Source organism: Pseudoxanthomonas sp. P4_B2 (genome assembly GCF_056402315.1).
Window position 1 is genome coordinate 336,341 of sequence record NZ_JBFUHQ010000005.1, and the last position, 54,920, is coordinate 391,260.

At 62.7% G+C, this 54,920-nt stretch carries 59 protein-coding genes (2 of these 59 running past the window's edge); 19 read left to right on the forward strand and 40 right to left on the reverse strand.

Annotated elements, in window-relative coordinates:
* Positions 1-384: the 3' end of a UDP-N-acetylglucosamine 1-carboxyvinyltransferase gene (gene murA / locus AC1DTQ_RS14435; protein ID WP_477850453.1), read on the forward strand. It extends 888 nt beyond the left edge of the window; the window shows 384 of its 1,272 coding nt (coding positions 889-1,272); its start codon lies beyond the left edge, outside the window; it ends in the stop codon at positions 382-384.
* Between the two features lie 25 nt (positions 385-409).
* Positions 410-721 carry an EF-hand domain-containing protein gene (locus tag AC1DTQ_RS14440; RefSeq protein WP_477850454.1) on the forward strand — a complete coding sequence of 104 codons (312 nt, stop codon included), beginning with the start codon at positions 410-412 and terminating at the stop codon, positions 719-721.
* A gap of 69 nt (positions 722-790) precedes the next feature.
* Here the strand turns inward: AC1DTQ_RS14440 and AC1DTQ_RS14445 are convergent, their stop codons facing one another.
* From AC1DTQ_RS14445 to purM, 5 genes are read right to left on the reverse strand one after another with little or no spacing between them, the layout of a single operon-like run.
* Positions 791-1,471 (reverse strand): DUF3108 domain-containing protein, encoded by a 681-nt coding sequence (locus AC1DTQ_RS14445; protein ID WP_477850456.1) that lies wholly within the window; start codon positions 1,469-1,471, stop codon positions 791-793.
* 3 nt (positions 1,472-1,474) lie between these two features.
* Positions 1,475-2,191, reverse strand: a complete 717-nt coding sequence (locus tag AC1DTQ_RS14450; protein ID WP_477850457.1) for a DUF3108 domain-containing protein — start codon at positions 2,189-2,191, stop codon at positions 1,475-1,477.
* On the reverse strand, positions 2,188-2,862 hold the full coding sequence (gene purN / locus AC1DTQ_RS14455; RefSeq protein ID WP_477850459.1) for a phosphoribosylglycinamide formyltransferase: 675 nt from the start codon (positions 2,860-2,862) through the stop codon (positions 2,188-2,190). Before purN ends, AC1DTQ_RS14450 begins: the two co-directional genes overlap by 4 nt.
* The gene (locus tag AC1DTQ_RS14460) at positions 2,859-3,488 is read right to left on the reverse strand and encodes a DUF2238 domain-containing protein (RefSeq protein WP_477850460.1); all 630 of its coding nucleotides are present in this window, start codon (positions 3,486-3,488) and stop codon (positions 2,859-2,861) included. The genes purN and AC1DTQ_RS14460 overlap by 4 nt, the downstream gene beginning before the upstream one ends.
* 8 nt (positions 3,489-3,496) lie before the next feature.
* Positions 3,497-4,531: a phosphoribosylformylglycinamidine cyclo-ligase gene (gene purM / locus AC1DTQ_RS14465; RefSeq protein WP_477850462.1), complete on the reverse strand. Its 1,035-nt coding sequence runs from the start codon at positions 4,529-4,531 to the stop codon at positions 3,497-3,499.
* A 186-nt stretch (positions 4,532-4,717) separates the two neighbouring features.
* On the opposite strand from purM, the gene AC1DTQ_RS14470 reads away from it, so the two are divergent.
* Genes AC1DTQ_RS14470 through hda form a run of 3 tightly spaced genes read left to right on the forward strand, consistent with a single transcriptional unit; the run spans position 4,718 to position 7,702 of the window.
* Positions 4,718-5,806: a DUF2066 domain-containing protein gene (locus AC1DTQ_RS14470; RefSeq protein ID WP_477850464.1), complete on the forward strand. Its 1,089-nt coding sequence runs from the start codon at positions 4,718-4,720 to the stop codon at positions 5,804-5,806.
* A gap of 19 nt (positions 5,807-5,825) precedes the next feature.
* Complete coding sequence (locus AC1DTQ_RS14475) at positions 5,826-7,007, forward strand: AI-2E family transporter (RefSeq protein WP_477850465.1); 1,182 nt, start codon at positions 5,826-5,828, stop codon at positions 7,005-7,007.
* Positions 7,004-7,702, forward strand: coding sequence for a DnaA regulatory inactivator Hda (gene hda, locus AC1DTQ_RS14480; protein ID WP_477850466.1), 699 nt, complete (start codon positions 7,004-7,006; stop codon positions 7,700-7,702). The genes AC1DTQ_RS14475 and hda overlap by 4 nt, the downstream gene beginning before the upstream one ends.
* 61 nt (positions 7,703-7,763) lie before the next feature.
* Here hda and AC1DTQ_RS14485 read toward each other — a convergent pair whose 3' ends face one another.
* Genes AC1DTQ_RS14485 through AC1DTQ_RS14505 form a run of 5 tightly spaced genes read right to left on the reverse strand, consistent with a single transcriptional unit; the run spans position 7,764 to position 11,317 of the window.
* Complete coding sequence (locus AC1DTQ_RS14485) at positions 7,764-8,570, reverse strand: PDZ domain-containing protein (protein ID WP_477850467.1); 807 nt, start codon at positions 8,568-8,570, stop codon at positions 7,764-7,766.
* Between the two features lie 16 nt (positions 8,571-8,586).
* Entirely contained in the window at positions 8,587-9,015 is a 429-nt protein-coding gene (locus AC1DTQ_RS14490; RefSeq protein WP_477850468.1) for a hypothetical protein, read from the reverse strand.
* Complete coding sequence (locus AC1DTQ_RS14495; protein WP_477850470.1) at positions 9,008-9,550, reverse strand: RNA polymerase sigma factor; 543 nt, start codon at positions 9,548-9,550, stop codon at positions 9,008-9,010. Before AC1DTQ_RS14495 ends, AC1DTQ_RS14490 begins: the two co-directional genes overlap by 8 nt.
* Positions 9,551-9,608: 58 nt before the next feature.
* Positions 9,609-10,313 (reverse strand): N-acetylmuramate alpha-1-phosphate uridylyltransferase MurU, encoded by a 705-nt coding sequence (gene murU, locus AC1DTQ_RS14500; protein WP_477850471.1) that lies wholly within the window; start codon positions 10,311-10,313, stop codon positions 9,609-9,611.
* The gene (locus AC1DTQ_RS14505) at positions 10,310-11,317 is read right to left on the reverse strand and encodes an aminoglycoside phosphotransferase family protein (RefSeq protein ID WP_477850622.1); all 1,008 of its coding nucleotides are present in this window, start codon (positions 11,315-11,317) and stop codon (positions 10,310-10,312) included. The genes murU and AC1DTQ_RS14505 overlap by 4 nt, the downstream gene beginning before the upstream one ends.
* A gap of 80 nt (positions 11,318-11,397) precedes the next feature.
* On the opposite strand from AC1DTQ_RS14505, the gene AC1DTQ_RS14510 reads away from it, so the two are divergent.
* Positions 11,398-12,804 (forward strand): mannose-1-phosphate guanylyltransferase/mannose-6-phosphate isomerase, encoded by a 1,407-nt coding sequence (locus AC1DTQ_RS14510; RefSeq protein ID WP_477850472.1) that lies wholly within the window; start codon positions 11,398-11,400, stop codon positions 12,802-12,804.
* Between the two features lie 77 nt (positions 12,805-12,881).
* Here AC1DTQ_RS14510 and AC1DTQ_RS14515 read toward each other — a convergent pair whose 3' ends face one another.
* On the reverse strand, positions 12,882-13,172 hold the full coding sequence (locus AC1DTQ_RS14515) for a GlsB/YeaQ/YmgE family stress response membrane protein (protein ID WP_477850473.1): 291 nt from the start codon (positions 13,170-13,172) through the stop codon (positions 12,882-12,884).
* 61 nt (positions 13,173-13,233) lie between these two features.
* On the reverse strand, positions 13,234-14,724 hold the full coding sequence (locus tag AC1DTQ_RS14520) for a M20 family metallopeptidase (RefSeq protein WP_477850474.1): 1,491 nt from the start codon (positions 14,722-14,724) through the stop codon (positions 13,234-13,236).
* Between the two features lie 236 nt (positions 14,725-14,960).
* Here AC1DTQ_RS14520 and AC1DTQ_RS14525 point away from each other — a divergent pair, with 236 nt between their 5' ends.
* Entirely contained in the window at positions 14,961-15,302 is a 342-nt protein-coding gene (locus AC1DTQ_RS14525) for a ComEA family DNA-binding protein (RefSeq protein WP_477850475.1), read from the forward strand.
* A gap of 272 nt (positions 15,303-15,574) precedes the next feature.
* Positions 15,575-16,159 carry a HutD/Ves family protein gene (locus tag AC1DTQ_RS14530; RefSeq protein ID WP_477850476.1) on the forward strand — a complete coding sequence of 195 codons (585 nt, stop codon included), beginning with the start codon at positions 15,575-15,577 and terminating at the stop codon, positions 16,157-16,159.
* Between the two features lie 36 nt (positions 16,160-16,195).
* On the opposite strand, the gene AC1DTQ_RS14535 is transcribed toward AC1DTQ_RS14530, so the two are convergent.
* The 15 genes from AC1DTQ_RS14535 to AC1DTQ_RS14605 all read right to left on the reverse strand — a co-directional run bounded on the left by AC1DTQ_RS14535 (position 16,196) and on the right by AC1DTQ_RS14605 (position 31,192).
* Positions 16,196-17,836, reverse strand: coding sequence for a flavodoxin domain-containing protein (locus AC1DTQ_RS14535; RefSeq protein WP_477850477.1), 1,641 nt, complete (start codon positions 17,834-17,836; stop codon positions 16,196-16,198).
* Positions 17,833-18,819, reverse strand: coding sequence for an FAD:protein FMN transferase (locus AC1DTQ_RS14540; protein WP_477850479.1), 987 nt, complete (start codon positions 18,817-18,819; stop codon positions 17,833-17,835). Before AC1DTQ_RS14540 ends, AC1DTQ_RS14535 begins: the two co-directional genes overlap by 4 nt.
* 66 nt (positions 18,820-18,885) lie before the next feature.
* A complete protein-coding gene (locus AC1DTQ_RS14545; protein WP_477850480.1) occupies positions 18,886-19,692 on the reverse strand; it encodes a DUF4198 domain-containing protein in 807 nt (268 codons plus the stop codon).
* A gap of 64 nt (positions 19,693-19,756) precedes the next feature.
* On the reverse strand, positions 19,757-20,272 hold the full coding sequence (locus AC1DTQ_RS14550; RefSeq protein WP_477850623.1) for a DUF2271 domain-containing protein: 516 nt from the start codon (positions 20,270-20,272) through the stop codon (positions 19,757-19,759).
* A 34-nt stretch (positions 20,273-20,306) separates the two neighbouring features.
* Entirely contained in the window at positions 20,307-20,951 is a 645-nt protein-coding gene (locus AC1DTQ_RS14555; RefSeq protein ID WP_477850482.1) for a PepSY-associated TM helix domain-containing protein, read from the reverse strand.
* Positions 20,952-21,039: 88 nt separating this feature from the next.
* Positions 21,040-21,726, reverse strand: a complete 687-nt coding sequence (locus AC1DTQ_RS14560) for a Fe2+-dependent dioxygenase (RefSeq protein WP_477850483.1) — start codon at positions 21,724-21,726, stop codon at positions 21,040-21,042.
* Positions 21,727-21,805: 79 nt separating this feature from the next.
* Entirely contained in the window at positions 21,806-24,166 is a 2,361-nt protein-coding gene (locus AC1DTQ_RS14565; protein WP_477850484.1) for a TonB-dependent receptor, read from the reverse strand.
* Between the two features lie 108 nt (positions 24,167-24,274).
* On the reverse strand, positions 24,275-24,607 hold the full coding sequence (locus tag AC1DTQ_RS14570) for a non-heme iron oxygenase ferredoxin subunit (RefSeq protein WP_477850485.1): 333 nt from the start codon (positions 24,605-24,607) through the stop codon (positions 24,275-24,277).
* Positions 24,604-25,143, reverse strand: a complete 540-nt coding sequence (locus AC1DTQ_RS14575; RefSeq protein ID WP_477850487.1) for a GNAT family N-acetyltransferase — start codon at positions 25,141-25,143, stop codon at positions 24,604-24,606. Before AC1DTQ_RS14575 ends, AC1DTQ_RS14570 begins: the two co-directional genes overlap by 4 nt.
* A gap of 39 nt (positions 25,144-25,182) precedes the next feature.
* Entirely contained in the window at positions 25,183-26,433 is a 1,251-nt protein-coding gene (locus AC1DTQ_RS14580) for a cysteine desulfurase (protein WP_477850489.1), read from the reverse strand.
* Positions 26,434-26,436: 3 nt separating this feature from the next.
* The gene (gene sufD, locus AC1DTQ_RS14585; protein WP_477850490.1) at positions 26,437-27,699 is read right to left on the reverse strand and encodes a Fe-S cluster assembly protein SufD; all 1,263 of its coding nucleotides are present in this window, start codon (positions 27,697-27,699) and stop codon (positions 26,437-26,439) included.
* Positions 27,699-28,463, reverse strand: coding sequence for a Fe-S cluster assembly ATPase SufC (gene sufC / locus AC1DTQ_RS14590; RefSeq protein WP_477850492.1), 765 nt, complete (start codon positions 28,461-28,463; stop codon positions 27,699-27,701). The genes sufD and sufC overlap by 1 nt, the downstream gene beginning before the upstream one ends.
* Before the next feature lie 133 nt (positions 28,464-28,596).
* A complete protein-coding gene (gene sufB, locus AC1DTQ_RS14595; protein WP_477850625.1) occupies positions 28,597-30,036 on the reverse strand; it encodes a Fe-S cluster assembly protein SufB in 1,440 nt (479 codons plus the stop codon).
* 76 nt (positions 30,037-30,112) lie between these two features.
* The gene (locus AC1DTQ_RS14600; RefSeq protein ID WP_477850494.1) at positions 30,113-30,574 is read right to left on the reverse strand and encodes an SUF system Fe-S cluster assembly regulator; all 462 of its coding nucleotides are present in this window, start codon (positions 30,572-30,574) and stop codon (positions 30,113-30,115) included.
* 69 nt (positions 30,575-30,643) lie between these two features.
* Positions 30,644-31,192: a cytochrome C gene (locus tag AC1DTQ_RS14605; protein WP_477850495.1), complete on the reverse strand. Its 549-nt coding sequence runs from the start codon at positions 31,190-31,192 to the stop codon at positions 30,644-30,646.
* Between the two features lie 131 nt (positions 31,193-31,323).
* Between AC1DTQ_RS14605 and AC1DTQ_RS14610 the strand changes: the two genes are divergently transcribed.
* The 4 genes from AC1DTQ_RS14610 to AC1DTQ_RS14625 all read left to right on the forward strand — a co-directional run bounded on the left by AC1DTQ_RS14610 (position 31,324) and on the right by AC1DTQ_RS14625 (position 36,216).
* A complete protein-coding gene (locus AC1DTQ_RS14610; RefSeq protein ID WP_477850497.1) occupies positions 31,324-31,809 on the forward strand; it encodes an SET domain-containing protein in 486 nt (161 codons plus the stop codon).
* Between the two features lie 82 nt (positions 31,810-31,891).
* Positions 31,892-32,680, forward strand: a complete 789-nt coding sequence (locus AC1DTQ_RS14615) for a 3-hydroxybutyrate dehydrogenase (RefSeq protein ID WP_477850498.1) — start codon at positions 31,892-31,894, stop codon at positions 32,678-32,680.
* A 9-nt stretch (positions 32,681-32,689) separates the two neighbouring features.
* Entirely contained in the window at positions 32,690-33,886 is a 1,197-nt protein-coding gene (locus AC1DTQ_RS14620; protein WP_477850499.1) for a DUF3734 domain-containing protein, read from the forward strand.
* Between the two features lie 104 nt (positions 33,887-33,990).
* Positions 33,991-36,216: a DUF5916 domain-containing protein gene (locus tag AC1DTQ_RS14625; protein ID WP_477850500.1), complete on the forward strand. Its 2,226-nt coding sequence runs from the start codon at positions 33,991-33,993 to the stop codon at positions 36,214-36,216.
* Between the two features lie 39 nt (positions 36,217-36,255).
* On the opposite strand, the gene AC1DTQ_RS14630 is transcribed toward AC1DTQ_RS14625, so the two are convergent.
* The 10 genes from AC1DTQ_RS14630 to fusA form a co-directional block, all read right to left on the reverse strand.
* Complete coding sequence (locus tag AC1DTQ_RS14630) at positions 36,256-36,651, reverse strand: hypothetical protein (RefSeq protein WP_477850501.1); 396 nt, start codon at positions 36,649-36,651, stop codon at positions 36,256-36,258.
* A gap of 148 nt (positions 36,652-36,799) precedes the next feature.
* Positions 36,800-37,396 (reverse strand): YceB family lipoprotein, encoded by a 597-nt coding sequence (locus AC1DTQ_RS14635; RefSeq protein WP_477850502.1) that lies wholly within the window; start codon positions 37,394-37,396, stop codon positions 36,800-36,802.
* 126 nt (positions 37,397-37,522) lie between these two features.
* Positions 37,523-37,807, reverse strand: coding sequence for a helix-hairpin-helix domain-containing protein (locus AC1DTQ_RS14640; RefSeq protein ID WP_477850503.1), 285 nt, complete (start codon positions 37,805-37,807; stop codon positions 37,523-37,525).
* 28 nt (positions 37,808-37,835) lie between these two features.
* Complete coding sequence (locus tag AC1DTQ_RS14645; protein ID WP_477850504.1) at positions 37,836-38,408, reverse strand: hypothetical protein; 573 nt, start codon at positions 38,406-38,408, stop codon at positions 37,836-37,838.
* Positions 38,409-38,466: 58 nt separating this feature from the next.
* Positions 38,467-38,775 carry a DUF3861 domain-containing protein gene (locus tag AC1DTQ_RS14650; protein ID WP_477850505.1) on the reverse strand — a complete coding sequence of 103 codons (309 nt, stop codon included), beginning with the start codon at positions 38,773-38,775 and terminating at the stop codon, positions 38,467-38,469.
* Positions 38,776-38,882: 107 nt separating this feature from the next.
* Positions 38,883-39,458, reverse strand: coding sequence for a M23 family metallopeptidase (locus AC1DTQ_RS14655; protein WP_477850506.1), 576 nt, complete (start codon positions 39,456-39,458; stop codon positions 38,883-38,885).
* A 10-nt stretch (positions 39,459-39,468) separates the two neighbouring features.
* Positions 39,469-40,131, reverse strand: coding sequence for a tellurite resistance TerB family protein (locus AC1DTQ_RS14660; RefSeq protein WP_477850508.1), 663 nt, complete (start codon positions 40,129-40,131; stop codon positions 39,469-39,471).
* 174 nt (positions 40,132-40,305) lie between these two features.
* Positions 40,306-40,695 carry an HU family DNA-binding protein gene (locus AC1DTQ_RS14665; protein WP_310089812.1) on the reverse strand — a complete coding sequence of 130 codons (390 nt, stop codon included), beginning with the start codon at positions 40,693-40,695 and terminating at the stop codon, positions 40,306-40,308.
* A gap of 257 nt (positions 40,696-40,952) precedes the next feature.
* Positions 40,953-41,519: a pilin gene (locus AC1DTQ_RS14670; RefSeq protein WP_477850509.1), complete on the reverse strand. Its 567-nt coding sequence runs from the start codon at positions 41,517-41,519 to the stop codon at positions 40,953-40,955.
* Between the two features lie 49 nt (positions 41,520-41,568).
* Positions 41,569-43,614, reverse strand: a complete 2,046-nt coding sequence (gene fusA / locus AC1DTQ_RS14675; RefSeq protein WP_477850510.1) for an elongation factor G — start codon at positions 43,612-43,614, stop codon at positions 41,569-41,571.
* Between the two features lie 213 nt (positions 43,615-43,827).
* Between fusA and AC1DTQ_RS14680 the strand changes: the two genes are divergently transcribed.
* From AC1DTQ_RS14680 to AC1DTQ_RS14690, 3 genes are all read left to right on the forward strand, one after another.
* On the forward strand, positions 43,828-44,268 hold the full coding sequence (locus AC1DTQ_RS14680) for an OsmC family protein (protein WP_477850511.1): 441 nt from the start codon (positions 43,828-43,830) through the stop codon (positions 44,266-44,268).
* On the forward strand, positions 44,265-44,966 hold the full coding sequence (locus AC1DTQ_RS14685; protein ID WP_477850512.1) for an alpha/beta hydrolase: 702 nt from the start codon (positions 44,265-44,267) through the stop codon (positions 44,964-44,966). Before AC1DTQ_RS14680 ends, AC1DTQ_RS14685 begins: the two co-directional genes overlap by 4 nt.
* 70 nt (positions 44,967-45,036) lie before the next feature.
* Complete coding sequence (locus AC1DTQ_RS14690) at positions 45,037-45,762, forward strand: glycine zipper 2TM domain-containing protein (protein ID WP_477850513.1); 726 nt, start codon at positions 45,037-45,039, stop codon at positions 45,760-45,762.
* Between the two features lie 193 nt (positions 45,763-45,955).
* On the opposite strand, the gene AC1DTQ_RS14695 is transcribed toward AC1DTQ_RS14690, so the two are convergent.
* Complete coding sequence (locus tag AC1DTQ_RS14695; protein ID WP_477850514.1) at positions 45,956-46,831, reverse strand: PhzF family phenazine biosynthesis protein; 876 nt, start codon at positions 46,829-46,831, stop codon at positions 45,956-45,958.
* Positions 46,832-46,862: 31 nt separating this feature from the next.
* Positions 46,863-47,753: a PhzF family phenazine biosynthesis protein gene (locus AC1DTQ_RS14700; RefSeq protein ID WP_477850515.1), complete on the reverse strand. Its 891-nt coding sequence runs from the start codon at positions 47,751-47,753 to the stop codon at positions 46,863-46,865.
* A gap of 120 nt (positions 47,754-47,873) precedes the next feature.
* Between AC1DTQ_RS14700 and AC1DTQ_RS14705 the strand changes: the two genes are divergently transcribed.
* From AC1DTQ_RS14705 to AC1DTQ_RS14720, 4 genes are all read left to right on the forward strand, one after another.
* Positions 47,874-50,489 carry a bifunctional aspartate kinase/diaminopimelate decarboxylase gene (locus AC1DTQ_RS14705; RefSeq protein ID WP_477850516.1) on the forward strand — a complete coding sequence of 872 codons (2,616 nt, stop codon included), beginning with the start codon at positions 47,874-47,876 and terminating at the stop codon, positions 50,487-50,489.
* The gene (gene murL / locus AC1DTQ_RS14710) at positions 50,482-51,843 is read left to right on the forward strand and encodes a UDP-N-acetyl-alpha-D-muramoyl-L-alanyl-L-glutamate epimerase (RefSeq protein WP_477850517.1); all 1,362 of its coding nucleotides are present in this window, start codon (positions 50,482-50,484) and stop codon (positions 51,841-51,843) included. The genes AC1DTQ_RS14705 and murL overlap by 8 nt, the downstream gene beginning before the upstream one ends.
* Positions 51,824-53,227, forward strand: coding sequence for a UDP-N-acetylmuramoyl-L-alanine--D-glutamate ligase (gene murD / locus AC1DTQ_RS14715; protein ID WP_477850519.1), 1,404 nt, complete (start codon positions 51,824-51,826; stop codon positions 53,225-53,227). The genes murL and murD overlap by 20 nt, the downstream gene beginning before the upstream one ends.
* A gap of 164 nt (positions 53,228-53,391) precedes the next feature.
* Positions 53,392-54,177, forward strand: coding sequence for a dienelactone hydrolase family protein (locus AC1DTQ_RS14720; RefSeq protein WP_477850520.1), 786 nt, complete (start codon positions 53,392-53,394; stop codon positions 54,175-54,177).
* 40 nt (positions 54,178-54,217) lie between these two features.
* Here the strand turns inward: AC1DTQ_RS14720 and AC1DTQ_RS14725 are convergent, their stop codons facing one another.
* On the reverse strand, positions 54,218-54,920 hold the 3' portion of the coding sequence (locus AC1DTQ_RS14725) for a polyprenyl synthetase family protein (RefSeq protein WP_477850522.1). 299 nt of this gene lie beyond the right edge of the window; the window shows 703 of its 1,002 coding nt (coding positions 300-1,002); the start codon falls outside the window, past its right edge; its stop codon occupies positions 54,218-54,220.

Sequence of the window (54,920 nt, forward strand, 5' to 3'; positions counted from 1 at the left end):
GCGGTCAGCCTGACCACCGCGCCGTATCCCGCTTTCCCCACCGACATGCAAGCCCAGTTCATGGCCATGAACTGCATCGCCGATGGCGTGGGCGTGATCAACGAAACCATCTTCGAAAACCGTTTCATGCACGTCAACGAGCTGCTGCGTTTGGGCGCCGACATCCGCGTGGAAGGGCATACCGCCATCATCCGCGGCGCCGACAAGCTCAGCGGCGCACCGGTGATGGCGACCGACCTGCGTGCTTCCGCTTCGCTGATCCTGGCCGGTCTGGTGGCGGAAGGCGACACCACTATCGACCGTATCTACCACCTCGATCGCGGTTACGAGAACATCGAGGAAAAGCTCAGTGGGTTGGGCGCCAAGATTCGGCGCATTTCGTGAGCCTGCCGACATGAGCGCAAACACGGTGAAAACCAAAAAACGATTCTCCACGCGCCGCAAGGCCGTGCTTGGCCTGGTTGTGATCGCGTTGGGGGTGGTCGGTTGGCTGCAGTATGTCGGCGCGGCGGGCATCAGCGGCATTCCCACCAAGGAGATGGACTGGAACGCAGATGGCACGGTGACCCAGCAGGAAATAATGCAGTCGTTCTATGCGGTCGGCGTAACCAAGACCAGCCAAGGACAACGCGAATGCAGCGAGTACTACTGGCGCGAAGGCAAACGGAGCATCCGTGTCGATTGTCGTACCACCATGGCGACGGAGCCGAAGAAGGAATAAAAAAAGCCCGGCGATGCCGGGCTTCTTCTTTTGCAGCAGCTTATGCGGCGCCGACAACGCGCCGGGTCGTCAGTGCCAGGCTTTGAGCTGCAGATCGATCGAATCCTGTCCGTCTTCGCGCTGCAGGATGCGCGCGGGCACCGGCATGTTGGGCACCACCCATACGATGGTCTGCTTGTTACCCGAGGTGCGTACCACCTTGGTGGCGTCGCGTGATTGTCCGCCGACGGTGATCTTTTCCTTGCCGGCCACTTGGTAGCTCATGGTTTTGGCATTGCCGTTCTCGACCATGCGATAGGTAAGCGGCTTGCCCGCAGCGACATCGCGCACCAGGGCCAGGTTCACCAGCAACGCGTCCATATCTCCAGTCTTCAAAGCGACCGGTCCGGCACGTTCCGGCTTGACATCGCCATTCCATGTGGCCTGGTTCTTGCTCCAATCGAAGTTGGCATTGACCGCTTTCTTCTTCACTAGCACCCGTGACAAGTCGGCGCTGGAGAGAGGACGCAGCCAGCCGTTCTGTTCGTCGAACACCGTCTTCTGGCTCAAGTCCACCAACTGGTTCTTGATGGTGAGGCTGTACTGCCAGCGGTTGCCGCCCTGCGAGGTGATCGACATCTGGCCATCGCCCTGCATGCCCATGGCGCTTGCCTGGTATTGGGCGGTGAAGGCTTCGACGGCAGCGGCAGGCAGACTGGCCACGGCCAGCAAGCCGGCGGCGATACCCGCGAGAATTGGAATTTTTTTCATGGCTTATTGCACTCCTTGGTATTCGACCAGGCGCAGGTCAATGGTGTCTTGGCCGTTCTCGCGGCGCAAGATCCGGACCGGGGTAGGGACGCCGTTGGCGACCCAGAATATGGTTTCATCGTTGCCGCCGTTGGTGCGGGCTACGCGCATGGCGTCGTAGCTGAGATCATCCACGGCGACGATTTCGGTCTGTTCGGCAACCGCGTACTGATAGTCGCGGACGCGGCCGTCGTCGACCACACGGTAACTGAGCGACTTGCCGGGCTGGGCATCGCGGATCACCGCCAGGTTCATCAGCAGCGAGCTCATGTCGCCGTCGCGCAGCGGCACCGGCGCGGTGCGCGTCTTCTTGACGTCGCCCTGCCAACGCGCACTCAGCGCATTCCAGTCGTAAGTGCCCGAGATCTTCTTGCCCGAAAACAAGGCGTGCTTGACCGTGGCCTGGCTGAGCGGGCGATACGCATCGCCCACCGCGTCGAACAGCGTGCTTTGTTCGATGTTCAAGCCCGCCAGGCGCGCGAAACCACGGGTGCCGCGAATGCCCAGGTCCACTCGCCAGCGGTTGCCGCCGTTTTGCACAACCTGCATCTTCGCGCTGCCGGCGAGCTTGCCTTCGTTGTAGGCCTGGTAAGTGGCCACGAAAGGCTCGAGCGCAAGCGCAGGCAAGCTGGCCAGGGCCAGCGCACCGGCCAGGATTGCGCGGGGGAGCAGGGAGATCATGGAGAGGAGATGGCGTCCGGAGGCGTCAGATTACCGGCAGAATCTAGACGCAGAGGTCTAAATAAGGGCTGACCATCGCAAAACGCCATGCCGTCGCGTTCAGCAAGCCGACCGCAGATGGCCAGGCGCAGGACCGCCGCCAGCAGCGCATGTTCCTGCGGGAGCAGCCTGTGGGCCAGGGTTTGCGGCGTATCTCCAGGCTGCACGGGAATGCTGGCCTGGGCGATCACGCTGCCGGCGTCCAGTTCAGGTATGACGAAGTGCACGCTGGCGCCGTGGCGCTCGTCGCCGGCCTCCAGCGCGCGCGCGTGGGTATGCAGGCCGCGGTATTTCGGCAGCAGGGAAGGGTGGATATTGAGCAGCCGACCGCGGAAACGCGCAATGAAATCATCGCCCAGGATGCGCATGTAACCTGCGCACACCACCCATTCGGGTTGGCAGGCGGCGACCGCTTCGCCCATTGCGTGGTCGAAGGAAGCGCGGTCCGGGAACGAACGCGCATCGGCCGCCCAGCGTACGGTTTGCGGAACGCGCTCCAGCGCCGGCGCCTGCGATTTGTCGGAGAACACGCCGACTATTTCCGCTTTCAACCGTCCGTCCGCGATCGCATCCAGCAGCGCTTGCAGATTGCTGCCGCGGCCGGAGACCAAAACGGCGATGCGCCCACTCACGGAACGACCGCTTGCACAGCAGGATGCGTGAGCACATCGCGGCGCGGCCATGCGCTCAACGCGCCCAGCGTCGCCAGCAACATGTCGGCATGCGCATCCCACATATCTCCCTGCTGGCCGTTGTACGACTCCGCCGCTTCGGGCGAGAGCGTCAGGGCGATGGCCCATTCCAACCACTCGTACAACAGGCTGCTGCACATGATCGCCATGACCGCGAGCACGAATGCCTGGCGCGGGCTGAGCGGCCAGCGCTGGCGCAGGTAGTGGAGGGCCGCAGGAGCAAAGCAAACGCCGTAGAGAAGATGGATCAGCCGATCCATGTTGTTTCGTTTCCAGCCGAACGCGCTTTGCGGCGACCATCCAGTTGCTGCCTGTATCCACTGGTCGTACGGCAGATTGGAATACAGCCAGCGTGCGGCGATGCTGTGCACGCAGATGAAGGCGCAGATCAGCGCGAATTGCCAGGTGAGCAGCGGCCAGCGGTGGTCGTGCCGCCAAAGCCAGACCAGTCCGACCACCGTGAGGCTGCTGTGCAGAGCCTGTTCTGCGGGCCACAGCGGCGCGATCCAGCTCGCCGCGAACACGGCAAGCGTCAGCGCCAACGCGATCCTCTTTCCGGCCGGCATGCGCGGCGTCAGCCGATCTTCAAGCGTTCGGCGCCGTCCGACTTCACCACTTCACCGATCCGCCAGTGATCGAGGCCCAGACGTTCGATATCCGTCTCCAGCGCGGCGGCCTGATCCTGCGCGACCATCAGTACGAAACCGATACCGCAGTTGAAGGTGCGCCACATTTCGGCATTGGCCACTGCACCTTCGCGCTGCAGCCAGTCGAACACCGGCGGCAACGGCCAGGAGGTCGGATCGATTTCCAGCCCCAGCGATTTGGGCACCACCCGGATGATTTTTTCGATCAACGCGCCGCCGGTCACGTGGGCCATGGCGTGGATATCGTGTTTCGCAAGCAGTTCCAACACCGGCTTCACATAGATGCGCGTGGGTTCCATCAGCGCGTCGCCCAGCTTGACGCCACCCAAGTCGAGGTCGAGTCCGCCGTTGCCCGGTGCGACGCCGGCGCGCGCGAGAATCCTGCGGATCAGCGAATAGCCGTTGGAATGCGGACCGCTGGAAGCGATGCCGATCAGTACATCGCCCTGATGAACCAAGCTGCCGTCGATCAGTCTGGCCTTTTCTACCGCGCCGACCGTGAAACCAGCCAGGTCGTATTCGCCAGGCGGGTACATGTCGGGCATTTCCGCGGTTTCGCCGCCGATCAGGGCGCAACCGGCGATTTCGCAACCTTTGGCGATGCCGCCCACCACATCGACCGTGGTCTGCACATCCAACTTGCCGGTGGCGAAATAATCGAGGAAGAACAGGGGTTCGGCACCTTGCACGAGCACGTCGTTGACGCACATGGCGACCAGATCGATGCCGATGGTGTCGTGGCGGTTCAGCTGCTTGGCGAGGATCAGTTTGGTGCCGACGCCGTCGGTGCCCGAAACCAGCACCGGCTCTTTGTACTTACCGGACAGATCGAACAGCCCGCCGAAGCCACCGATGCCACCACCCAGCACTTCCGGGCGCAGGGTGCGCCGAATGGCCGGCTTGATGCGTTCTACGACTTCATTGCCCGCATCGATATCGACCCCCGCATCGCGGTAGGTCATTGGGATTGGTGCGGGCGGGGTGGGATGGGTCACGGAAGAGCCATGGCGAGGGCGGGAGAACCGTTGATTTTAAGGGAATACGCATGCGAATCGTCCGTCCTGAACGACCCAGATTGGCGCCAAGCACGCATTCGGGCAACAATTCACCCGTTCGCCAGGCAATCGCTGGCTACAGGGATGCTCTAGATGCGCCGGATTTCTGGATTTGCGTTGGTCGCGGTTCTTTATTTGCTATCGCTTTCTTTGCTGCCGGCCTCCACGGCCTGGGCGCAAACCGATTTGCGTACCGAAGGCGACCGCGCTGGCGCACAAGGCATGTACGACGCCGAAGTACCCGTTAACGGCCAGGGAGAAGCCGAGCGCAACAGCGCCTTCGCCCGCGCCCTGAGCATGGTGCTGGGCAAGCTCAGCGGCGATCGCAGCGCAGCGGGCCGACCGGGTGTGGGCGCAGAACTACGCAATGCCAAGAACTATGTCGCCAGCTACGACTATCGTCAGGACCAGGGAACTTCTCCCTCGGGCGCTCCGACCTTTCGCAGCACCCTGGTGGTGCGTTTCACGCCCGCCGAGGTCGATTCGCTGATGAGCGCGCTGGGTCTGCCGGTATGGCCGCAGCCGCGGCCGAAGCCGGTGATCTGGCTTGCCATCGACGATGGCAGCGGTCCGCGACTGGTGGGTCTGCCGCAGGCCAATGCCGTCCGGCCGTTGTTGAATCGAGCCGTCGAACGCGGCTTCAAGCTCGGCCTACCCACCGGCAATGCCGCCGAGCAAGCTTTGGTCGGCGCCATCTGGCGTCAGGACAGCGCCGCCGTGGCGCGCGCTTCGGCCAAGTACAGTCCGCCGATGCAGCTGCTGGGCAAGCTCTATCGCGGCAAAGGCGGCTGGGTAGCCGATTGGGTGTTCGTCGACAACGGCAAGATACTGTCGAAATGGACCAGCAAGGACGCCGATGCGCGTGGCGCCATGGCCGCCGGTGCCGATGGTGCCGCCGAGGCATTGATGAAGCGCTACGGAAAGCGCGGCAGCGGAGGTTCCTCAGGCACTTATCGCCTGATCTTCACGGGCATCGATAGCGCCGATGACTACCTGCGCCTGTCGGCCGCATTGCAGGGCATGAGCGTGGTCCGCAAGATCACCCCGGTGCGCGCCAGCGGCAATACGCTGGAAGTGGACCTGGAGTTGCTGACGGGAATCCCGGGCTTTAAGCGCACGCTGGGCGACGACAGTCCGCTGGAAGGCGGCGAGGGCGATCCTCCTGTGTACCACCTAAGGTGACCACTCAAGTGATCTTGGCATGACCGATACCCCCGAATTCGAAATCGCGCGCTTCCTGCGTCGCCTGCAGTGGGCTGCGGTCGGCGTAGGTGCGTGCTGGCTGCTGTGGCTGCTGGCGCCCATCCTGACGCCGTTCGCGGTGGCTGCCTTGCTGGGCTGGCTGGGCGATCCGCTGGTGGACCGCCTGGAATTGGCCGGACGCTCCCGCAACACCGCGGTAATCCTGGTGTTCACGCTGATGGCGCTGCTGCTGGCGCTGGTGCTGATCATCCTGGTGCCGATAATCGAAAGTCAGATTTCGACCCTGATCGAATCGCTGCCGCGGTACCGGCTCTGGTTCACCAGTGTGGCCATTCCCTGGATCGAAGGACGTTTCGGCGTCCAGATCGCCTCATGGCTGGATCTGGACCATCTGATCGAGCTGGTGCGTAGCAACTGGGAACGCGCCGGCGGCATGGCTGCGACAGTGCTGGGATATGTGTCGCGTTCGGGCTTCGCACTGATCGGTTGGATGGCCAACATCGTGTTGATCCCGGTCATCACCTTTTTCTTTCTGCGCGACTGGGACCTGATCGTGGGCCGTGTGGCCTCAATGGTGCCGCGCGACCACATCGAGACAGTCAGCCGGCTGGCGCGGGAATCCAGCGATGTGTTGGGCGGCTTCCTGCGCGGTCAATTCCTGGTGATGATCATCCTGGGAATCATGTACGGCATCGGCCTGTGGGCGGTGGGCCTGGACCTGGGCATCCTGATCGGCATCATCGCCGGACTGCTGACCTTCGTGCCTTACCTGGGACCGACCAGCGGCGTGGTGCTCGGCGTGATGGCCGCGCTGATGCAGTACGGGGACTGGAAGCACATCGCAGGCGTGCTGGCCGTATTCGGTGTGGGCCAGCTGATCGAAAGCTACTGGCTGACTCCGAAGCTGGTGGGCGACCGCATCGGCCTGCATCCTGTCGCGGTTGTGTTCGCGGTGTTGGCCGGCGGCCAACTTTTCGGTTTCCTGGGCATGCTGCTGGCGTTGCCGATGGCCGCGGTTGTCAACGTACTGCTCCGCTACGCGCATGAGCGTTACACGCAGAGCCATCTCTATGCGGGCGAACACCCCACGATCATTCTCGACACCTATGTAGACAAGAATGTCGTGGACGAGAGCATCATCGTAGAAGAAGCCTCGCCCAAGGTCGCCGACGAGAAGTGAGCGTCCCGCAACTGCCGCTGGCGTTGCGCTATCCGCCCGACCAGCGCCTGGAAAGCTTTATCGCCGCACCGCCGGGGGCAATCGCGCAGCTGCGTGAACTTGCGCGAGTGCAGGGTGCGGATTGGCTTTACCTGGCAGGCGCCACTGGAACAGGCAAGACACACCTGGCGCTCGCGCTTTGCGCCGATGCGGAACAGGCGGGACGCCGCTCCGCGTATCTGCCGCTAACAGCTGCGAGCGGGCGGCTGCGCGACGCGCTGGATGCGCTGGAAGGCAACGACGTGGTCGCACTCGACGGGTTGGAAGCCATTGCCGGTCATCGCGACGACGAGATCGCTCTATTCGATTTCCACAACCGCGCACGTAGTGCCGGATTGAATCTGCTCTACGCGGCGCAGGAGGTGCCCGACCTGCTGGATCTCGTCCTGCCCGATCTGCGTTCACGGTTGTCCCAGAATGCCCGCATCCTGTTGCATCCGTTGGACGACGCATCCCGCGCGGAAGTACTGCGCGACCGCGCCCAGCGGCGTGGCCTAGTCCTCGAAGAGGCGGCCATCGACTGGATGCTCTCCCGTACCGACCGCAATCTGGCCAGCCTGGTCGCATTGCTGGATCGCCTGGATCGCGAATCGCTGGCCGCGCAGCGAAGGATCACGGTGCCTTTCCTGCGCCAGGTAATGGATGCGTCAGCCTGAAAGCAAGTATCGACGCGACTTTTTTTTTTGGCATTGATCCGCCGTACGCAGCAGGCTGTTGCTAGCGGCAGGTTTCCGGAACTTTCGCCCAGACCACCGGTTCCCAGTAGGCGTTGTCGCGGATGCTTTGCGCATCCAGCTTGTCCTTGAGCAGGCGCGCGCCGATGCGGTAGCTGATGCCGGGCTCCACGTCGACCACCAGCGATTTGTAGGCGCGCGCCATCGCAAACTTCTTCATCTTCGCGATCTGCAGGAGTTGCGCGGAATTCAGGCGCGCAGGATCGATGAACTCACGCACCACCAGGACATGCTTGCCGGAATGCACACGGTGGCGCAGCGTACGCTGGATCGGCGTGCTACGTCCGTCGACTTGGGTGATTTCAGCTTGAAATACGCCCTTGCTGCGGGGAACGACGCCTTCCGCACTGACATAGCCGCACGACTTGGTGTTTCCCTGCGACGCAGAGTTGGCGGTGTCCGCGCGGCCCGAAAGCACCAGCGTTTTACCGTTGCGCACGGCTTCCACGCGCAGCGCGCCATCGCTTTCCTGCAACGCGTTTTCAATTGCCGATGAAGGTTTTGGCGAGCCGTCTAGGCGATGTCCGTTTATAGCGCGCAATTGGTCGCCCGCTTGCAACCCCAATCGGTCCGCAGCTCCGCCCGGGGTGATCGCAAGAATGGTAACGCCGTTGGCGTTGGGTCTTCGCACATCGACCACTGCGCCCAGTTCATACCGTGTCTGATCGGAAAGGGTGTCGGCCCGTGCATTGGCGACAACGAATCCCGCGGGTTGCTGGCCCACTGCATGGGTGGTCGCCAGCAGGCCCGTACTGAACAACGCGCCGACAAAGAGAGCACGGAACGACATGACGGTAACTCCTGAATCAAATTCCATTGCGCCGGACGGCAGGGCGACCGGACCTTATGCCCGCAAACAACGCATCGCGGGTCACCCACATCGGCGCTATTTCTGCGTCGCTGGCACCGCGGTCGTAGGCCGCCTGCAACGCTTGGTCAAGCGCGCGCAGTTCGGCCTGCGGATCTTGTCCGCTATTGGCTTGTCCACCATCGGTGGACTGTTGCGCGATCCCTTGTTCGTCGCCCTGCGTAGCTTGGGTGCCAGTGAGCATGGGACTGAGCAAAGGCGCCGCCATTACCCCCACAAGCATCAGCGCCGCAATTCCGCCGCCGAGTTTCCGCCGCCGGATTTTCCGCTTGCGTCCGGCTTCCACTCGCCGCCACAGCCTATCGGGCAGCGCGATCTCAGGTAGGGCGTTCAGTCGTTCGCGCAGTTCGGTAGAAAGTTCAATCATCGGTAATTCCTGTTTCCAGATCGTCGCGCAGCCGCGTCAGGGCGCGTGAGACGATCGACTTCGACCAACTCGGGCTGCGGCCAAAACGTTCCCCCAGTTCCGGGTGGGACCAGCCTTCCATTTCATGTAGCCACACTACGGTACGCGCCAGCGGCGGAAGGCGTTGCAGCAGGCCCAGGATTTCCATGTTCTCGGTAGGATCGGTACTGTCGTCGGGCCACGCATCATGGTCGGCCTCCGCCACGAAGCGTTGCTCGCGGCGCAGTCTGTCGATCGCTGCGTTGGCCGCTACTCTTTTCAGCCAAGGCCGTAAGGGCGCGTCGCTGCGCAATCCTGAAAGGAAGCCCAGCATTTTCAAGAAGGTGTCCTGGGTGATGTCCTCGGCCGCCGCGGCATTGCCGGTCAGGCGATACGCCAACGAGTGGATGGCCTTGGCATGCATCCGGTAGAGCTGCGCGAATGCGGCGTGGTCGCCCCAGCGTGCCTTGCGTACCAGCGCGGCTTCTTCAGGATTGGCTTCTGGGGCGGGATGCATTGCAGGAGGATACGGATACGGAGCGCCTTGCGTCGCAAACCCTGCCGATTGGGCGTAGTCAATCGGGCGTGGTCAGTCGTCGATCCAGTTCCTCGAGTCGCTGCGGCGTGCCTACATCGGTCCAGCGGCCGCCGTGATATTCGCCACCGATCATGCCGGACGGCATATGCGTGCGCAGCACCGGGGCCAAGCGGAAGCGCGGCGGTTCCTCCTGCGCACCGGCGTCAGTGACGATGTCGCGCCAGCTTTGCAGCAATTGCGGCCGGTACACGCCGAGTCCCGCATAGGTAAGCAAATGCGGGCCATCGGCGCGTACGTGGCCGTTCTCGTCGAGGGCGAAGTCGCCATGGGTGGCCTGAACCGGGCGGTCCACCATCACCAAATGCGCCAGTCCTTCCGGTTCACGCGGAAGGTGAGCAAAATCGTAGTCGGTCCAAATATCGCCATTGACCAGTAGAAAGGGGGCGTCGCCCAACAGAGGCAGGGCGTGCAACAGGCCGCCCCCGGTTTCCAAGGGCGTTTTGCCTTCATAGGAATAGGCGATACGCAGACCCCAGCGTTCGCCGTCGCCCAGTGTTCGCGGAAATTGCTCGGCCAGCCAACTGGTATTGATCACCACTTCGCGCACGCCGGTTGCAGCGAGTTTTTCCAGGTGCCAGACGATCAATGGTTTGCCGCCTGCCGTCAGCAGCGGCTTGGGCGTGTGCTCGGTCAGCGGGCGCATGCGCTCGCCCAGCCCAGCGGCGAAAATCAAAGCCTTCATGCGGAGGCCTTCGAGCGCAAGGCTGGTTTGATCCTGGTTTTCAGCAGATTGGCGAGCGGCTGCAGTTCCGGATAGCGCGGCAGTACTTCATCCAGGTAAGTGACGAACCGCGGCACGTCCGGCAGGTATTTCGCTTTGCCGTCTCGATAGTGCAAGCGGGCGAAGATGCCCAGGATCTTGAGATGGCGCTGCACTCCCAGCCAGTCCGCGTCACGCTGGAATTGCGTTAGTGTCGGCACCGGCAATCCTGCGGCGCGCGCGCGCTGGTGATACTGCGCCAGCCAGCCATCCACCCGCGCCAACGGCCAGCTGAGGAAGGCGTCCTTGAACAGGCTGATCGCGTCGTAAGCGACCGGGCCGCGCACGCAGTCCTGGAAATCCAGCACCGCCAGTTCCGGTTTCGTGGGCATAAGGTTGCGCGGCATGAAGTCGCGATGAGTCAATACCTGTGCCTGTATTAGCGCGTTGTCCATTAGCCGGCGCTGGACGAGCTGCAGGTTCTCCGAGTCCTTGCAATCCAGAGCCAGGCCCAGGTGGCGGCCCAAAAACCATTCCTCGAACAGACCCGCGTCGCGTTGCAACAGCGCCTCGCCGAATTCGCCCATATCCGCAGGTGGGACAATCGATTGCAGCCGCAGCAGCTGGCTGATGGCTGCCTCGAAATATTCGTCGGCGTTCGCAGGGTCGAGGACCTGGGCCAAGGTCGGTCCTCCCAGATCTTCCAGCAACAGAAAACCGGCGTCCACATCGCGCGCCAACACCTGCGGCACTCGCACGCCACCACGCTCCAGAAGATCGTGCATGCGCAGCCATGGCCGCACATCCTCCAGGTCGGGGGGCGAATCCATCACGATGCGGTTCGGGCCTGCGCCCGTGCTGCGCCAGTAGCTTCGGTGTCCCGCATCTACCGACGCACGCTGCAGGCTCGCATCGGCGTCGCCAAGGGCGCGTCGTGCCCAATCCAGACGGGTGGATTCGCGCTCATCATGATGTAAAAAGTCCAACGTCATCCGATTTATCCGGATCAAAAGGCTGTTAAGGTCGACAGGGTAAACTGCGCCGCCCATTACTAGCGAGGAAATGCATGGCTCTTCTGCAGCCTGTTTTGTTGTCGGGTGGTTCTGGCACGCGACTTTGGCCATTGTCGCGTGAGGCTTACCCGAAGCAGTTCCTACCGCTGGTAGGCGATGACACCATGGTGCAAGCGACCTGGCGCCGGGTGGCGCCCCTAGCCAGCGCCGCGCCGATCATAGTGGCGAACGAAGAACATCGGTTCCTGGTGGCCGAACAATTGCGCCAGATTGGTGCACCCGTGCCTGCCATCCTCCTTGAACCCGTGGGCCGCAATACCGCGCCGGCAATCGCGGCCGCGGCTTTGCAGGCCCTGGCGGGGGGGCAAGACCCATTATTGCTGGTACTGCCGTCGGACCATGTGGTGCGTGATCCGGCCGCGTTTCGCAATGCCGTGATGGAAGTCGTCGCGGTCGCGGAGGCCGGTGCGCTGGTGACTTTCGGCATCATGCCGGATGCACCGGAGACCGGCTTCGGTTACATCCAGTCGGAAAAAGGATCCGGCCCGCAGAAAGTGCTGCGCTTCGTGGAAAAACCGGATGAAGCGACCGCGCAGTCGTACTTGGACGCTGGCAGTTACTACTGGAATAGCGGCATGTTCCTGTTTCGTGCCAGCCGCTACCTGGAGGAGCTGCGCAAGTTCCGGCCGGATATCGTGGACGCGGTCACCCTTGCATTCGATTCCGCACAACGTGACGGCGATTTCGTCCGTCTGGACAAAGAAGCCTTCACCGCCAGTCCGGCCGATTCAATCGACTACGCAGTGATGGAGAAGACCGCCGATGCCATGGTTTTACCGGTGGATATCGGCTGGAACGATGTCGGCAGCTGGTCGGCCCTGTGGGACGTGGCCGACCACGATGCCGACGGCAATTCCCACCACGGCGATGTGATCGCAGTGGACACCCGCAACAGCTATGCCTATGCACAGCGTCTGGTGGCGCTGGTGGGGGTGGACGATATCGTGGTGGTGGAAACCGACGATGCGGTGCTGGTGGCGCGCAAGGATCGAGTGCAGGAAGTAAAGCAGGTGGTCGCCCGGTTGAAGGATGCGCAGCGAAGCCAGGCAGTCCTTCACCGTGAAGTGCATCGTCCCTGGGGCAGCTACGATTCCGTGGATGTGGGCACGCGCCATCAGGTCAAACGAATCAAGGTCAAGCCGGGCGCGCAGCTGTCGCTGCAGTCGCACCGGCACCGCGCCGAGCACTGGATCATCGTCAAGGGCATCGCCAGGGTGACCCGCGACAACGATGTGTTCGAACTTTTCGAGAACCAGTCCACCTATATTCCCATCGGTGCGAAGCATCGTTTGGAGAATCCAGGCACCGAGTGGCTGGAATTGGTCGAGGTGCAGTCCGGCGACTATCTGGGCGAAGACGACATCGTCCGCTACTCGGATATCTATGGCCGTAGTGGCTGATTGGCAGGAATAGAGCGGACCGCCAAAACAGAACGCCCGCTTGCGCGGGCGTTCTGTTTTTTTAGCGAAGAGCGTGATCAACGCGGCGGCAAAGCGCCACGCTTCTTGCCACGGAGCAGGCCGACGATCAGCAGGATCACGATGGCGCCGATTAGCGCGCCGATGAATCCTGCCGCTTGTCCTGGGGCGTACCAGCCCATTTGCTGGCCGATGAAACTGGCCAGCACCGCGCCGGCGATGCCCAGCAGAATGGTCAGGATAATGCCCATGCCGTCATTGCCTGGCTTGAGGAAACGTGCAAGCAGACCGACGATGAAGCCGATGAAGATGACGTAGAGCCAGCTACCGCTACCGAGCAGACCTTCCATTACGCACTCCCCTTGGGTTAGGTGTGGCGGAGATTAGCAGCCCGCCACACCGCTGTCAGGCTCAGCAGCAACCGTGCTCGCCGTGCTGGTCGCCGCCGGCCACCGCGGCCACGCCGGTGGTTTCGCCACGCACGCTGGCGCCGTGATGATCGGCGATGACCTTGGCCACGCAGGCGGTAACGCGCTTGCCCATGGGGATGTGCAGGAACTCGTTGGGACCGTGCGCATTGGAATGCGGCCCCAGCACGCCGGTGATCATGAACTGGGCGCCAGGGAATTTTTCGCCCAGCATGCCCATGAACGGGATGGTTCCGCCTTCGCCCATGTACATCGCCGGCTTGCCGAACGCAGCCTGCGAGGCGGCTTCGATGGCGCTGGACAACCATGGCGAGAGCGCGGGCGCATTCCAGCCACTGGACGCCTTTTCAAGCGCAAGCTCAACTTGTGCGCCATAGGGCGGATCGCGGAGCAGCAATTCTTTCAATATCTCGCCGCCGCGCTTGCCATCCAGTGTCGGCGGCAGGCGCAGCGACAGCTTCACTGCGGTCTGCGGACGAAGCACGTTGCCGGCCGACTCCAGTGGTGGCAAGCCATCGGCGCCGGTGATCGACAGAGCAGGACGCCAAGTGCGGTTGAGCACCAATTCGGTCAGGTCGTCGGCCATCGGCTTCATGCCCGGCAGGAACGGGAATTTGTCGTAGACCTCGTCGCCCAGTACGCCGGCCACCTTGGCGGCTTGTTCCCGACGTTCCTGCGGGATGTCGACGGACAAGCCTTCCGGCTTGATCTTTCCGGTGGCTTCATCCTCAAGTCGCGAAATCAGTTCGCGCAGGACGCGGAAGCTGGACGGCACGATGCCCGAGGCGTCGCCGGAGTGCACGCCTTCGGACAGCACCTTGACCGAGAAATTTCCGCCAGCCATGCCGCGCAGCGAGGTCGTGCACCACAGCTGGTCGTAGTTCCCGCAGCCCGAATCCAGACATACCACTAGCGAGGGTTTGCCGATGCGCTCGGCGAGATGATCAACATAGGCGGGTAGGTCGTAGCTGCCGGATTCCTCGCAGGCCTCGATCAGGATCACGCAGCGCGCATGCGGCACGCCCTGTTCCTGCAACGCCTGGATCGCGGCCAGCGAACCGAAGATGGCGTAGCCATCGTCGGCGCCGCCACGGCCGAACAGCTTGTCGTCCTTGAGCACTGGGATCCACGGTCCCAAGCCGCTGTCCCAGCCGGTCATCTCGGGCTGCTTATCCAAGTGCCCGTACAACAGCACGGTATCAGCGCCGGTTTCAGGGCCGCTGGCCGGGATCTCGATGAAAATCAGCGGGGTGCGGCCTTCCAGTCGCACCACTTCCAGGGCCATGCCCGGTATGGATTGCTTGCGTGCCCAGGACTCCATCAGCTTGACCGCATCGTCCATGTAGCCGTGGGCCACCCAGTCCTTGTCGAACATCGGCGACTTGTTGGGGATGCGGATGTATTCGACCAGCTGGGGGACGATTTCGTCATCCCACAACCCGGAAACGAAACGGTCGATCTTGGCGGTGTCCATGGATTCTCCAGTGCCCTTGTCAATACGCCGATTCTACGCCCGTGCATGTTGGGCAGTCGTTGAAGCGGAACGCCGGGTAGGAATTTCCCTACGCCACGGCGGGGCTTCCACCGGCATCGCCGGCAGGACTAAGGCGATATTTTGACCGTGCCCTGGAGCGGAGACTGTTCACACCGGCGGACGGAACAGATTCCGGCCCCGGCGAACCCTAACCCATCGCCACAAGGAGAGTTGCCATGAAATCGTTCGCCATCATCCTCAAATCCCTCGCGTTGTCGTTGCTGCTGGCCACAAGTGCCTATGCCGCCGACAAGGTCAATATCAACACCGCCGATGCGGCCACTATCGATGCGGTATTGGTCAATGTCGGTCCCGCCAAAGCGCAAGCCATCGTCGACTACCGCAAAGCTAATGGCGTGTTCAAGAGCCTGGAAGAACTGGCCATGGTCAAGGGCATCGGCCTGAAGACGGTGGAAAAGAACCGCGATCGCATCGAGCTGGGACGCACGGCGGCGGTCCAGAAGAATGCGCCGGCGGCGGCAACGGCAAGCAAGGCCAAGCCAGTCGCGCGACGCTAATCGAATATCCCCACGTCCCGGCCGGTGCAGGAAGCGCAGGCGGGGCCAAGGGGGCAGGAAGCCAGGGGGACAACGGCAAGGACGCCTACAAGGATGTGCTTACACGCAGGCAGCAACCTCGGTTGCCTGGAAGGTAACGGGGCAGGAAGCCGCAAACATCGGCAGGAAGCCTACAAGGAAGTCACCATCGCCCGGCCGCACATTGGATGTGCAGCCGGGCGATGTCTTTTCTGGCGGTTAAACTCCTCTCAGATCCAATGAGGAATCGATGCATGCTGGACAGGTCCCGGGTCATAGCGGCGAACGAATACCGGCGCGAGCGTTGGAAGAACGGCACCGGCTGGACACGAGAGATTCTCCGTATGCCGGATCAGACGGACTGGAACTGGCGTCTTTCGATCGCTGAGATCGAGCGTGATGGGCCGTTCTCGGTTTTCCCTGGCGTCGACAGAGAACTCGTGCTGATACATGGCAACGGCCTACGCCTGCGCTTTTCGGACGGAGAAGTGCGCGAACTGCAACCGCCGCACGGCCGGATTCGTTTCGCGGGCGAGCGCGATGTGAACAGCGAACTCCTGGACGGGCCTACCCACGACTTCAACCTGATGTGGCGACGCGATGCCGTGGTCGCCGAGTTGCTGCATCGCCCATTGGTGGGGCCGATGCTGTTCTTTACCGAGCCCGGAGTCGCCTGGGCGATCCATCTGCTGGCCGGGCAGGCAAAGTTCGACCAGGCGTCGGAGTTGCCACCACTGTGGGCTGGCGACACTGCGTTGCTGGTGGATGGGGAAAAGCGTGGACGCTATGCGCTGGAAGGCGGTGGAGAACTTCTCGCGATCAAGCTGATGCAGCGGTAAGAAGAAGCGTCTGGCGCGCCTTCATGGAACAGGCGGTCAATAGACGTCGCGGCGATAGCGACCTTCGGTCAACATGCTTTCTACGTTCGCATCACCGAGTATCTGCCGCAGCGCGCCGTCCACGCCTGGCGCCATGCCGGCAAGACTTCCGCAGACATAGATAGAAGCGCCCGCCTCGACCCATTCGCGCAGAGGGTCGGCCGCGGCCAACAGCTTTTTCTGCACATAGACAGATTCGGTCTGGTCGCGCGAGAACGCTAGGTCCAGGCGCTCGATGTGGTTCTGCGCCTGCCATAGCAGTATCTCGTCGCAGTAGAAGAAGTCGCGATCGGAGTTGCGCTCCCCGAACAGCAGCCAATTGCGCTGCGCGCCGACCGCGATGCGATGCTTAAGGTGCGCGCGTAATCCGGCAATACCTGTGCCGTTGCCGATCAGGATCATGGGTTTGGCAGGGTCCGGCGCATGGAAGTTGGGATTGCTGCGCAAGCGCAGTGCGATCTCTCCACCCACAGGGGCATAGTCGCAGAGCCAGCCGCTGCCGATGCCTGGGGTTCCGTCGGCACGCAGCAATCTGCGCAGAAGAATGTGCAGGCTGCCATCGCTGGGCAGCGACGCGATGGAATACTCGCGATGCGGCAACGGCTTCAAGGTCTCGGCCAAAGCTTGCGCGTCCCTATCGCGGATTTCATCGAGGGCAGGCAGATGAGAGCCAGCCAGCAGTTCGGCAAGCGATTGCGGCTGCCCGTCGATCATGATGCTGGCGTCTGCGGCGATACCGGCCTGACCAAGCAGTGCTGCGACAACCAACGGGGAATGGCGCGGCCCGATCTCGGCGATGTCACCGGCGACCCAGTGGCCCACCGATTCCGTGGGTGGGGTCATGGCCAGGTGGAATGCGCCGCCACCCACGCTGCCCGGATTGAGCTCGCGTCGTTCGACCAACGTCCACCGCTCGTAGCGCGGCTGCGTCCAATCGGGCAGGTCGGTCACGCCGCTCAGCTGGCCGAGATGGTGTTGCCAGTGGCGCAATGCGCTTTCGTCGGCATTGTCGACTTCGACTATATCGAACAAGGACTGTGCACCGTGCTGCCGCAGCCAGTTATCCAGTTGATGGCCGAAACCGCAGAAATGCTCGTATTCGCGATCGCCCAGCGCAAGTACGGCATAACGCAGATGCCCAAGCGCTGCCGGTTGCCCCATTACGTCGCGCACGAAAGCCAGCGCTTGGTCCGGTGGGTCTCCCTCGCCGGTCGTGCTGGCGACAAAAAGCGCACGACTGGTCGTGGCCAGCGTTGCGTTGTCGACTTCGCCGATGGCGCGGAATTTCACCGCCAGTCCCGAACTGCGCAGGCTCTCCGCGCTGCGTTCGGCCAGTTGCTGCGCGAAGCCGGTCTGGCTGGCATGGATTATCAGCATGAGCGAGTCCCGAGTCGCGGCATTGGAGGTATCGTCGTTCGTCGTGAGCGTACGGGATCGCCAAAGGATGGCGGCACAGAACAGAAGGTAGGAAAACAATGCGATCGCCGCACCGATCCAGCGATCCGTGCGGGGCATTGCGGGCCACCAATCGCCTTGCTGCAGGGTGAAGAACGCGGCGGCGATCGACACCAGCAACGCCAGCGATGCGAAATTCCCCCAGAACGTTCGCGAACGCCAGGACGCTGTATCGCTGTTCACGCGGGCAACCGTGCGCGAAAGGCGTCGGTCATGCTTTCGATCGGTCCGCACTCGCCGCGCATGACGAATCTTGCGGCGATATTCCGTTGTTGCGCGAACTGGTGGCCAGCTTCGGCCCCCATCACCGTCAATGCCGTCGCCCATGCATCGGCATGCATGGCGTCGTCAGCGATGACGGTGACCGCGGCAGCTGCGGTTTCCACTGGTTTGCCGGTGCGCGGATCCAGGGTGTGCGAATAGCGGGTTCCGTCCTGTTCGAAGGCGTGCCAGCGGTCGCCCGAGGTGGCCACCGCGATGTCATCGAGCGCGATCACGCAGGCTGTCCCCTCATCGGATTCCGCATCGGGCGCCGCTTCAACCAGTATTTGCCACGCCGAGCCATCCGCTTTGCGACCATAGCCGTACAGTTCGCCTCCGACTTCGATCAACGCCGCGGCGATGCCTCTATCGCGTAGGTGACGGGTCACCAGATCCACGCCATAACCCTTGGCGATGGCGGAAAGGTCCAGTTGCACGCCGCCGGGCTGCAATGCGCTCATATTCTCCGAACGTAACAGGATGCGCTGCCAACCGAGACGGGCCTGCGCCGACCCCAGCTCGCCTTCGCCTGGAATCCGATATCCGCTTTGTGCCGGACCGAACCCCCAGGCGTCGACTAAGGCTCCGATAGTGGGGTCGTATGCGCCATCGCTTTCGCGCGCCGTTTCCATTGCGCAGGAGAGCACCGCGAAGAACTCCGGCGGCAGCGGCAGCCACGTATTCGCGACGGAGCGGTTGAAGCGACTGATGTCCGAATCCGCTTCCCAGGTGCTCATCTGCGCAACCACGCAATCCAGACGCATCTGTATTCCAGCATGCACTGCATGCAGATCCGCGCGCGGCGACGCCACCAGCTTCACGCACCACGACGTTCCCATGGTTTCGCCATGAAGCGTGTGGACGGAAGCCGGTGTGGGGGTGTGGTTGGCGGCGGCAATCGTCATCGGAATTCGCCGCCGCACTCTCCCGCTTTGTTTATCAGCAGGCGAGAGCGGCGGCCTTGTTCGTAATTACTGGGGCAGCACTTCCAGCGTGGCCACGTAGCTCAGGCGACGTTGCTTGGCCTGGGGCAGGGAAGTATTGGTGTCTTCCGATACGGTTTCCAGCCAGTACATGCCCGCTTCGGGCCAGGCCACGCTGAACTCGCCGTTGGCATCGGTCTTGGCTTTGATCTCTTCCTGCGCATTGCGATAGCGGGTGCCGCCGCGCACGATCTCGACCTCCAGGCCGACCGCAGGCTTGCCGTCGATCTGCAGCTTGAACTTGGCCTGCTCGCCCGCGACCAGGTCGTTGGGATGGGTCACCGGGACCAGCTCGATGCCTTCGCCCACCGGCTTCAGCGCAGTGTCGTTCGGCGAACCGTTGGTCACGAAAGTCTCTACGCGGCCCACCGACTGCGTGACCTTCAGGTCCTTGGCGTCCTTCGGGACTTCGCTGGCGAATGCCGCAGCCGTGCCCCGCCAGCGCTTGGGCTTGCCGCCCTCGTCCCAACTTGCAGACAGGCCGCTATTGACCATCGCGATGCGATAGGTGCCTTGCTGTTTCAGCTGTACGTCGAACACGCTGCGGTATTTGCCGGTCGCTCCGTTCTGCGCGTCGACCTTGCTGCCATCCGGCGCGGTGATGGCCAGACGTTCCAGCGGCAGCGGTACGTGGTTGAAATAGAACAGGTCGTTGGAGACGGCGGCGTCCACGGTCACCCAGGGATCGGCACCGGCCAACACGGTTTCCGACGGCTGCAACCAGGCCTTGTGCGCCATGGCGGTGAAGGGCATGACGGCGAGCGAAAGGACGAGTGCGAGTGCGGTGCGTTTCATCGATGACTCCAGCAAAGGTGGGAATGGATTCGACACTAATTTAGGAACGAGAATGTTTTCCGTATCAGGGCTTGACGGCTAGGGTCACCGCGCCGATCTCGCTGCTGCCCTGCGCCTTGCCGGACTGCTGCGCTTTGGCCGGCCAGGTAAAGGGAATCTTGACCAGTTCGCGTCCGCCTACTTCGCGCGCGGCTTCGATTACGAGCGTGTAACTGCCGGGCGCGAGCTTCGCCAAAGCGGGCTGCTTGTCGGTGAACTTCAACGCATGCTTGCCCACCGGCCGCGTTGGTCCCGTCACGCCGTCCACCGGCACTTTCAGGCTGCGGCCGGACTTGCGCCACCACTGGCGTAGGTCAGGTAACCACTTGGTGCCATGACCCTCTTTGGTGTCCTTCATCTGATACCAAACAGAAAGATCTGCGGCGACTTTCTGGTCGGCGCCTTCCAGCCAAATCGCGACATACGGGCGATGGTATTCGGCCACATTCAATTGTGGAATTTCGACGCTGAGGTTCAGTTCTGCCGCATAGGCGGGAAGCGCCAACGCGCCGCTCAGGGCGATGGTCAGCTTGGTGGCGATGTTGATCTTGGACATTGGGTCGCTCGATGAGGAATTAGTGAATGAAGAGCAGGGCAAGCAGCAGCGGCACGATCAATCCCAAGCCGACATACGGCCAGGTCATGCGCCGCTGTTTGGCGTGCATTTGCAGCAGGAACAGACCGGTGACGCAGAACACCAGGCAAGCGATGGCGAACAGGTCCAGGAACCAGCCCCATGCCGGTCCCGCGTTGCGGCCCTTGTGCAGGTCGTTGAAGTAGGAAATCCAGCCGCGCTCGGTGCGCTCGAATTCAACCGCGCCGGTGCTGCGGTCGACACTGAGCCAGGCGTCCGCGCCAGGAGTGGGGAGGGACAGATAGATCTCTTCCGTCGACCATTCGGCCGGGCGCGAGCCGATGGAAATGCCAAGCTCGTCGCTGAGCCATTCCACGCTGGCTTTCGGCAAGGGCGCATTGCCTTCTACCCGATTGCCAAGGCCGGCGAGCAGTTCCGGCGACAGCTTGGCGGTTCGGTTGACGACTTCCGGCTTGGCTTCGATTTTCGACGCATGATTGAGAGTGATGCCCGTAGCGGCGAACAACAGCATCCCGATCAGGCAGACAGCCGAACTGATCCAGTGCCACTGGTGCAGCGTGCGCAACCAGAAGCCGCGCCGTTGCTGGGTGCTGGAGATGTCCGTGGAGGAGGAGTTGCGCGACAAGCGGTGGTACCGGGAGGGCGGACAACCGCTATTACAGCATAGATGAGAATCACTCTCAATTAGTGCGAGCGGTCATTCCGGTCGCGCTTCAGACTTCGGTCCATTGCCGCAGGAGGTTGTGATAGACGCCGGTCAGTTGCACCAGGGCGGGGTGATCCGGCAGTTCTTGGGTCAGGCGGCGGATCGACACGTCCAAGTCGAACATCAGCCGGCGCTGCCCGTCGTCACGCACCATGCTCTGGATCCAGAAGAAGGACGCCAGCCGCGTCCCGCGGGTGACCGGTGTGACCTTGTGCAGACTGGTGCCCGGGTACAGCACTAGGTGTCCCGCCGGCAGTTTAATGCCGTGGGTGCCGTAGGTGTCTTCGATGATGAGCTCGCCGCCGTCGTAGTCCTCGGGCGCCGAAAGGAAGAGCGTAGCGGACAAATCGGTACGTACCGCTTCCGGTGCGCCGCGGCTGCGGTCGTAGCGCACTGCGTTGTCCACATGGAAACCGAACGATTGCCCCCCCGCATAGCGATTGAACAGTGGTGGATAGACACGTTTCGGCAATGCGGCGGAGAAGAAGGTACTGTTGCGCGACAGCGCTTCGAGCACGGCCGCTCCCAATTCACGCGCTAAAAGCGAGTCCTCCGGCAACTGGGCGTTGTCCTTGGCCTTGGCCGACTGGTAGCCGGCGGTGACGCGGCCATCGGCCCAGTCGGCGACCTCCAGCCGTGTGCGAAACGAGGCCACTTGCTCGGCATTGAGGACGTCGGGAATGTTCAGCAGCATCGGCAGTAGCCTCGACCATGAAAAAAAGCCCCGCCCATTGTGCATGGGCGGGGCCGCAGTGTGTTGCGTCACGCGCGGATCAGAAAGTGAAGGTCGCCGACAGCACCGCCGAACGGCCTTCGCCCGGGGTCGCCCAGCCGTTGTTGCGGATGCGCGTGTAGTACTCCTCGTCGAACAGATTATTGACGTTCAACTGCAGGCCGATGCTGTCGTTTACCTGGTACCCGATCATGGCGCGGTGGGTCCAATAGTCCGGAGTCTTGTACAGCGCGGTTTCGGAAACCACGTTGTTGCTGACCACGATATAGCTGTTGTTGAGATAGAACTCGCCTTGGTAGGTCGCGCCGTAGCCGAAGGTCCAATCGTTCAGACGATAGGTCGTCCACAGACTGGCCGAGTGTTTCGGCGTACTGGTGAGCGGATTGCCCTTGAGCGGATCGGGATATGCGGCGGAATTGACGCAAGCTGCACTGGGGTTCGCACGGCAGAATTCCGAAACGCCGCTGAGCACTTCGCTGTCGAGGTAAGTGTAGTTGGCGAACACCGACCATTCCCGGGTGATGTTGCCGGCCACGCCCAGGGCTAGTCCTTGTACGCGCGCCTTGCCGTCCAGCTGCTGTTCGCCGGTGGGATTGGCCGGATTGCCCGGATCGGCGACCTTGTAGTTCTCGCGCTCATTGCGGAATAACGCGGCGTTCAATGCCAAGCGGCTGTCCAGCAGCTCCCACTTGGTGCCCAGTTCGATATTGACCGCGGTTTCGGGATCGACTTCGCAGGTCGCCGCCGTGCACGCGCCATTGACCGAGGCTTTAGACGGGGTCTTGGAGTTGGCGTAGGCGAGATACACGGTGCCGTTCTGCACGGGCTTGAACACCAGGCCGGCGCGATAAGAGAACAGGTCGTCCTCGTTCTCGAACACGTTCTTGCCGTTCACCGTACCGATGGGACCCGTGGGGCCAGCCACCGTGTTGACAACCCAAATACCGCTGTCGCCTTCGTTATGTTCGTAACGTGCGCCAAGGTTGAGCGACAACTTGTCGTTGAACTTTAAAGTGTCGAACAAGTACACGGCCTGGTTACTCAACGTGCCGGTGGTGCGTCCAACCAGGGTTTTGTTGATCGGGCCGGCATAGAGCGAGTCCGGATTGTAGATATCCATGAACGGCAAATGGTTGGGCGCAAGGTAAGGATTGCTGCCGTCCGCATTGCGGAACAGGTTGCTGGTATCCAGGTCGAAGGTTTCCTGCGAGAACGACACGCCCACGACCAGGGCATGTTCGACCGAACCGGTGTTGAAGTGCGCGGTCAGATCGGTTTGGCTGATAGCGATGGCGTTGCTGGTGTCGCGTACATAACCGCGCGGACCAGTGGGCATGTACTGCCCGACGGGAACGGTAATCGCGGCGGCTCCGGTTCCAACCGTGCATGACGTCCCGGTGGGAGTCAGGTTGTTCGGCATGCACCAGGTGCCCTGGGTGGCGTCGACCGTGGAGACCTGGTCCACCTTCTGGTAGCGCGACAGGCTGCGCAACGTCACCTGATCGTTGAAATCGTGCTCGAACACGCCGGTTAGCATGTCTACATCGATTTCCTGCTCGTCCACGTTGTGGTAACCGTAATAGTTGCTGGAGTCCACGCCGGGCAACGGACCGTCGTAGAACGCATTACGGTAGTAAGGCACGCCGTATTGCGGCGTGTTTTCGTCGCTCTGGTGGAAGTAGCTCAGGGTGAAGCGGGTGTCCGAACCCAATCCGAACGCCACCGACGGCGCGAAGCCCCAGCGCTCGAACTTCTCGTAGTCGCGGCCCGGCACGTCGTTCTGGTGCGCCATCGCATTCAGGCGCACGGCAGTGCCGTTGTCCAGGTCGAAATTGCTGTCGGCGGTGACACGTCCGTAGCCATCGGTGCCGGCACCGAGGGTGAAGGCGTGCGAATCGATTTCGTGCGCGGTCTTGCTGACCAAGTTGATGCTGCCGCCGACCGAACCAGCACCCGAATATACCGAGTTGGCGCCGTTCACCAGTTCTATCGAATCCAGGTTGAAGTTGTCGGTGCGGCTGTACTGCGCGCTGTCGCGCACGCCATCGGTGGTGATGTCGCTGTTGGCGGTAAAGCCGCGTAGGTTGATGCTGTCGCCGTAGCCGCCGCCGCCTTCGCCCGCGCCGAACGTGATGCCCGGCAGCGTGCTCAGCACGTCGCGCAGACCGATCAGACCTTGCTGGTCCATCGTGGCCTTGTTGACCACGGTGATGGTCTGCGGGGTATCGAGCAGTGCCTCGGTGTATTTCGGCGAGGAAGGTTTGTCGATCTTGGCGCCCTGGACCTCGACGGCGTCCAACTCCGTGGCGGACTTGTCCGGTGCCAAGTCGGCGAGAGCCGGGGTGGAAATAACCAGCAGTAAGGCGGCGGCAAGGGGGGAGAGGCGCAGCGTGGAATTCATTCTTGGCTCGAGGTGGTGGGGCTGAGCCCCGGTCAAGCGACAATGTTAATGAGAATGATTCGCGGTTACAACTATTTATTCACAATTGAGGACGCTCCGACCATGTCCTCAGTCGCGGTCGTCGCGGGTCCAGATGGCGTCATGCTCCAGCTTGACCGGAAATTTGGGTACGCCGGTATAGGCCGGTGCGCACAGCGGCGCACCATTGCGGATGTCGAACCGTGCGCCATGCAGTACGCATTCGACGGTGGCTTCCTCGGCGTCGTAGTTGCCGGCCGAGAGTTCGAAATCCTCGTGGCTGCACTTGTCCTCAAGCGCGTAGTACTCGCCATCGTAATTGAACACGACGATCGGCACCGAGGTCACTTCATCCCAGGCAGTCTTCATTTCTCCGGGAAGCAGTTCGCTGATTGCGCAGACGAAGGTCCAGGCCTCGCTCATGCGGCGTTACCAGCCAGGGATTTTTCCAGGACCTCGAAGCGCAAGTCGTCGCGCTTGGGAGTGCCGTAGCGCTCGTCGCCGTACGGGAAGGGCTTGGTGACGCCGGTACGGCGGTAGCCGCGGCGTTCGTAGAAGGCGATCAACTCATCGCGGATGTCGATCACGGTCATGCGCATCGCCGGTAGCTTCCATTCGTCGCGGGCGATGCGTTCGGCTTCGGCCAGCAAAAGCTTGCCCACGCCGCCGCCCTGCAGATCGGGCTTGACCGAGAACATGCCGAGATAGCCGGCGCCGTCATCTTGCGCGACGTGCACACAGGCCAACAATTGCGCTTCGCGCTCGGCGATGACTATCAAACTGCGTTGGCGCTCGATGTCCTTGCGCAATACTTCGGAGTCGATGCGCTGTCCGTCGAGCAGGTCGGCCTCGGTGGTCCAGCCCTGTTTGCTGGCGTCGCCCCGGTAGGCGGAAGTCACCAGCATTACCAGGGCGTCGATGTCCGCGAGCGTCGCGTGGCGGAAAGTAAGGTCTGTCATGGCGGAATTTTACCCGCTTTCCGACAGGTCGTAAGGAGATCAGGCCAGCAGGCTGCGTGCCTTCTTCAACGCGACCACGAACCGCTCGATCTCGTCGTGCGTGTTGTAGAACGCCAGCGAGGCGCGGCAAGTCGCCGCGACACCCAGGGATTGCAGCAGGGGATGGGCGCAATGCTGACCGGAGCGGATGGCGACGCCTTCCAGATCCAGCAGGGTGGCCAGATCGTGCGCGTGCGCGCCTTCGATAAGAAAGGAGATCACCGCCGCCTTGCCCGGTGCGCGCCCGAAGATGCGCAGACCATCGATCTTCAAGAGTTCTTCGGTCGCGTGGGCGAGCAGCTCGTTCTCGCGTGCTTCGATATTCGCCATGCCGACCGCTTGAAGGTAGTCCACCGCGGCGCCCAGGCCGATGAAGCCGGCGATGTTGGGCGTGCCGGCCTCGAACTTGTGCGGGGCATCGTTGAACACCGTGCCGTCGAAACTGACCTCGCGGATCATCTCACCGCCACCGATGAAAGGAGGCATCGCTTGCAGATGCTCGCGCCGGGCCCACAAAGCGCCGGTGCCGGTGGGGCCGCACATTTTGTGGCCGGTGATGGCGTAGAAATCGCAGCCGATGGCGGCGACGTCCAGAGCGCGGTGGGGCGCAGCCTGAGAGCCGTCGACCACGGTCACGATGCCGCGCCTACGAGCCTCGCGACAGATCTCGCGAACCGGGTTGACCGTGCCTAGCACATTGGAGACGTGGGCGAGGGCGAGCAGCTTCACGTCCGCGGTCATCGCCGCATACAGCGCCGGCAGATCGAGGCTTCCGTCCGCAGTCAGCTCGGCGACCTTGATGCTGGCACCGGTTCGTTCGGCGACCAGCTGCCAGGGCACGATGTTGGCATGGTGTTCCATGCGCGACACCAGGATGGTGTCTCCGCTCTTCAATCGCGGCAACGCCCACGAATAGGCCACCAGATTGATCGCGAAGGTGGTGCCGCTGCAAAGCACCAGTTCGTCCGCACGAACGTTGAGGAAGCGGGCCAGTTTGCCGCGTGCGCCTTCGTAAGCGTCGGTCGCTTCGGTGCCGAGGGTGTGCACGGCACGGCTGACGTTGGCGTTGTGGCGGCGATAGAAATCGTCTATCGCTTCGATCACCGAAGCGGGTTTCTGGCCGGTGTTGGCGCTGTCCAGATAGATCAGCGGTTTGCCCTGGATTTCCCGGGTCAACAGCGGAAAGTCGGCGCGGACGCCCTCCCAGTCGGGCGCGGAGATAGTTGTCGGTGCGGAGCGCGGAGCGTTCATGGCTCAGGCAACTCCCGCAGTCGTCAATGCATCGTCCAGTCGCGCAGTCAACATCGCGGCGACAGCAGTATCGGAGACCAGCGCCAGCGGTTCGCGGCAGAAGGCGGCGGTGAGCAGCTGCTGGGCCAGGTCTTCCGGCAGGCCGCGCGAACGCAGATAGAACAACGCATTCGCATCCAGACGGCCCACCGTGGCGCCGTGTGCGGCCTTCACTTCATCGGCGTGAATTTCCAGCACCGGCTGGGTATCGATCTCCGCGCCTTCGGAGAGCAGCAGATTTTTGTTGGAAAGCATGGCGTCGCTGCCATCGGCTCCTTCGCGGATCAGGATGCCGCCGTGGAAGACGGCGCGCCCGCGGCCTGTGCCCAGTCCGCGCCAAGTGAGTTCGCAGGAGGTATCGCGGGCGATATGTTCGATGCCCAGGCGGGTGTCGACATGCCGCCGGCCGCCGGCCAGCAATACGCCATTGGAGACCAGACGCGCGTTGTCGCCTTCCAGTCGCACATTCAATTCGTGGCGCGACAAGGCGGCGCCAAGCTCCAGGTCGACGCGATGGTACTGGGCGTCGCGCCCGAGCACCGCATCGGTGCGCAAAAAGGAGGTCGCGCGTTCGCTGTCGTGCTGGATGCGCGCATGCGTTAGCGACGCGCCGCGTGCGAGATGCACATGGGTAAGGGTATTGGCGAAGTGCGCATGCGGGCCGACGGCAAGATGGTGTTCCACCAGCGACAGGTGCGCCCCTTCGCGCAACTCGAACAGGTTGCGCACGTGCCAGGCGCGGTCGGCCCCGTCCTCCGCGCCGACGAAGACGAGATGCAGCGGCTTTTCGCCGGCCGTATCGGTCTCGGCGCGTAGCACGACGCCTTCACTGGCGAGGGCAGCATTGAGGCGAGCGAAGATTTCGTCGTGCCGCTCGAAACGGCGCGCAAGGAACCGCGCGGAGTCGCCGCCGGTAGTCAGCACTTCGGAGAGCAGCTGCAGGCTGACGCCCCGTGGTAGATCGTCCGTGGCGGACAGTCGCGGCGAATAGCGGCCGTTGACGAAAACGATACGAGGCGAAGGAATACCGACGAGCGTTTCGATCCCTATTTCCAGCACCGAATCGGCGGCTACGAAGTTGCGACGCTCCAGCGCGCGCAGCGAAGTGTATTTCCAGGACTCGCTGCGCGGACCGGGCAAACCGTCGCGCAAGGCGTCGTCCAGCACGTTGCGACGGGAAGCGTCGCCGTTGAAAGTGCTGGCTAGGGAGTCGAGCAAGGTGCTCATTACGCCGCCTTCTCTGGTGTGACCCGATCCTTCAGCCATGCGTAACCATGCGCTTCCAGCTCTAGCGCCAGTTCCGGCCCCCCGCTTTCCACGATGCGGCCACTGGAAAGCACGTGGACCACATCCGGTTTGATGTAATCGAGCAGGCGCTGGTAGTGGGTGATGACCAGGAAAGCGCGATCCGGCGAACGCAGCGCGTTGACGCCCTCGGCGACGTTCTTCAGCGCATCGATGTCCAAGCCACTGTCGGTTTCGTCCAGGATCGCCAGCTTCGGTTCCAGCACGGCCAGTTGGAAGATCTCGTTGCGCTTCTTCTCGCCGCCGCTGAAGCCTTCGTTGACGCCGCGATGCAATAGTTCGTCTTTCAGATGCAGCACGGCCAGCTTCTCCCGCACCAGCTTGAGGAACTGCATGGAATCCAGCTCGCCTTCTCCGCGTGCCTTGCGCTGGGCGTTGAGCGCGGCGCGCAGGAAGTAGGTGTTGTTGACGCCCGGTATTTCCACGGGGTACTGGAAGGCAAGAAACACGCCTGCGGCAGCGCGTTCTTCAGGTGCCAGCTCTAGCAGATTGTTGCCCTCGTAGGTCACCGAGCCTTCGGTGACCTCGTAGCCGTCGCGCCCAGCCAGGATGTTGCCCAGCGTCGACTTGCCGGCGCCGTTGGGGCCCATCAGCGCGTGCACTTGGCCGGGCTTCACTTCCAGGGTGAGGCCTTTGAGGATTTCTTTGCCGGCGACGCGGGCGTGGAGGTTTTCGATCTTCAGCATTTCGGTTTCCAGTGATTTGTTGAACCCCTCTCCCGCATGCGGGAGAGGGCAGGGGTGAAGGCGTTCGAATCGAAAGGCGCCCTCATCGGGCCTTCGGCCACCTTCTCCCGTCAGCGGGAGAAGGGTATGGGTGTCAGCCGACTGATCCTTCCAGCGAAACTTCAAGCAACTTCTTCGCCTCCACCGCGAATTCCATCGGCAGCTCGCGGAACACCTGTTTGCAGAACCCATCGACGATCAGCGAAACCGCATCTTCCTGGCTGATGCCACGCGCGCGGCAATAGAACATCTGGTCGTCGGAGATCTTGGACGTGGTCGCTTCGTGCTCGACGATGGCGTCGGGATGCTTCACTTCGATGTAAGGGAAGGTGTGGGCGCCGCACTTTTTCCCGATCAACAGGCTGTCGCACTGGGTGTAATTGCGCGCCCCGGCGGCGGATTTCTCCACCTTCACCAGACCGCGGTAGCTGTTCTGGCCGCGGCCGGCGCTGATGCCCTTACTGACGATCTTCGACTTGGTGTTCTTGCCGATGTGGATCATCTTGGTGCCGGTGTCGGCCTGCTGGCGGTGATGGGTGAGGGCGACGGAATGGAATTCGCCGGTCGAGTCGTCGCCTATCAGCACGCAGCTGGGGTATTTCCAGGTGATCGCCGAACCGGTTTCCACCTGCGTCCAGCTGACTTTGCTGCGCGCGCCGCGGCATTCGGCGCGTTTGGTGACGAAGTTGTAGATGCCACCCTTGCCGTTCTCGTCGCCCGGGTACCAGTTCTGCACGGTGGAGTATTTGATCTCCGCGTCTTCCAGCGCTACCAGTTCCACCACCGCGGCGTGCAGCTGGTTTTCATCGCGCATGGGCGCGGTGCAGCCTTCCAGGTAGGAAACGTAGCTCTTGTCCTCGGCGATGATCAGGGTGCGCTCGAACTGGCCGGTGTGGCCGGAATTGATGCGGAAATAGGTGCTCAACTCCATCGGGCAGCGCACGCCCTTGGGAATGAATACGAAGCTGCCGTCGGAGAACACGGCAGCGTTCAATGCGGCGAAGTAGTTGTCGCCGGTCGGCACCACGCTACCCAGATACTGCTTGACCAGTTCGGGGTGCTCGCGCACGGCTTCGCTCATCGAGCAGAAGAGGATGCCTTTCTCGGCCAGTTCCTTGCGGAAGGTGGTGCCGACGGAAACCGAATCGAACACCGCATCCACCGCCACGCCGGCGAGTTTGGCGCGCTCATGCAGCGGCACGCCCAGCTTGTCGTAGGTGTCCAGCAGTTCCTTCGGTACTTCGTCCAGCGAGGCGTACTTGGCCTTGGGCGCGGAGTAATAGCTGACCGACTGCAGGTCGATCGGCGCGATGTTCAACTTCGCCCAGTGCGGTACCGGCATGGTCAGCCAGTGACGGTAGGCGGCCAGCCGCCAGTCGGTCATCCACTGCGGCTCTTCTTTCTTGGCCGACAGCGCGCGCACCACGTCCTCGCTGAGGCCGGGCTCGAAACTGTCGGACTCGATATCGGTAATGAAGCCGGCGTCGTAGCGACGGCCGAGCTGCTCGACGATTTCGGCATTCTTTGCCGGGATCGCTTTGGTGGGCGTTGCCTGGTTAAGGGCTGTCTGGTTAGGGACTGCTTCGGTGGCCACGGGGCTGCCTACGTTCTTAGCTGGTGGCGACTTGCACGGCGATGTAACGTCGCGCGGCGTCGGTGGAAGAGGAGGAGAGCGGTTTCAGCATTTGCGCCAGGGTCACGCCGCGCAGGGCGTCGGCGACCACGTCGTTGATCAGCCGCCAGTTGGCGCGCACGCCGCACTGGTGGGCGATGCCGCAATGGCTATCGTGCTGGCTGCATTCGGTCATCGCCAGCGGCCCTTCCATGGCCTCGACGATCTCGATCAGGGTGATTTCGGCGGCATCGCGGCTGAGCCGGTAACCGCCGTGCACGCCGCGCAGGCTGGTGACCAGCCCGGCCTGGGCCAGGGGCTTGAGCAGCTTGCTGACGGTAGGGGTTTCCAGGCCGGCGGTTTCGGCCAGATCGGCCGCACTCAGCACGTCGGCCGGGCGTGCGGCGAGCACGGTCAGGACAACGGTGGCGTAATCGGTGAGCTTGGTGACGCGGAGCATGGCGGGGCGGGTTCTGAAAGCGTACCGAAATTGTACGCTTTAAGGTCCTCCCGGCCAAGCCGGGGTTGTTCAGGGAAGGGAGGCGGTCTTGACGGCCTGGGTGTCGGGCTTGGTGCCGTCGGCGGGGGCCGCGGGCAAGACCAGTTGGAAATAGGGCGGCGGCGGTTGCTGGCCGGGCGGCAAGTAGGCCGGCGAAGCCTGCCCGGCGGGGCCCAGAGCAGCGATGAAGCGGTACAGGGCACGGCGGTCTCCTGCGGACAGCTCGCGGACCGTGAAGTCGGGCATGGGCGGGCGGGTATGGAAGGCGCCGCTGTAGGCCAGCCATTCGGCCTCGCTCATCTTCGACAGGCTCAGGCGCAAGTTGGAGGCGTAGGTGGTACCCCAAGGCCCCATGAATCCCTGGTCCGACCCGGTCAGCCATTGTTCCTTCGGCAGTTTGCCGCCGCTGGGCGCGTAGCCGGGTGTGTGGCAGTCGTTGCATCCGCCCACCTTCACCAGATACTCGCCCTTGGCCAGCAAGTCGGTGGCGGGTTCGACGATGGCTTTCGGAGCGGCGGCAGGCTGGCAGGCGGCCAGCAGCGAAAATAGGGAAAGCAACAGGAAACTTCTCGTTCGCATGGCGGCGGGCTCTTCGGGCAATGCCATCAAAACGCAGCCCTTGCCGCGAACAGGACACTCGCCGCCGCCGCATGCATGGCGATCAAGCGCCGCGCAGGCGACAATGGGGGCAACCCACGTTGGAACTACCCATGCCCCGCAAGATCGAAGCCCGTCAGTCCGACATCCATGGCAACGGCGTTTTCGCCATCGCCGACATAAAGAAGGGTGAACAAGTCGTCGAATACAAAGGCAAGCGCCGCACCCACGCCGAAGTGGACAAGGACGACGCCGGCGACGTCGAATCAGGCCATACGTTCCTGTTCACGCTCAACGATGATTACGTCATCGACGCCAATTACAAGGGCAACAAGGCGCGCTGGATCAATCATAGCTGCGATCCCAACTGCGAGGCGGTGATCGACGAACACGAAGGCAAGAACCGCAAGAAGGACCGCGTGCTGATCGAGGCGATCCGCAACATCAAGCCGGGCGAGGAGCTGACCTACAACTACGGCATCACCCTGGACGAGCCGCATACCGCGCGCCTGAAGAAGGTCTGGGAATGCAAGTGCGGGTCGAAGAAGTGCACGGGAACGATGCTGCAGCCCAAGCGCAAGGCCAAGACCGACAAGTAAACGCATCGGACGCAAGTACGATGTTGTAACGCGCGGATTGCGACACTATGGCGGTCACCCCACACCTCCAGGAGTCAACAGCATGGGTTCCCCACTCGAAGGCAAGGTCGCCGTCGTCACCGGCGCGGCCAGCGGCATAGGCAAGGAAATCGCGCATACCCTGGCCGGGGCAGGCGCGAAGATCGCCATCGCCGATCTCAACTTGGCCGGTGCGCAGGCCGTCGCCGACGAGATCATCCTGGCCGGCGGCACGGCGATGGGCGTGGCGATGGACGTCACCGACGAGGCCGCGGTCAACGCGGGCATCGCTCACGCGGTCGAACAGCTGGGCCCGGTCGACATCCTCATCTCCAACGCCGGCATCCAGATCATCAACGCGATCGAGGACTACGCCTATTCCGACTGGAAGAAGATGCTGGCCATCCATCTGGATGGCGCCTTCCTAACCACCAAGGCCGTTTTGCCGCACATGTACCAAGATGACCGTGGCGGCGTAGTGATCTACATGGGCTCAGTGCATTCGCATGAGGCCTCGCCGCTGAAATCAGCCTACGTCACCGCCAAGCATGGCCTGCTGGGCCTGGCGCGCGTGTTGGCGAAGGAAGGCGGCAAGCATGGCGTTCGCGCCAACGTGGTCTGCCCCGGTTTCGTGCGCACACCGCTGGTGGAGAAGCAGATTCCGGAGCAAGCCAAGACCCTGGGCATCAGCGAGGACGACGTGGTCAAGAAGGTGATGCTGGGCCAGACCGTCGATGGCATCTTCACTACGGTGGAAGACGTGGCGCAGACGGTGAAATTCTTGTGCGAATTCCCCAGCAATGCGTTGACCGGACAGAGCGTAGTGGTCAGCCACGGCTGGTACATGCAGTAGGCGCCGGTCGTGGTCGTCAAGCGCGTCGGAAAAAAATCAGTAGCCAAGCGCGCGCCCGCGCGCGGCAAGAAAGCAACCGCCACGCCGGAGAACGTCGCCCTAGTCCTACAGGGCGGCGGTGCGTTGGGTGCTTACCAAGTGGGCGTTTACCAGGGCCTGCATGAAGCGGGCATCGTGCCGAATTGGATCGCGGGCATTTCCATCGGTGCGTTCAATACCGCCTTGATCGCCGGCAATCCGCCGGAACGGCGCATGGATGCGTTGCGCGAATTCTGGGAAACCATTTCCCAGCCTTATCTGTTGCCGGCAACGACGCTGGGACAAGAAGCGCGTTTCGCCGAGATCAATGAAGATTCGCGCGCCTGGTTGGATGCCTGGGAAGCCTGGCGCGCGATGGTCGAGGGTCAGCGCGGTTTCTACCAGCCGCGCAGCTGGTTCGGCGAGGATCCGTTCACCGCGCCCGGTCCGACTCACGCAAGTTGGTACACCACCCAGCCTATGGTCGAGACGCTGGAACGCATGGTCGATTTCGACCGGCTCAACGACGGCGGCATCCGGGTTTCGGTCGGTGCGGTGGATGTGGCCAGCGGCAACCTGGAGTATTTCGACAACGCGCATATGCGCCTGGACGCGCGCCACATCCTGGCCTCGGGCGCACTGCCGCCGGCCTTTCCTGCGGTCGAGATCGACGGACATTATTTTTGGGACGGCGGGCTGGTCTCCAACACGCCACTGTCGCAGGTGTTCGATTCCGAGCCGCGCCAGGATTCGCTGATTTTCCAGGTGGATCTTTGGAACGCGCAGGGCGAGTTGCCGCAGAACCTGCTGGACGTGGCCGAGCGCGAGAAGGAAATCCAGTATTCCAGCCGGACCCGCACCATCACCGACATGCAGCGCCTCGGCCAGCATTACCGGCGGTTGTTGCGCGAACTGCTCGAGGAAATTCCCGCCGAGGTGCGCAAGAAGAATCCGTGGTGCCAGCGCGCAGAACAACTGGCCTGCAACCGCCGCTACAGCCTCATCCACCTCATTTATCGCGACCGCGCACGCTTCGGCCATTTCAAGGATTATCAGTTCGGCCGCGTGGCCATGCGCGAGCACTGGCAATCCGGACTCGCCGATATCGGCCGGGCGCTGGCGCATCCCGAGTGGCTGGAACTGCCGAAAGGCGAGAATGCCTTCGTTACCCACGACGCCACGGCCTGATCCTTCTGCGTGATGCAGGAAAGAACGAAAAGGTTGCAATGACTAACGGGAGGGGCGGGCCGCTTCCCGCTTCCCTACCCTATACGCATCGATAGGAGGGTTCGATGCGTAAATTAATGGGTATATGGCTGTTGGCATGCGTAATGCCGGCCATGGCGGTCGAGATCGACGGCAAGATCGACCCGCAGGAGTGGGCTGGAGCCCAGCATGTGGACGATTTCCGCATGACACAGCCGCTGACCCGCGCGCCGGGATCGCAGCCGACCGAAGCCTGGATCCTGGCCACGCCAGACGGACTGGCGATCGGCTTCCGCAATACCCAACCGGCCAACGTCCCGCGCACACGCCAGCGCGTACAGCGCGATTTCGAAGAGCAAGTGGACCGGGTCAACCTAATGGTGGATTTCGACGGCGACGGCCGCACCGGCTACAACTTCACGGTGTCCTCGACCGACGGCATCGCCGATGCGGTGATCAGCAACGAGAACGACTTCAACGACGACTGGGATGGCAACTGGCGGCACGCGGTCAGCGAAGACGCCGACGGCTGGTCGGTGGAGATGCTGATTCCCTGGTACATCGCGCCTATGCGCAAGGCCAGCGGCGACAAACGCACGGTGAAGATCTACCTGGATCGAGTGATCGGCTCCACCGGTGAGCGTTCGGCGTGGCCCGCGGCCAGCTTCGAGGTTCCGCGTTTCATGTCGGATTTCGCCGCGGTGGAGATGGCGCAATACAGTCAGTCGCTGCTGACCGTCACGCCTTACGTGTCGGGGCTGTACGACAATGTGCGCGGAGGCAGCGATTTCGACGGCGGTGCCGATATCTTCTGGAAGCCGAACGGGCAGTTCCAGATGACGGCGACGATCAATCCCGATTTCGGCCAGGTGGAAAGCGACGATCTGGTGGTCAACTTCGGCGCCACCGAAACCTTCGTCAGCGACAAGCGGCCGTTCTTCACCGAGAACCAGGGTCTGTTCGAATACACCACGCCGTCTGACTTCAGCCAACTGCTCTACACGCGCCGTGTCGGCGGCCCTGCCGACGATGGCAGGGGCTCGGGCGACATCACCGCAGCGGTCAAGGTCAATGGCAGCCTGGGCGCCACCAAGTACGGCGTGTTCGTCGCCGATGAAGCGGAGGAGGTCGGTCGCTCGTTCGGCGCCCTGCGTCTGGTGCGCGATTTCGGCAACCAGAACCTGGGCATGATGCTGACCCAGGTCGATCGGCCGTATCTGGATCGCGAGGCCACCGTGCTGGGCGTGGACCACAACTGGCGGCCGAACCAGCGCTGGAACGTGCAGACCCGCGTGTTCGGCAGCCAGATCGAGGAATCCGGCGAAACCACACGCGATCTGGGCGCCACGCTCTGGGCCGATTACCAAATGGACCGCGGTTGGCGCCAGCAATGGATCGCCATGCATTTCGGCAACGACCTGCAGATCAACGATGCCGGCTATCTGTCGCGCAACAGCACCAACTATTTGCACTGGGAAGTGCGCAAGCGTTTCGCCGATCAACCGGAAAACTCACGCTATTCGTCCAAGGAATGGCGCTGGCGGGCCAGCAGCAACCATAACGACCATGGCGAGAAGCTCAACGACCAGTTCCGCGTCAGCCGCGAGGGCCGGCTGCGCGACGGCAGCTACGAATACGCCCAGATCAATATCAACGGCGCAGGCGTCGACGATCTGGTCACCCGTGGGCACGGCTCGGTGAAGCGGCCGGGCAATTTCAATGCTTTCTTCGAGTACCAGCGGCCACGCAAGGGCAACTGGGGGCATGACCTGGAAATGGAGTTGTATTCCGGTGGCTTGGCGGGCAACTCCAAAATCGGCTACAGCATGCAGTACGAGCCCACCTACTTCGTCAGCGACGCCTTCCGCCTGACCGCTGGGGTCTACGCAGACCACACGCCGGACTGGCTGGTGTGGAATCGCGACAGCAATCTGCTGGGCAGCTACGACGGGCGCGAGGTCCATCTCAATGCCGGGCTCGACTGGACCATCGGCAGCAAACAGGAACTGCGGGTCAAACTGCAGGCGATCGCGCTGGATGCGAGGATGCGCCAGACCTACGTTGTGGATGGTGGCGGAAACGCGGTTGTCAGTCCCGACAAAGTGGACGATTTCAGCGTCAAGAATCTGGGCTTCCAGATCCGCTATCGTTACGAACTGGCGCCGCTCTCCTATCTCTATGTCGTGTACGGACGAGGCGGCTATCGCCAGGAGGCGAATTCGGAAGAGACAGGCCAGTTGCTGAGCGACAGTTTCGATCTGCGCGACGATGAGCAGTTGTTGGTGAAACTGTCCTACCGCTTCGAGCTCTGATGCTGTCGAGACTTACTCAGTTGCGTGACAACAGCGGTGTCACTTATTTACGCGTTGCATCTCCGCCGAAGCCAGATGCCAGCGCCGTTGTTCCTGGGTCGCGCCATCGGCCATTACGGCACGCAGGGTGAAGCGGCCGTCGTAACGGCGTTCGCTGCCGTCGCTCTGCAGCGCGTTGAGTTGCACGGGCACCTGTACGTAGCGCGAGCCGGCGGCGCCTTCCTCGTCCGTCGGATCGCCCACCACGGCATGCACGGACCGGGTATTGGCGTAGCCACCGCTGAAATGTTCGAAAGTCTGTCCGCTGGCCGCGCCGTTTTCACTCCATAGCGCATAGGCCTTTGCGTAATCGCCAGCGTCGATGGCGGCGTAGTAATCGACAACCACTTGCCGGGCCGCGGCTGGCATGGCCGGGTCGCTGGCTTCCGCTGCCATCGTTGGCGCCGCATCCGCTGCAGGTGCAGGGGAGGGCGGAGCAACGACAGCCGTCTCTTGTCGCGCAGGCGTCGGCACCGAAGCCGCGTCGTCCGTCCGCGTGCAGGCAACCGCGCACGCGGACAGCGCCAGCGCTAGGAAAAACGCATCAGTTCGGCGCATCGCTCAAATCCGGCATGCCCACGGGTTGGTTAAAGCGCACCACGATGTGCCCGTTCTCGATGCGGGCCGATTCCACCTTTACGCCGCCCAGATTCGCGACCAGAGCGGGATCCAGTTTGTAGAGCGGCTCCTTCCTGGCGTAATCGGTCAGCCACAGGTTGAGCAGCACGCGAGTCTGTTCGTCCACGCGCTGGCCGGACGAAGCGGGCTGCACATCGTCGACAGTGGGTTGATCCAGGTACAGCGCATTGTCCTGCGGGTCGTAGCGCAGGCCGCTGCTCATTTGGATGCGTCCCACCGGCGTGTCGCTGCCACCGGCCTGTGCGGCACTGGCGGAGAACGCCATCAGCAAGCGTTCTCCCGATGCGGGAATGGTCAGTTTGGGATCGCGTGCGGTCAGGGTAAACAAGCCACCCAACGCTTCGTACTCGTATGGAAAGGCAGTGTCCAGATATTGCTGAACCCGAGGCGCGTCGACGCGGAGTTCGTTGCTGTCCGTTTCGGCCGCTAGGGCGGCGAAAGGACTAGCGAGCAGCAATACCAGATAGGCGCTCTTGAATCGGTTGCCGAGGGGTAAGCTCATTTTTCTGTCCAGGTGACGGCCGACAGGCCGTTTTCGATATCGGCGACGCGAAGGATGCGCCGCAGGAAACCATCTGTGCGTGGGCACCATAACCTGGCACGGTGAATGCAGCTTCAATCGGCGGGTTTAGAGATCGGGATATTGCCGTTTGCGTTCCGCGGTGTAGTGCCACCACGGGCGGGCAGGCTCGCCCTCCATGAAGCGCACCGCACTGATGAAGGTGTCCAGCACGCAGGGGTCGTGACGCGTAGCAGTGATCTTGCACAGACGCCGGTACAGCGCGAAAGGATCGGCGCCGTTCAATTGCGCGGGTCGGGTGATGCCCAGCGCCTTGAAGTCCTCGACCATGGCCGGGCCGATGTTGGGTAGGTGCTGCAGCTTGACGGCTTCGGAAGCGGTTGATGCTTTCACCGGTGAATACCCCGTTCTCCCGCAGCGATCAGCTTGCGCCGAGCAGCAGCTTGCAGGAATAAATCGCCTGTTGCGCCTGGGGGATATTGGCGATGCGGTGGTAGCGATAGCTTCCCTTCACCATCCCCATCACGATTTCCTGTTCCACGTAGGCGATTTCTCCCTCCGCGACAGTCACTTCAAGAGGTTCCGGACACTTCTTGTCGCCGCTGAGGGTGTGCATGCCCGGCTCCACTTCCAGCCGATAGAAACGGAGTCCGCGGGTCTGGCCCACCGGCTTTCCGTCCAGCACTACGTTCAGGCCGACCAGCAGGCCTACCAGTTGTTTGCGGTACACGTAGATGACGCCCTTGCCCGGCGATGGGGCGAACTGCAGCGCGGCCTGCTTCTGCGCTTGGCTGGCGACATGGGTCGACTTGTTCTTGAATGCCAGCAGCCAGACCACATAGGCCAGAAACGCCAGCAGGATCACGGCGCATCCGATCATCAGCCAGCGTTCGCCTCCCGAGCCGCGCGCCATGAAAATCGCCACGAAGCCACCCACGGCGCCGATCAGCGATAGGGCGAGGTATTTGGGTATCGAGGCGCGTCCCAGGTTCATAGCGGTTCCTTTGCCGATGTGGTTGGCGGCAAGGATATCGGACGCGATGCGGCTCGGGTTAGGCGGCGGTGTTTCGCAGCTTCAGGCCTTTGATGAACTCGCCCATGTGCGGCCGCAGCGGCGCGAACACATCGTCGGCGTCCTTGCGATGCTCCAGCATGAGGCCGCTCAGCAGCTTGGTGCCCACGGTCAGGGCGGCGCGCTCGTCGCCGCTGAAGCCGCGCTGCTGCTGCATCGCTTCCAAGATACGCATCCAGTCGTCGTGGCAGCTATGTTCGAATTCGATGGTACAGCGACCCAAGCATTGCAGGCCGTCGCTTTCGACGGGAGTGACGGTGATGCGATAACGGTGGGCGTTGTTGGCCATGGCACGGACTTCGGTAGCGCGGGAATGCCTTTACAAGATAGGTGCGTGAGGGCGGCGCAACGAGTCCCCGGACCGCGATGGACTGTTCCACAGAATTAGCCTGCGGTTTAGCGAGGGTAAGCCTTAAGCAGGGGAAGCGGGTCGTAGGCGCCGTCTTTTCCGTATAGGCCGTAATGCAGGTGCGGCGGCGTGCCGCGTGCGTTGCCGGTGGTGCCTACCGTGCCCAGAGGATCGCCGGGCGCAACCAGATCACCCGTTTCCAGCCCTTTTTGCCAGTGGTCCAGGTGCGCGTAGTAATGCCGTTCGCCTCCCGGGCCCATCACCCACACTTGTCTGCCACCGAGCCCGCCTTCGCGTACCGACACCACCATGCCCCGCGTCGCGCTGAGGACCGTAGTTCCGCGCGGGGCGAAGATATCCACGCCGGCGTGGCTGCGGTCGCGTCCGCGCGGCGCGCCGAAGGTGTCGGCGACACGCGAGGCGCGTACGCCCTGAACAGGCATCGGTAGCGCGGTAGGCGGAGGCATCCGCGACAGTTCCCATAGCGCGCGTGGTTTGGCCATGAATGGTTGCTGCCACGACCAGACCGAGGTCCAGATGACAGACATAAGGATAAGCGTCCATACGACGAACCGCCTCGCCGTACGTGCGTGATCAGCTTGCGCTGATGAAGGTTCGGCCATGGTGGGCGCTTTAGGCCTGCTTGATCTGCTGTTCCAGTTTCAGCTTCAACGCGTCGTCCAGTTTCAACTGGCGGGCCAGTTCATCCAGATAGGCGCGTTCCATGAAGTTCTGTTCGTCGGCGGCCATCAGGCTGGCGAGGTACATCTCCGAAGCGATTTCCGGGGTGCCGGCCGCACGTGCGACTTCGGCCGGATCCAGCGGCTTCTCCAGTTCCGCGTGCAGCCATTGCTGCAGTTCGGCATCCTGGCTGACCCGGGTGAATTCGCCTTCGATCACCTGGCGCTCGCGCGCATCGATATGACCGTCGGCCTTGGCGGCGGCGACCAGCGCCTTGAGGATCGCCTGGCTGTGCAGCTCGACTTGCGGAGGCGGCAGGCGGTCGACAGTTTGCGGCTCGACGGATGCGCCCGCGCCGCCCTGTTGCTGCTTGTAGTCGCCGTACGCCTTGTAAGCCATCACTCCAATCGCGGCCAGCCCGCCATAGGTGGCAAGTTTGCGCGTGGTTTTATTCTTGCCCAGCAATAAGCCCAGCGCACCGCCCGCCAGGGCGCCTTTTCCGAAATCGGCGTTGAGCATGCCGCCCAGACCGCCCTGTGCAGGCGCTGCATCACCGATATTGCCACTGCCTTGCGCGGATTTGAGCAGATGATCGAGAAAGCCCTGAATCTTCATCCTGTTTGGTTCCTGAGAGGGGTCGGCTTTTATAGATGTGGCCGCATTCGCAGATCCTCAAGCATGACCAATGCCAGGGGCATCGCGACATTCCCTTCGCCAGAAACGCCCTACACCAGAAACGACTCGGGACGGCAATGCCGTCCCGAGTAGGTATTGCCTGGAGCGCTGCGATTAGGCGGCGGCGTCCTTCAGCTTCTTCAGCGGGCGAACCTTGACCTTCACCGAGGCAGGCTTGGCGGCGAACCACTGCTCTTCCTTGGTGAACGGGTTGATGCCCTTGCGCTTGGCCTTGGCCGGCACGTTGACGGCGGTGATCTTCAGCAGGCCGGGCAGGGTGAAAGAACCTGCGCCCTTCTTGCTGACCGAACCGGCGACCGCGTGTTCCAGCGAGGCCAGGATGGCGCGTACGTCTTTCGCAGCGACGCCAGCGGCTTCGGCGAGGTGTGCGACGAGACCGGACTTGCTCAGAGCTTCCTTGATGGGCTTGGGTGCTGCCGGCTTAGCGGCGGCTTTCTTTGGGGCGGCCTTCTTGGGCGCAGCTTTTTTCTTGCTCGTTGCCATAAATGTCCTGTTTTACAGTCAATAGGTGGGTAATCGGGCCGACCACGTCGGCATGCGCAATGTAGGGCAATTACTCGGCTACGCCAATACCAAAAACAGAAAAAACACCCTTTTTTATGTATTTTTTTGCGATGAGCTGATAACCGGCCGGATTCGGCGGCAAGTTTCGTGTGAGAGACGGCAACTATGCGGTTGCAGCATTGAGGGACTTCGGCAATGGAATCGAACCCGATCGATGGCTTCGGCCGGATTCCGGCTCAGCCCTGAGTGCAGTCGGGCAGATAACGCTTCAAGTCCGGATCGCCGGAAGTCCTGCATTGCCAACGCACCTGATAGGTGGCGGGGTCGGTCTGGGGAACTAGCTGAAACTGTGCGCCTTCGGCGAAGCTGCCATCGAAGGTGGCGGTGATAGTGCCGCGTTGGCCGACCGCGATGTCGCGTATGGCGCCGCCCGCCTTGGGGTTGTTCTGCGGCAAACCCGCCTCGGATGCCTTGGCGGGCCATTGGCCGTTGCTCATAAAAGATTCGGTCAGCGCTACTTTATACATCTGGGTCTGCGCGACCGCTTCGGCCAGCATGCGGCGCTTGTTCTGATCCGCAGCCTGCGCTTCGAACGCCCGCTGGGCGCTATCGACGCTCCGCTTGACCGAAGCGTCGACGCTATCGGTGATCTTTTTCGCCTGATCCGTCGCCCGGGAAAGATCGATGGTGGCTGCCTCGGCGCGCTTGGCTTCGCGGGGCTGGACGACGAAACGGTCGTAGAGCAGCAAGGCGAGCGCGACGCCGAGCAGGGTTCCCAGCAGGGACAGCGCGAGCGGCTTCATGGTGCATTCCCGGATTCGACACCGTGTACGGTAGCAAGGATCCGGCGCGTCAGTCTTCTTCGTGTTTGGGCTTGTAGGCCTCCACCAGTCGCTGCTGCACGTTTGTGGGCACTGGCTCGTAGTGGCTGAAATCCAGGCTGTACCGGCCCTTGCCGGCGGTCACCGATTTCAGTTCCGCCGCATAACCCTCCAACTCGGATAACGGCACTTGCGCCTTCACCACGATTTCCCCGCGTGTCGCATCGGTGCCATTGATGCGCGCTCGCTTGGAGGACAGGCCGCCGGTAATGTCGCCCACTTGCGCTTCCGGCGCGCTGACTTCCAGGTCGACGATGGGCTCCAGCACTTGGGGGCGCGCCTTTCCTATCGCGTCCAGGAAGGCCTTCTTGCCGGCCGCGACGAAGGCGACCTCCTTGCTGTCCACTGCGTGATACTTGCCGTCGTACACCGTCACTCGGACGTCCTGCACGGGATAACCCGCCAGCGCGCCGCCTTGCAGCACCTGGCGCACGCCCTTTTCCACCGCCGGAAGGAACTGGCCGGGAATCGTGCCGCCCTTCACCGCGTCGACGAATTCGAAGCCGCCGCCGCGCGGCAACGGTTCGATACGCAGGAACACTTCGCCGAACTGTCCCGCGCCGCCGGTCTGCTTCTTGTGCCGATGATGACCTTCCGCCGCCGTGCCGATGGTTTCGCGGTAAGCGATGCGCGGCGGCCGCGAGCTGACTTCCACGCCGTGCCGTTCCTTCAGCCGGTCCAGATTGATGCGCAAATGCAGATCGGACAGACCGCGGATCACGGTTTCGTTGGTTTCGGACTCGTGCTCGACGCGGAAGCAGGGGTCCTCCTCGGCCAGCCGGTGCAGCGCCGTGGACAGCTTCTGCTCCTGGCCCTTGCGCGTCGCTTCGATGGCCAGGCCGAACATCGGCTTGGGGAAGGCGAGCGGGGCGAGGCGGATCTCGTCTTCGTCGTGGCTGTCGTGCAACACGGCATCGAAATGCAAATCTTCGATCTTGGCGACCGCGGCGATGTCGCCGGGGATGGCTTCCTCGATCTCCACGTGGTCCTTGCCCTTGATCTTGTACAGGTGCGCGACCTTGAAAGGCTTGCGGCCGTCGTCGACGAACAGCTGCGTGTCCTTGCGCACCGTCCCCTGGTACACGCGGAAGATGCCGAGTTTGCCCACGAAAGGATCGTTGACGATCTTGAAGACATCGGCGATGACATGCGCATCGGGATCGGGTTTGGCCACGATCGGCGCCGCATTGTCGCCGCTGCCCTTTACGAAAGGTGGCGGATTGGCTTCGCCAGGATGCGGAAACAGCTTCTCGGCGATGTCCAATAGTTCCCTGACGCCGGCGCCGCTGCGTGCAGAAACGAAGCACACCGGCACCAGGTGGCCTTCGCGCAGGCATTGTTCGAAAGCGTCATGCAGTTCTTCGCCCTGCAGTCCCGATTCGCCTTGGTCGAGATAGCGGTCCATCACCGTCTCGTTCACCTCGACCACTTGGTCGATGATCTTCTGGTGCCAGGCCGCGACCGGCCCCAGGTTGCTGTCGCCGCTGGGTTTCCAGAAGCAGTCGACCACGCTTTTTCCGCCTTCGGCGGGAAGATTGAGCGGCAGTACCTCGGGGCCGAAGGTCTCGCGCAGGTTGTCGAGCAGCGCGCCGAGTTTTGCGCCGGGATGATCCATCTTGTTGACGAGGATCACCCGGCACAGGTTGCGCGCCTTGGCGTGTTCCATCATGCGGCGGGTGCCGTAGCCGATGCCGGTATCCGCATCCACCACGATCGCCACGGTCTCCACCGCGGCCAATGCCGACAAGGTAGGGCCGCGGAAATCCGGATAACCCGGAGTGTCGATCAGGTTGACGTGGATGCCACCATGATCGGTGCTGGCGATAGCACTATCCATGGAATGGCCGCGGTCTTTTTCCATCGGGTCGTGATCGGACACGGTGGTGCCGCGTTCAATCGTGCCTGCCGTCTGCAGGGCGCCGCCGGCATGCAGCAGGGCTTCGAACAAGGTTGTTTTGCCGGCGCCAGGGTGGCCTGCCAAGGCCACATTGCGGATTTGCGCTGTCGAATAAGGCATGAGGCCGTTCCTCCCAAAGGTTTTTGGAATAGAGGGCCGTCATGGCGGTCCGGGCTGAGCGTCCTGGACGAGTGACGAGCGTGACGCCTGCGGGCGGTCATGGCGGGCAGCCAGCATTGCGGTCCTCAGCGGAGCGGTCAAGTCGCACTGCGGTACGGAGCGTTAACAGGCCCCAGGTGTAAGCTTCGCGCTCCCCCTGGTTAGGAGCATGAAATGGCAGCCCTGAAACGATTCGCCGATGCGGCATGGAGCGGCGACCTGATGTCCGGAAAAGGCAATCTGAGCACACCGCAGAGCGGATTGTTCTCCGCGCAGAACTACTCCTTCAAGACCCGCTTCGGCGACGAGAAAGGCACCAATCCGGAAGAACTGCTGGCCGCCGCGCATGCAGGCTGCTTCACCATGGCGCTCTCTGCGGTGCTGGGGAAGGAGGGCTTCATCGCCGACAGCATCAATACGCGCGCCGAAGTGTCGATGGAACCCGGCGCCGATCCGGGCCCGACCGTTACCGGCGTGAAGCTGGTCCTGTCGGCCAAGGTGCCGGGTATCGACGCCGCTAAATTCGACGAAATCGCAAATGCGGCAAAGGCTGGTTGTGTCATTTCGCGCGCTCTGGCCGTGCCGGTGACGATGGAAGCGACCTTGGTCGAGTGATTGACGTGCCTTGCTGGAACGCCTTGCTAGTTCACGGCGCGGGCGGAGGTGCCTGGGAGTGGAACCAGTGGCGTGGTGTCTTGCAGGCGCACGCCATCGCCGCGCAAGCGGTGGAGCTGCAACCCACCGCACAGGGCTTGGCCGCAACCACGCTGCAGGATTACGCGATGCAGGTCCAGCTGGCATTGCAGGCGTTACCGCGCCCTCGCGTGTTGGTGGGCGCAAGCCTGGGCGGATTGCTGGCTGCGATGTGCGCCGACGAGGCCGATGCCTTGGTGCTGGTCAATCCGTTGCCGCCTGCGCCTTGGCGCCAGCGACTAGTCCGGCGCCCGTGGGATAGGGTGGTTCCATGGCAACGGAACGCACGGCTGCATTCCACCCGCGAAGCGATGCCGGACGCGGACGATGCCAGCGCAGTGTGGGCGTTCCGCCATTGGCGCGACGAATCGGGCCGAGTGCTACGCGAAGCGCACGCGGGCGTTGAAGTCGAAAAACCGGATTGCCCTGCGCTGTTCGTTGTTTCGGAGCAGGACGAGGACGTACCGCCGACGATTATTTCTGATTGGGCGCAGACTTGGCAGGCGGATCGGCTGGAAACGCTTGCAAACAGTCACGTCGGGCCTTTGCTGGGCCACCAGGCGCAAACCATCGCCCTCCAAGCTGTCGCATGGCTAAACCGGGTTAGCCGAGCGGGCTGAGTTCAGACTCGTTTAACCCGCGCGACTCGACGATGCATGTGCGCCACTCCGGCGTTGGGAGCCTGCTCAGATGAAACGCCTTTCCGCCAGCCTGCTAGTTGCGGGCCTTGCCTTCGCCGGTGCCGCCGCCGCGCAATCGTCCGGTTACTACGGGCAGGAGGATCGCTATTACGGTTCCGACCAGTACCCTTCCAATTCGTATCAGGGGCAGGGCGCGACCTACGATTACGCGCGGGTGTTGCGCGTGGATCCGGTCATCGGTTCCGGCTACGGGAACAGTGCTTACGGAAACAGCACCTCGCAGCGTTCGACCCAATGCCTTTACCGCCGGGCCGATGATGTCTATACAGGCAACGATGGTTATTACAACCAGGACAATCGCTATGGCCGAGACGACGGCTACTACGGTCGCGACGATGGTTACCGCAGCAATGGAAACGAAACCAGCCGTACCGTGGCGACAGTGATCGGCGGTATCGCTGGCGCGGTCCTGGGCAGCAAGGTTGGCGATGGCAGTGGTCGCTATGTCGGCACGGCGGTGGGTTCCATGGTCGGCGGCATGGCCGGCCGATCCATCTACGACAGCTCGCAGCGCAATCGCCAGTACGCGCGCCGCGGCACCGTGCGCGTTTGCGATCCGGTGCCGGTCACCAGCCGAGACGGTTATTACGAAGACGACGAAAACCTCAACGGTTACGACGTGACCTACGAATACGCCAACCGCACCTATCACACGCGGACCAATTACCATCCCGGCGACCGCATCCGGGTAAGAGTTGATGTACAGGCGGAATGATGTTTTCGCTTTGAATAGAAAAAAGGAGCCCCGCGGCTCCTTTTTTTTTGGTCGTCATCCCAGCGAAAGCTGGGATCCATCTTGATTTTGACTTTAGTGCTTTCGCTCTGGCCCACAGCAGATCAAGATCAAAGTGGATCCCAGCTTTCGCTGGGATGACGACCGTGGGGCCATGATTACCGATCAATCCGTATTACCAGTCAATCCGTCCGGTCACCACATTACAGATACGGCCACCGGACCATACCTCGCCCTCGTCATCCACCTGCAATTCGATGATCGCGTCGTAGCCCACTTCCCGGCCCTGGCTGATGCGGTAGCGGCCATCGCTGCCGGGCAGCGCGTTCTGCGAAGCCAGCCAAGCCGCCAGCGTGGCGTTGGCCGCGCCAGAAGCGGCGTCCTCGAACTGCGCGGGCGCCCCGACCCAGGCGCGTACCGCGAGGAAATAGACCGGATCGTCGCTGCGTGCGAACACGCACATGCCCATGCTCTCGGTTTCCTGCGCCAGCTTGCCGATCGCTTCCCAAGGCGGCGTCGCCGCGCGCAGCGCGGCTTCATCGCGCAGCTCCGCCAGCCACCAGCGGCGTCCGCCATCCATCAAGGCAGGCGGCAAGTTGCCCAACGGCAGGGTGTCGAGCACATCGCGCAACCGCGCATCTTGCGGCGAAGCGATTTCCATCACCTTCGCACGCGGCGTGCGTACCGCGATGGTGCGGGTGGCGCCGGAGCCGAGCACGTGCAAGGGAAGCAATCCGGCGATGCCGTCCTGCACTAGAAGTCCGTCGAGTGGCGTCGCCAGCCCCGCTTCCAGAACCGCGTGGGCGGTACCGACGCTGGGATGGCCGGCGAAGGGAACTTCGCGGCGCGGACTGAAGATACGGATGCCATAGCTGGCTTCCGGTTTCGTCGCTGGAAACACGAAGGTGGTTTCCGGCAATCGCGTCCAGCGCGCGATGGCTTGCATGGTGGTGTCGTCCAGTCCCTCCGCATCCAGCACCACGGCCAGCGGATTGCCTGCGCCGGGGCGGTCGGCGAAGACATCGAGTTGCACATAACGACGTGAGGTCATTGAGAAGAAAGCGGGGTGGGGGCCGTGCAGCTTACCAATCCACGCTGCCGCGGATCACGGCCTGTACCTGACCGCCGATCCAGACTTCGTTTTCGTGATCCACCTGCACTTCCACCCGACCATCACGCCCGATTTCACGGCCTTGGCTGGCGATATAACGTCTATACGGGCCGGGCCTATCCGCACCGGGCAGCGCACCGGCATGGTGCAATAGGGCGGCGATGCTGGCGTTGGCGCTGCCGGTCACCGGATCTTCCGGGATGCCATCGGCGGGGCAGTACGCGCGCACGGCCAGATCGTGATCCGAATCGTCGGTTCGGCCGAATACCGCAAGACCTACCGCGTTGCTGGCCGTGGTGAGTGCGGCGATGGCGGCCAGATTGGGTTGCATCGCGCGCACGGCGGCATCGTCGGCCAGTTCGACCAGCCACCAGCTCGGGCCGTTGTTCCACAGTGCGGGGGCGAGCTCGCCTAGCGGCAAGCCCTGCAAGGCGGAAGCTAGCGCGTCGGCATGGACGCCACGGGTGAGCACTTCCCGCGCTTGTGGCGCGCGAACATGGACCAGGCGCATGGCATTGCGCTGCTCGATCCTTACCGGAAGCAAACCCGCCGCGCATTCCTGCACCAGCAGATCATCTTTCGCCTGGGCCAGGCCCGAGTCCAGCGCTGCCCAGGCAGCCCCCACGCTGGGATGGCCTGCGAATGGCAGCTCCTGACGCGGAGTAAAGATGCGCACCCGATAGTCGGCCTCCGCTGCGGTGGGAGGTAGAAAAAAGATGGTCTCGGATAGGTTCGCCCAGGCGGCATAGGCCTGCATCGCGTCCGCGTCCAGGTCGGAAGCATCGAACACCACACCCAGCGGATTGCCGGCACCGGGCCGGTCGGCGAAGACATCGAGTTGCAGGTAGAAGCGCGCGGTCATGCGGGTCGGCCTTGTTCGGTAGGTTGGTCTGGAAGCATTCGCTTAGGGCATTCGCTTAGATCATTCGTTTAGAATCAACGGTTCACGCCCGAATGGTCGGGCAGTCCCCCTCTCCTGTCCATGTCTCCTGTCTCGCCTGCGTCTGATCGCTGGATCGTCCTCAAGTTCGGCGGCACTTCGGTGTCGCGTCGTCATCGCTGGGACACGATAGGCCGGCTGGCCAAACGCAGGGCCGAAGAACATTCCGGCGAAGGGCAGGACGCGCGCGTGCTGGTGGTGGTGTCGGCGTTGTCCGGCGTGACCAATGAGCTGACCGCGATCGCCGATGGCGCCGCCGACAGTGTGGAGCGCGTTGGGAAACTAGAGCAGCGTCATCGCGAGTTCCTGGCCGAACTCGAGCTCGATGCCGACGAAGTGCTGGGCGAACGCCTGTCGATACTGCGCGCGCTGGCGACCGACCCACGCGCCGTCGAACGGACGCTGCCGTGGCAGGCCGAAGTGCTGGGGCAGGGCGAGCTGCTTTCGTCCACGCTCGGCGCCGCTTATCTGCGCGCCAACGGCCTGGATTTCGGCTGGATGGATGCGCGCAACTGGCTTCAGGCGGCGGTGTTGCCCAACCAGAATGCCTGGTCGCAGCGTTTGTCGGTGTCGTGCAGTCCGTTCGCCAGTGCCGAGTGGGGCGAAGGTTTCCGCCAGCAACCAGCGCGCATGCTGCTGACGCAGGGATTCATTGCGCGTCACCGGGACGGCGATACCGCGATCCTGGGCCGCGGCGGTTCCGATACCTCGGCTGCGTATTTCGGCGCTTTGCTCGGCGCGCAGCGGGTTGAAATCTGGACCGACGTGCCCGGCATGTTCAGCGCCAATCCACGCGAGGTTCCTGACGCACGCCTGCTGACGCGGCTGGATTACGCCGAAGCGCAGGAAATCGCCACCACCGGCGCCAAGGTGCTGCATCCGCGTTCGATCAAGCCGTGCCGGGATGCCGGCGTGCCGATGGCCATCCTGGATACCGAGCGCCCCGAACTGCCCGGCACCAGCATCGACGGCAACGCCGTCACCGTTCCCGGAGTGAAGGCGATCAGCCGCCGCAACGGCATCGTGTTGGTGTCGATGGAATCGGTGGGCATGTGGCAACAAGTCGGCTTCCTGGCCGACGTGTTCGAGCGATTCAAGCGCCACGGATTGTCGGTCGACCTGATCGGTTCGTCGGAAACCAACGTCACCGTGTCGCTGGATCCCAGCGAGAATCTGGTCAATACCAACGTGCTGGCCGCGCTCTCGGCGGACCTGACCGAGATCTGCCGGGTGAAAGTGATCGCGCCCTGTTCGGCCATCACCCTGGTTGGCCGCGGCATGCGCTCGCTGCTGCACAAGCTGTCGGACGTGTGGGCCACGTTCGGCCGCGAACGCGTGCACATGATTTCGCAGTCGTCCAACGACCTCAATCTGACTTTCGTCATCGATGAGGTCGACGCCGACGGATTGCTACCCGTCCTGCATGCCGCGCTGATCGACAGCGGTGCCATGCCGGTGGAGGAGACCAGCGTCTTCGGTCCGCGCTGGCGCGAGATCGCCAATGGCATCCGCAAGCGCGAAACGCCATGGTGGCATGGCGAACGCGAGCGGCTTCTGGCCATGGCCGAAGCCGGTACGCCGCGTTACGCCTATCACCTGCCGACCGTGCGCGCCCGTGCGCAGACGCTGAATGCGCTCGCGCCCATCGATCAGCGCTATTACGCGATCAAGGCGAATTCGCATCCGGCGATCCTGCAGCTGTTGGTCGAGGAAGGTTTTGGGCTGGAATGCGTGTCGCTGGGCGAATTGCAACGCGTATTCGAGATCATCCCTGAGTTGTCGCCGCGACGGGTGCTGTTCACGCCCAGCTTCGCGCCGCGCGCGGAGTACGAGGCGGCCTATGGACTTGGCGTCACGGTCACGCTGGACAACATCGAATCGCTGCAGCGTTGGCCCGAGGTTTTCCGCGGCCGCGACCTATGGCTGCGCGTGGATCTGGGCCGCGGAGATGGACACCACGAGAAGGTGCGCACCGGCGGCAAGGATTCGAAGTTCGGCTTGCCGGTCGCGAAGGTGGAGACTTTCGTCGCGCTCGCCCGCAGTTTGGGCGCCAACGTGATCGGACTGCACGCGCATCTGGGCAGCGGAGTGGAGACGCCGCAGCACTGGAAGCAAGTCTGCGACGAGCTGGGCGGCATTGCCGAGCGTATCGGTAGCGTGGACGTGATCGACATCGGCGGCGGTTTGCCCATTCCCTACACCGAGGACGACGAGCCGTTCGATCTGGAAGCTTGGGGCGCAGGATTATCCGAGATCAAGGCCGCTTATCCCGGATATCGCTTGGCGATCGAACCCGGCCGTTATCTGGTCGCCGAAGCCGGCGTGTTGCTGTTGACGGTGACGCAGGTCGTGGAGAAAGACGAGGTCCGCCGCGTCGGCCTGGACGCCGGAATGAATGCGCTGATCCGTCCCGCACTGTACGACGCCTGGCACGACGTCCTCAATCTCAGTCGACTCGATGACGCGAACGACGGCGTGTTCGACGTGGTCGGGCCGATCTGCGAATCCAGCGATGTGCTCGGCAAGCGCCGGCGGCTTCCTGATGCGACGTCGGACGGCGATGTGGTGCTGATCGCCGATGCGGGCGCTTACGGATTCGCCATGGCCAACGCCTACAACCTGCGGGCGTTGCCGAAAGAAGAGGTACTGGATGTCTGATTGGAAATTCCAACGCGAGGAAATCGCCGCGTTCCGTTTCGTCCGCTGTGGGCTGGATGCGGAAAGCGGCGTAGCGCAGCTCGTTTACGCCTTCGACGACGGCCCCGAACTCATCGAAACCGTCACCGTTCCTGGCGCGCCCTTTGTGTTGGAAGGCGCACAGGCCAAGGCAGTGGAACAGGCCTTGCGCCTGCTGCATCTGATCGCAGGCGTCAGCTATTACAAAGCGGCGGTGCCGGCGGAAATTCGTATCGAGGGATATTCGATAGATGCGGGAACCGCCGCCTTGTTGGAGACGATCTACGTCAATGGTCTCGGCGAGTTCGCGTATCGCAACGGGTTGAACTTGCATGGACGCATCAAGTTTCCCAGCACGGCCGACATCGGCCTGTCAGCGAATGCGCTGGGCCTGCGCCATCACGCTTTGGTTGCCATCGGCGGCGGCAAGGATTCATTGGTCTCGATCGAGGCGCTGCGTGCGGCAGGCGTGGATCAGACCGTTACCTGGATCGGTAACTCGCAGCTGATCGGTGCTTGCGCCGCTCGTACGGAACTGCCGACGCTCAATATGGGTCGCGCGCTAGCCCCGGGATTGTTCGAGTTGAATCGGCAGGGAGCCTACAACGGCCATATTCCGGTCACCGCGGTGAATTCCGCCATCCTCGTTCTCGCTGCTGTGCTGCAGGGCGTCGACCAGGTGGTGTTCTCCAACGAGCGTTCGGCCAGTTACGGAAGTATCATTCCGGGCACTGGAGAGGTGAACCATCAGTGGTCGAAAGGCTGGGAATTCGAGCGCGCCTTTGGCGAGCATGTTCAACGCCGCGTCGCCGCCGACCTTCATTACTATTCGCTGCTCCGCCCGCTCAGCGAACTGGCGGTAGCCCGGCAATTCGCCAAAACGGATCGGTACGACGCGCATTTTTCCAGCTGCAACCGCAACTTCCATATCCTGGGCGAGCGTCCGGTTAATCGCTGGTGCGGCGTGTGCCCCAAATGTCATTTCGTGTTCCTGGCGCTGGCGCCCTTCATGCCCAAGCCGCGGTTGGTCGGCATCTTCGGCCGCAATCTGCTGGACGATATGGTGCAGGCGGGCGGATTCGATGCGTTGCTGGAATTCCAGGACCACAAACCCTTCGAATGCGTGGGCGAAGGCCAGGAATCGCGCGCCGCGATGGCCGCGCTCGCCTCGCGTCCGGAATGGAAGGAAGACGCGCTGGTGGTGCGTTTCATCCGCGAGATCCAGCCGCAGCTGACGGCACCAGAACTGGAAATCGCGCCGCTGCTGAAGCTCGATGGAGAACATCGCGTTCCGGCCGCGTTGTGGGAGCAGCTGCGTGCGAATTTCGCAGCTTGAAGACAAACGTGTAGCGCTATGGGGCTGGGGCCGCGAAGGCCGCGCCGCTTATCAAGCGATCCGTTCGCGGTTGCCGGTGCTGCCGTTGACTCTGTTCTGCAACAAGGAGGAAGCAGAGGAGGCAACGGCTCTTGCCGACCCGTTGCTGACGATCCATAGCGAGGCCACCGCCGAATCGTTGTCCGCGCAGCAGGTGGTGGTCAAATCGCCTGGCATCAGCCCCTATTCCGCAGCCGCTCTTGCGGCTTCCGCGAACGGCACGATTTTCATCGGCGGCAGCACCTTGTGGTTCGACGAGCATGCTGGCCCGAACGACATCGCCGCGCACACGCTATGCGTGACAGGAACCAAGGGAAAAAGCACGACCACCGCCTTGCTGGCGCATTTGCTGCGTGCAGGCGGCCATCGCACCGCGCTCGTCGGCAATATCGGCATGCCGTTGCTGGAAGCGCTCGATCCGGAACCTGTGCCGGAGTTTTGGGCCATCGAACTTTCCAGTTACCAGACGCTGGACGTCGCCGCTGCCGAAACGGGGCCGGAGGTGGCGCTGGTGCTGAACATCTTTCCTGAGCATCTGGACTGGCACGGAAGCGAGGCGCGCTATATCGCCGACAAACTGGCGTTGGTGACGCAGGCCGGGCCCAAGATCGCGATATTGAACGCCGCCGATGCGCGGCTGGCATCCTTGCAGCTTGCGGGCATCGAAGTGCACTGGTTCAACCACGCCGAAGGCTGGCACCTGCGTGGAGACGACGTCTTTCGCGGAGACGCATTCGTATTCGACACCACGCGTACGCCGCTGCCCGGTCGCCACAATCGCGGCAATCTATGCGCGGTGCTGGCGACGATCGAGGCATTGGGGCTGGACGCAGCCCGGTTGGCGCCCCATGCTGAAAGCTTCCGACCCTTGCCCAATCGTCTGCAGACGCTGGGCGAGCGCGACGGTATCCGCTACGTCAACGACTCCATCAGCACTACCCCGCACGCCACCTTGGCGGCGCTGGAGTGCTTTCATGGACAGCCTATTGCCGTGCTGGTCGGCGGGCATGACCGTGGCGTGGACTGGTCCGATTTCGCGGAAGCGATGAAGCGCGGTGCGCCTGAGGCCGTCGTCACCATGGGCGCCAACGGTCCGCGTATCCACGAGCTGCTCGCGCCATTGGCCGCTGAGGGCAAGTTCAAGCTTGAAGCGGCTGGCGATCTGGAGTCCGCGGTAGGCCAGGCTCGCCGGCTGCTCGGCGGCACCGGCGTTATCCTGTTGTCGCCCGGCGCGCCCAGCTTCGGGGTTTACAAGGATTACGTGGCGCGTGGTCGCCATTTCGCCGCCATCGCGGGTTTCGACCCGGATACGATTTCCGCCATCCCCGGCATAGGTATCGGATAAGGCGTGTAGGAGCGACGTAAGTCGCGAAGGGTCTTATTACGGATTGGCTTGACCCGATCCGATTGTCGTATTCGCGACTTACGTCGCTCCTACCCGCCTTTGCATTGCGTCAACATTGTTCAAACAACCTGATTACCGAACCGCATCTCAACAAGGAGTGACATATGCGCAAGATTTCATTGGTCTGGCTGGTTCTGGCCGCACTTTGGGCCACGCCTTTGCTGGCGGCGCCGGTAGCCAAGCCAATCAACTGGAAAGTCGGCAAACAGACTTTCAGTGGTTTCCTGGTCTATGACGACGCCAGCAAGGAAATCCGCCCGGGCCTGCTAATGGTGCCGGACTGGTTGGGCGTCACTCCCGCCGCGGTGGACAAGGCCAAACAGATCGCCCGTGACGATTACGTGGTGCTGGTAGTCGACATGTACGGCAAGGGCGTGCGCCCGAAGAATCCGACTCAGGCGATAGCCCAGGTAAAGAAGATGTACGCGGATCGCCCGGCGATGCGCGCGCGCATGAACAAGGCGCTGGAAGTGCTGCGTACGAAGGCCGGCAAGGCCCCTGTAGATACGGCCAAGATAGCGGCGCTGGGCTTCTGTTTTGGCGGTTCTTCCGCGTTGGAGCTGGCGCGCAGCGGCGCCGATGTCGCCGGCGTGGTGACTTTCCACGGTGGATTGGACACGACGATGCCGGCGACGCAGGGCGCGGTGAAGGCGCCGCTATTGATCCTCAATGGCGCGGACGACAGGGGCGTAGCGCCCAACATCGCGGGATTCGAGAAGGAAATGAACGAAGCTGGCGCGGACTGGCAGTTCGTCAATTTCAGCGGTGCGGTGCATTGCTTCGCGCTGGAAACGGCCAACACCCCGCCGGGATGCATGTATAACGAACGCGCCGCGAAGCGCGCTTACAAGATGATGGACGGCTTCTTCGAGGAAGTCTTCAGCGATTGAGCGGCCGAAATTTCGCAGGGGCGGAAACTCCGCTCCTGCATCAATGTTTGCGGGCCACCGCGTAGCGCGCGAGACCGCGTAGCGCCGATAGGGCGTCGGTTTCGGTCAGGCCGTCCAGCGCTTTCTCGGCCGCTTCCGCATATTCCGCCGCTCGCCGCTGGCTGTACTCCAGGCCGCCGGTGGCTTCGATGGCCGCCAGCACTTCCGGCATCGCCTGGCCTTCGCCGTTCTCGACGATTTCGCGCAGACGCGCGCGCGTGACCGCATCCGAATGCGCGATGGCATGGATCAACGGCAAAGTGGCCTTGCCCTCGGCGAGATCATCGCCCAGGTTCTTGCCCAGGTCGGCGGCATCTGCGGTGTAGTCCAGCACGTCATCGGCGATCTGGAAGGCGTAGCCCAGGTTCATGCCGTAGTCGTAGAGTTTCTGCTGGACGATGACGTCGGCGCCGGACGCCAGCGCGCCCAGTTGAGTACCTGCCGCGAACAGTACCGCGGTCTTGCGTTCGATCACGCGCAGGTAAGCCGCTTCGTCGGTATCCGGGTTGTGTACGTGCAGCAGTTGCAGCACCTCGCCTTCGGCGATGCGGTTGGTGGTATCGGCGAGGATGCGCATCACTTCCATGCGGTCCAGTTCCACCATCAGCTGGAAGCTGCGCGAATACAGGAAATCGCCGACCAGCACGCTGGGCGCATTGCCCCATAACGCATTGGCGGTGCTGCGGCCACGACGCAGGTCCGAT

Bases quoted from the DNA above. Each gene is read 5' to 3' on its own strand.
- sufC (WP_477850492.1), bottom strand. From the start codon at position 28,463: ATGCTGAAGATCGAAAACCTCCACGCCCGCGTCGCCGGCAAAGAAATC.
- AC1DTQ_RS14575 (WP_477850487.1), bottom strand. From the start codon at position 25,143: ATGACAGACCTTACTTTCCGCCACGCGACGCTCGCGGACATCGACGCC.
- fusA (WP_477850510.1), bottom strand. From the start codon at position 43,614: ATGCCTTATTCGACAGCGCAAATCCGCAATGTGGCCTTGGCAGGCCAC.
- AC1DTQ_RS14630 (WP_477850501.1), bottom strand. From the start codon at position 36,651: ATGGCAGCGGAAGCCAGCGACCCGGCCATGCCAGCCGCGGCCCGGCAA.
- AC1DTQ_RS14545 (WP_477850480.1), bottom strand. From the start codon at position 19,692: ATGAAACGCACCGCACTCGCACTCGTCCTTTCGCTCGCCGTCATGCCC.
- AC1DTQ_RS14570 (WP_477850485.1), bottom strand. From the start codon at position 24,607: ATGAGCGAGGCCTGGACCTTCGTCTGCGCAATCAGCGAACTGCTTCCC.
- AC1DTQ_RS14660 (WP_477850508.1), bottom strand. From the start codon at position 40,131: ATGAAGATTCAGGGCTTTCTCGATCATCTGCTCAAATCCGCGCAAGGC.
- AC1DTQ_RS14705 (WP_477850516.1), top strand. From the start codon at position 47,874: ATGTCTCCTGTCTCGCCTGCGTCTGATCGCTGGATCGTCCTCAAGTTC.
- AC1DTQ_RS14615 (WP_477850498.1), top strand. From the start codon at position 31,892: ATGGGTTCCCCACTCGAAGGCAAGGTCGCCGTCGTCACCGGCGCGGCC.
- AC1DTQ_RS14530 (WP_477850476.1), top strand. From the start codon at position 15,575: ATGCTGGACAGGTCCCGGGTCATAGCGGCGAACGAATACCGGCGCGAG.
- AC1DTQ_RS14510 (WP_477850472.1), top strand. From the start codon at position 11,398: ATGGCTCTTCTGCAGCCTGTTTTGTTGTCGGGTGGTTCTGGCACGCGA.
- AC1DTQ_RS14605 (WP_477850495.1), bottom strand. From the start codon at position 31,192: ATGCGAACGAGAAGTTTCCTGTTGCTTTCCCTATTTTCGCTGCTGGCC.
- AC1DTQ_RS14700 (WP_477850515.1), bottom strand. From the start codon at position 47,753: ATGACCGCGCGCTTCTACCTGCAACTCGATGTCTTCGCCGACCGGCCC.
- AC1DTQ_RS14695 (WP_477850514.1), bottom strand. From the start codon at position 46,831: ATGACCTCACGTCGTTATGTGCAACTCGATGTCTTCGCCGACCGCCCC.
- AC1DTQ_RS14495 (WP_477850470.1), bottom strand. From the start codon at position 9,550: ATGCATCCCGCCCCAGAAGCCAATCCTGAAGAAGCCGCGCTGGTACGC.
- AC1DTQ_RS14645 (WP_477850504.1), bottom strand. From the start codon at position 38,408: ATGAACCTGGGACGCGCCTCGATACCCAAATACCTCGCCCTATCGCTG.
- AC1DTQ_RS14565 (WP_477850484.1), bottom strand. From the start codon at position 24,166: ATGAATTCCACGCTGCGCCTCTCCCCCCTTGCCGCCGCCTTACTGCTG.
- AC1DTQ_RS14665 (WP_310089812.1), bottom strand. From the start codon at position 40,695: ATGGCAACGAGCAAGAAAAAAGCTGCGCCCAAGAAGGCCGCCCCAAAG.
- AC1DTQ_RS14515 (WP_477850473.1), bottom strand. From the start codon at position 13,172: ATGGAAGGTCTGCTCGGTAGCGGTAGCTGGCTCTACGTCATCTTCATC.
- AC1DTQ_RS14600 (WP_477850494.1), bottom strand. From the start codon at position 30,574: ATGCTCCGCGTCACCAAGCTCACCGATTACGCCACCGTTGTCCTGACC.
- AC1DTQ_RS14490 (WP_477850468.1), bottom strand. From the start codon at position 9,015: ATGATTGAACTTTCTACCGAACTGCGCGAACGACTGAACGCCCTACCT.
- AC1DTQ_RS14470 (WP_477850464.1), top strand. From the start codon at position 4,718: ATGCGCCGGATTTCTGGATTTGCGTTGGTCGCGGTTCTTTATTTGCTA.
- AC1DTQ_RS14690 (WP_477850513.1), top strand. From the start codon at position 45,037: ATGAAACGCCTTTCCGCCAGCCTGCTAGTTGCGGGCCTTGCCTTCGCC.
- AC1DTQ_RS14460 (WP_477850460.1), bottom strand. From the start codon at position 3,488: ATGCCGGCCGGAAAGAGGATCGCGTTGGCGCTGACGCTTGCCGTGTTC.
- AC1DTQ_RS14625 (WP_477850500.1), top strand. From the start codon at position 33,991: ATGCGTAAATTAATGGGTATATGGCTGTTGGCATGCGTAATGCCGGCC.
- AC1DTQ_RS14670 (WP_477850509.1), bottom strand. From the start codon at position 41,519: ATGAAGCCGCTCGCGCTGTCCCTGCTGGGAACCCTGCTCGGCGTCGCG.
- AC1DTQ_RS14655 (WP_477850506.1), bottom strand. From the start codon at position 39,458: ATGGCCGAACCTTCATCAGCGCAAGCTGATCACGCACGTACGGCGAGG.
- AC1DTQ_RS14520 (WP_477850474.1), bottom strand. From the start codon at position 14,724: ATGGACACCGCCAAGATCGACCGTTTCGTTTCCGGGTTGTGGGATGAC.
- murL (WP_477850517.1), top strand. From the start codon at position 50,482: ATGTCTGATTGGAAATTCCAACGCGAGGAAATCGCCGCGTTCCGTTTC.
- AC1DTQ_RS14650 (WP_477850505.1), bottom strand. From the start codon at position 38,775: ATGGCCAACAACGCCCACCGTTATCGCATCACCGTCACTCCCGTCGAA.
- AC1DTQ_RS14580 (WP_477850489.1), bottom strand. From the start codon at position 26,433: ATGAACGCTCCGCGCTCCGCACCGACAACTATCTCCGCGCCCGACTGG.
- AC1DTQ_RS14475 (WP_477850465.1), top strand. From the start codon at position 5,826: ATGACCGATACCCCCGAATTCGAAATCGCGCGCTTCCTGCGTCGCCTG.
- AC1DTQ_RS14485 (WP_477850467.1), bottom strand. From the start codon at position 8,570: ATGTCGTTCCGTGCTCTCTTTGTCGGCGCGTTGTTCAGTACGGGCCTG.
- AC1DTQ_RS14610 (WP_477850497.1), top strand. From the start codon at position 31,324: ATGCCCCGCAAGATCGAAGCCCGTCAGTCCGACATCCATGGCAACGGC.
- AC1DTQ_RS14720 (WP_477850520.1), top strand. From the start codon at position 53,392: ATGCGCAAGATTTCATTGGTCTGGCTGGTTCTGGCCGCACTTTGGGCC.
- sufD (WP_477850490.1), bottom strand. From the start codon at position 27,699: ATGAGCACCTTGCTCGACTCCCTAGCCAGCACTTTCAACGGCGACGCT.
- murU (WP_477850471.1), bottom strand. From the start codon at position 10,313: ATGAAGGCTTTGATTTTCGCCGCTGGGCTGGGCGAGCGCATGCGCCCG.
- AC1DTQ_RS14680 (WP_477850511.1), top strand. From the start codon at position 43,828: ATGGCAGCCCTGAAACGATTCGCCGATGCGGCATGGAGCGGCGACCTG.
- AC1DTQ_RS14560 (WP_477850483.1), bottom strand. From the start codon at position 21,726: ATGCTGCTGAACATTCCCGACGTCCTCAATGCCGAGCAAGTGGCCTCG.
- purM (WP_477850462.1), bottom strand. From the start codon at position 4,531: ATGACCTACCGCGATGCGGGGGTCGATATCGATGCGGGCAATGAAGTC.
- AC1DTQ_RS14635 (WP_477850502.1), bottom strand. From the start codon at position 37,396: ATGAGCTTACCCCTCGGCAACCGATTCAAGAGCGCCTATCTGGTATTG.
- AC1DTQ_RS14450 (WP_477850457.1), bottom strand. From the start codon at position 2,191: ATGATCTCCCTGCTCCCCCGCGCAATCCTGGCCGGTGCGCTGGCCCTG.
- AC1DTQ_RS14445 (WP_477850456.1), bottom strand. From the start codon at position 1,471: ATGAAAAAAATTCCAATTCTCGCGGGTATCGCCGCCGGCTTGCTGGCC.
- AC1DTQ_RS14525 (WP_477850475.1), top strand. From the start codon at position 14,961: ATGAAATCGTTCGCCATCATCCTCAAATCCCTCGCGTTGTCGTTGCTG.
- AC1DTQ_RS14540 (WP_477850479.1), bottom strand. From the start codon at position 18,819: ATGACGATTGCCGCCGCCAACCACACCCCCACACCGGCTTCCGTCCAC.